The 57,671-nt window shown below is 56.2% G+C and carries 41 protein-coding genes and 9 pseudogenes (1 of these 50 cut by a window edge); 26 read left to right on the forward strand and 24 right to left on the reverse strand.

The genetic code is table 11. The features are described from left to right. Positions 1-42 precede the first annotated feature (42 nt). The 11 genes and pseudogenes from H9L05_RS20405 (at position 43) to H9L05_RS20460 (ending at position 14,429) form a co-directional block, all read left to right on the forward strand. Positions 43-1,155 carry a glycoside hydrolase family 43 protein gene (locus tag H9L05_RS20405; RefSeq protein ID WP_223284600.1) on the forward strand — a complete coding sequence of 371 codons (1,113 nt, stop codon included), beginning with the start codon at positions 43-45 and terminating at the stop codon, positions 1,153-1,155. 40 nt (positions 1,156-1,195) lie between these two features. Continuing rightward, positions 1,196-2,368 (forward strand): annotated as a pseudogene (locus H9L05_RS20410) (family 43 glycosylhydrolase); the annotation flags it as partial. After that, on the forward strand, positions 2,332-2,913 hold the full coding sequence (locus H9L05_RS20415) for an RICIN domain-containing protein (protein ID WP_223284601.1): 582 nt from the start codon (positions 2,332-2,334) through the stop codon (positions 2,911-2,913). The pseudogene H9L05_RS20410 and the gene H9L05_RS20415, both read left to right, overlap by 37 nt. Positions 2,914-3,177: 264 nt before the next feature. After that, positions 3,178-4,380 (forward strand): aldose epimerase family protein, encoded by a 1,203-nt coding sequence (locus tag H9L05_RS20420; RefSeq protein WP_223284602.1) that lies wholly within the window; start codon positions 3,178-3,180, stop codon positions 4,378-4,380. A 45-nt stretch (positions 4,381-4,425) separates the two neighbouring features. Beyond that, positions 4,426-6,182 (forward strand): annotated as a pseudogene (locus H9L05_RS20425) (ribulokinase). After that, positions 6,179-6,880 carry an L-ribulose-5-phosphate 4-epimerase gene (locus tag H9L05_RS20430; RefSeq protein ID WP_187732458.1) on the forward strand — a complete coding sequence of 234 codons (702 nt, stop codon included), beginning with the start codon at positions 6,179-6,181 and terminating at the stop codon, positions 6,878-6,880. The pseudogene H9L05_RS20425 and the gene H9L05_RS20430 overlap by 4 nt, the downstream one beginning before the upstream one ends. A 142-nt stretch (positions 6,881-7,022) precedes the next feature. Further along, a complete protein-coding gene (araA, locus tag H9L05_RS20435) occupies positions 7,023-8,513 on the forward strand; it encodes an L-arabinose isomerase (protein WP_187732459.1) in 1,491 nt (496 codons plus the stop codon). 57 nt (positions 8,514-8,570) lie between these two features. Continuing rightward, positions 8,571-10,253: a sodium/sugar symporter gene (locus H9L05_RS20440; RefSeq protein WP_187732460.1), complete on the forward strand. Its 1,683-nt coding sequence runs from the start codon at positions 8,571-8,573 to the stop codon at positions 10,251-10,253. Positions 10,254-10,618: 365 nt separating this feature from the next. Beyond that, positions 10,619-12,447 (forward strand): annotated as a pseudogene (locus tag H9L05_RS27045) (alpha-L-arabinofuranosidase C-terminal domain-containing protein); the annotation flags it as partial. Between the two features lie 138 nt (positions 12,448-12,585). Continuing rightward, positions 12,586-14,277 (forward strand): NPCBM/NEW2 domain-containing protein, encoded by a 1,692-nt coding sequence (locus H9L05_RS20455; RefSeq protein ID WP_187732463.1) that lies wholly within the window; start codon positions 12,586-12,588, stop codon positions 14,275-14,277. Further along, a complete protein-coding gene (locus tag H9L05_RS20460; RefSeq protein WP_187732464.1) occupies positions 14,268-14,429 on the forward strand; it encodes a hypothetical protein in 162 nt (53 codons plus the stop codon). The genes H9L05_RS20455 and H9L05_RS20460 overlap by 10 nt, the downstream gene beginning before the upstream one ends. A gap of 106 nt (positions 14,430-14,535) precedes the next feature. On the opposite strand, the gene H9L05_RS20465 is transcribed toward H9L05_RS20460, so the two are convergent. The 5 genes and pseudogenes from H9L05_RS20465 to H9L05_RS25375 form a co-directional block, all read right to left on the reverse strand. Continuing rightward, positions 14,536-15,408: a glycoside hydrolase family 43 protein gene (locus tag H9L05_RS20465; RefSeq protein WP_187734356.1), complete on the reverse strand. Its 873-nt coding sequence runs from the start codon at positions 15,406-15,408 to the stop codon at positions 14,536-14,538. 191 nt (positions 15,409-15,599) lie between these two features. Beyond that, the gene (locus H9L05_RS20470) at positions 15,600-18,167 is read right to left on the reverse strand and encodes a bifunctional transaldolase/phosoglucose isomerase (protein WP_187732465.1); all 2,568 of its coding nucleotides are present in this window, start codon (positions 18,165-18,167) and stop codon (positions 15,600-15,602) included. After that, positions 18,128-18,445 (reverse strand): transaldolase family protein, encoded by a 318-nt coding sequence (locus H9L05_RS25365; RefSeq protein WP_187732466.1) that lies wholly within the window; start codon positions 18,443-18,445, stop codon positions 18,128-18,130. Before H9L05_RS25365 ends, H9L05_RS20470 begins: the two co-directional genes overlap by 40 nt. Before the next feature lie 307 nt (positions 18,446-18,752). Then, the gene (locus tag H9L05_RS25370; protein ID WP_262892583.1) at positions 18,753-19,124 is read right to left on the reverse strand and encodes a family 43 glycosylhydrolase; all 372 of its coding nucleotides are present in this window, start codon (positions 19,122-19,124) and stop codon (positions 18,753-18,755) included. A 125-nt stretch (positions 19,125-19,249) separates the two neighbouring features. Continuing rightward, positions 19,250-19,738, reverse strand: a pseudogene (locus tag H9L05_RS25375) (family 43 glycosylhydrolase); the annotation flags it as partial. Positions 19,739-19,886: 148 nt separating this feature from the next. On the opposite strand from H9L05_RS25375, the gene H9L05_RS20485 reads away from it, so the two are divergent. The 3 genes from H9L05_RS20485 to H9L05_RS20495 are packed head-to-tail and all read left to right on the forward strand — an operon-like array spanning position 19,887 to position 23,631. Beyond that, the gene (locus H9L05_RS20485; protein ID WP_187732467.1) at positions 19,887-20,948 is read left to right on the forward strand and encodes a LacI family DNA-binding transcriptional regulator; all 1,062 of its coding nucleotides are present in this window, start codon (positions 19,887-19,889) and stop codon (positions 20,946-20,948) included. 60 nt (positions 20,949-21,008) lie between these two features. Continuing rightward, positions 21,009-21,719, forward strand: coding sequence for a 3'-5' exonuclease (locus tag H9L05_RS20490; RefSeq protein ID WP_187732468.1), 711 nt, complete (start codon positions 21,009-21,011; stop codon positions 21,717-21,719). Position 21,720: 1 nt separating this feature from the next. Continuing rightward, on the forward strand, positions 21,721-23,631 hold the full coding sequence (locus tag H9L05_RS20495) for a DUF294 nucleotidyltransferase-like domain-containing protein (protein ID WP_187732469.1): 1,911 nt from the start codon (positions 21,721-21,723) through the stop codon (positions 23,629-23,631). A gap of 277 nt (positions 23,632-23,908) precedes the next feature. On the opposite strand, the pseudogene fbaA reads toward H9L05_RS20495, so the two are convergent. The 5 genes and pseudogenes from fbaA to H9L05_RS24305 form a co-directional block, all read right to left on the reverse strand. Further along, positions 23,909-24,990, reverse strand: a pseudogene (gene fbaA / locus H9L05_RS20500) (class II fructose-bisphosphate aldolase). 324 nt (positions 24,991-25,314) lie between these two features. Further along, positions 25,315-25,803 carry a carbohydrate-binding protein gene (locus H9L05_RS24290; protein WP_223284604.1) on the reverse strand — a complete coding sequence of 163 codons (489 nt, stop codon included), beginning with the start codon at positions 25,801-25,803 and terminating at the stop codon, positions 25,315-25,317. Positions 25,804-25,991: 188 nt separating this feature from the next. Beyond that, positions 25,992-26,147: a hypothetical protein gene (locus H9L05_RS24295; RefSeq protein WP_223284605.1), complete on the reverse strand. Its 156-nt coding sequence runs from the start codon at positions 26,145-26,147 to the stop codon at positions 25,992-25,994. Next, positions 26,108-27,727 carry an alpha-L-rhamnosidase-related protein gene (locus H9L05_RS24300; protein ID WP_223284606.1) on the reverse strand — a complete coding sequence of 540 codons (1,620 nt, stop codon included), beginning with the start codon at positions 27,725-27,727 and terminating at the stop codon, positions 26,108-26,110. Before H9L05_RS24300 ends, H9L05_RS24295 begins: the two co-directional genes overlap by 40 nt. Before the next feature lie 50 nt (positions 27,728-27,777). Further along, positions 27,778-27,969, reverse strand: a complete 192-nt coding sequence (locus H9L05_RS24305) for a hypothetical protein (RefSeq protein ID WP_223284607.1) — start codon at positions 27,967-27,969, stop codon at positions 27,778-27,780. 351 nt (positions 27,970-28,320) lie between these two features. On the opposite strand from H9L05_RS24305, the gene H9L05_RS20510 reads away from it, so the two are divergent. From H9L05_RS20510 to H9L05_RS20535, 7 genes and pseudogenes are all read left to right on the forward strand, one after another. Continuing rightward, positions 28,321-29,073 carry a hypothetical protein gene (locus tag H9L05_RS20510; protein WP_187732470.1) on the forward strand — a complete coding sequence of 251 codons (753 nt, stop codon included), beginning with the start codon at positions 28,321-28,323 and terminating at the stop codon, positions 29,071-29,073. A gap of 47 nt (positions 29,074-29,120) precedes the next feature. Further along, positions 29,121-29,903: a hypothetical protein gene (locus tag H9L05_RS20515; protein ID WP_187732471.1), complete on the forward strand. Its 783-nt coding sequence runs from the start codon at positions 29,121-29,123 to the stop codon at positions 29,901-29,903. A 49-nt stretch (positions 29,904-29,952) separates the two neighbouring features. Next, positions 29,953-31,243, forward strand: a pseudogene (locus H9L05_RS20520) (FAD-binding dehydrogenase). After that, positions 31,161-31,601 (forward strand): FAD-binding protein, encoded by a 441-nt coding sequence (locus tag H9L05_RS24310; protein ID WP_223284608.1) that lies wholly within the window; start codon positions 31,161-31,163, stop codon positions 31,599-31,601. The pseudogene H9L05_RS20520 and the gene H9L05_RS24310 overlap by 83 nt, the downstream one beginning before the upstream one ends. A gap of 86 nt (positions 31,602-31,687) precedes the next feature. Further along, on the forward strand, positions 31,688-33,022 hold the full coding sequence (locus H9L05_RS20525; RefSeq protein ID WP_187732472.1) for a rhamnogalacturonan acetylesterase: 1,335 nt from the start codon (positions 31,688-31,690) through the stop codon (positions 33,020-33,022). A 1-nt stretch (position 33,023) separates the two neighbouring features. Further along, positions 33,024-34,064, forward strand: coding sequence for a glycoside hydrolase family protein (locus H9L05_RS20530; RefSeq protein WP_187732473.1), 1,041 nt, complete (start codon positions 33,024-33,026; stop codon positions 34,062-34,064). A gap of 11 nt (positions 34,065-34,075) precedes the next feature. Next, a complete protein-coding gene (locus H9L05_RS20535; protein ID WP_187732474.1) occupies positions 34,076-35,041 on the forward strand; it encodes a glycoside hydrolase family 43 protein in 966 nt (321 codons plus the stop codon). Positions 35,042-35,311: 270 nt separating this feature from the next. Here the strand turns inward: H9L05_RS20535 and H9L05_RS20540 are convergent, their stop codons facing one another. From H9L05_RS20540 to H9L05_RS20545, 3 genes are all read right to left on the reverse strand, one after another. Continuing rightward, positions 35,312-35,947 carry a GDSL-type esterase/lipase family protein gene (locus H9L05_RS20540; RefSeq protein WP_223284609.1) on the reverse strand — a complete coding sequence of 212 codons (636 nt, stop codon included), beginning with the start codon at positions 35,945-35,947 and terminating at the stop codon, positions 35,312-35,314. Next, complete coding sequence (locus H9L05_RS24315) at positions 35,917-36,132, reverse strand: hypothetical protein (RefSeq protein ID WP_223284610.1); 216 nt, start codon at positions 36,130-36,132, stop codon at positions 35,917-35,919. Before H9L05_RS24315 ends, H9L05_RS20540 begins: the two co-directional genes overlap by 31 nt. Before the next feature lie 175 nt (positions 36,133-36,307). Further along, positions 36,308-36,943: a rhamnogalacturonan acetylesterase gene (locus H9L05_RS20545; protein WP_223284611.1), complete on the reverse strand. Its 636-nt coding sequence runs from the start codon at positions 36,941-36,943 to the stop codon at positions 36,308-36,310. A 499-nt stretch (positions 36,944-37,442) separates the two neighbouring features. Between H9L05_RS20545 and H9L05_RS27050 the strand changes: the two are divergent. The 5 genes and pseudogenes from H9L05_RS27050 to H9L05_RS24340 all read left to right on the forward strand — a co-directional run. Next, positions 37,443-39,611, forward strand: a pseudogene (locus H9L05_RS27050) (rhamnogalacturonan lyase family protein); the annotation flags it as partial. Between the two features lie 216 nt (positions 39,612-39,827). After that, entirely contained in the window at positions 39,828-40,472 is a 645-nt protein-coding gene (locus H9L05_RS24325) for a sugar-binding domain-containing protein (protein ID WP_223284612.1), read from the forward strand. Beyond that, entirely contained in the window at positions 40,469-41,404 is a 936-nt protein-coding gene (locus H9L05_RS24330; RefSeq protein ID WP_262892584.1) for a glycoside hydrolase family 2 protein, read from the forward strand. The genes H9L05_RS24325 and H9L05_RS24330 overlap by 4 nt, the downstream gene beginning before the upstream one ends. 22 nt (positions 41,405-41,426) lie before the next feature. Then, the gene (locus tag H9L05_RS24335; RefSeq protein WP_223284613.1) at positions 41,427-41,684 is read left to right on the forward strand and encodes a DUF4981 domain-containing protein; all 258 of its coding nucleotides are present in this window, start codon (positions 41,427-41,429) and stop codon (positions 41,682-41,684) included. Between the two features lie 53 nt (positions 41,685-41,737). Then, positions 41,738-42,694: a beta-galactosidase small subunit-related protein gene (locus tag H9L05_RS24340; protein ID WP_223284614.1), complete on the forward strand. Its 957-nt coding sequence runs from the start codon at positions 41,738-41,740 to the stop codon at positions 42,692-42,694. A gap of 63 nt (positions 42,695-42,757) precedes the next feature. Here H9L05_RS24340 and H9L05_RS27055 read toward each other — a convergent pair. The 11 genes and pseudogenes from H9L05_RS27055 to rhaT all read right to left on the reverse strand — a co-directional run. Continuing rightward, positions 42,758-43,941 (reverse strand): annotated as a pseudogene (locus tag H9L05_RS27055) (glycoside hydrolase family 88/105 protein). Between the two features lie 214 nt (positions 43,942-44,155). After that, entirely contained in the window at positions 44,156-45,676 is a 1,521-nt protein-coding gene (locus H9L05_RS20565) for a glycoside hydrolase family 28 protein (RefSeq protein WP_262892585.1), read from the reverse strand. Positions 45,677-46,006: 330 nt separating this feature from the next. Further along, positions 46,007-47,194 (reverse strand): hypothetical protein, encoded by a 1,188-nt coding sequence (locus H9L05_RS24345; RefSeq protein ID WP_223284615.1) that lies wholly within the window; start codon positions 47,192-47,194, stop codon positions 46,007-46,009. Between the two features lie 1,091 nt (positions 47,195-48,285). After that, complete coding sequence (locus H9L05_RS20575; RefSeq protein ID WP_187732475.1) at positions 48,286-48,747, reverse strand: hypothetical protein; 462 nt, start codon at positions 48,745-48,747, stop codon at positions 48,286-48,288. After that, positions 48,672-49,823, reverse strand: a complete 1,152-nt coding sequence (locus H9L05_RS20580; protein ID WP_187732476.1) for a hypothetical protein — start codon at positions 49,821-49,823, stop codon at positions 48,672-48,674. Before H9L05_RS20580 ends, H9L05_RS20575 begins: the two co-directional genes overlap by 76 nt. Then, a complete protein-coding gene (locus H9L05_RS20585) occupies positions 49,820-51,259 on the reverse strand; it encodes a DUF4450 domain-containing protein (protein ID WP_262892586.1) in 1,440 nt (479 codons plus the stop codon). The genes H9L05_RS20580 and H9L05_RS20585 overlap by 4 nt, the downstream gene beginning before the upstream one ends. A gap of 5 nt (positions 51,260-51,264) precedes the next feature. Further along, entirely contained in the window at positions 51,265-52,017 is a 753-nt protein-coding gene (locus H9L05_RS25380) for a DUF4450 domain-containing protein (protein WP_187732477.1), read from the reverse strand. A gap of 107 nt (positions 52,018-52,124) precedes the next feature. Continuing rightward, positions 52,125-53,612, reverse strand: a complete 1,488-nt coding sequence (locus tag H9L05_RS20595) for a RagB/SusD family nutrient uptake outer membrane protein (RefSeq protein WP_187732478.1) — start codon at positions 53,610-53,612, stop codon at positions 52,125-52,127. A 69-nt stretch (positions 53,613-53,681) separates the two neighbouring features. After that, positions 53,682-56,222 (reverse strand): SusC/RagA family TonB-linked outer membrane protein, encoded by a 2,541-nt coding sequence (locus H9L05_RS20600; RefSeq protein ID WP_187732479.1) that lies wholly within the window; start codon positions 56,220-56,222, stop codon positions 53,682-53,684. Beyond that, a complete protein-coding gene (locus H9L05_RS25385) occupies positions 56,177-56,833 on the reverse strand; it encodes a carboxypeptidase-like regulatory domain-containing protein (protein WP_187732480.1) in 657 nt (218 codons plus the stop codon). Before H9L05_RS25385 ends, H9L05_RS20600 begins: the two co-directional genes overlap by 46 nt. A 488-nt stretch (positions 56,834-57,321) precedes the next feature. Next, positions 57,322-57,671 (reverse strand): annotated as a pseudogene (gene rhaT / locus H9L05_RS20610) (L-rhamnose/proton symporter RhaT); it runs 686 nt beyond the window's last position.

Below are 57,671 nucleotides of genomic sequence, written 5' to 3' on the forward strand. Positions count from 1 at the left end.
TGGAGCGGCTGTTTTCGTCTGGTACTTACCAATAGTGTTGCTATGCGTGATTTTGCTCCCCAGCCTTTCCAACAGCTTATGCATTCTGGGTCGCGCTGGCTGCTTATGGTTTGCATGGTGCTAGCTGTTGCCTGCGGCAAAGAAAAGGCCGCCCCAGCCCCCTCTCCTGTTACCCAACCTACTACCCCACCGGCACCGAACAACACAACCTTTACTAACCCTTTGCTGCCCTCGGGCGCCGATCCGTGGGTGGCCCAAAAGGATGGGTTTTACTATTACATGAATACCACGTACACTGACCTGCGCATCTGGAAAACGGCCAAGATGTCGGACCTGTCGCTGGCGAATAGCACTACCATTTGGCGACCTGAGGCGAACAGCCCAGCAGGTGGCAACTTATGGGCTCCGGAGCTCTATTTCTTTGATGGGAAGTGGTATGTATACTATTCAGCGGGTCCGGCGGGCACCAACTTGGGCCTGCAGCGCACGTGGGTACTGGAAAACAGCGCCGCCGATCCAACTACTGGAACCTGGATTAATAAAGGTCGCGTCTATAATCCCAATGCCGACTTTTGGGCCATTGACGGTACCGTGCTGGAGCAAAATAACAAGCGCTATTTCATCTGGTCGGGGCACGATGGTGTAAATGGTGTTCAGCGGCTTTATATCTCTGAGATGAGCAACCCCTGGACGCTGACGGGGCCACGGGTAGAGCTTTCGAGCCCCGAGCATCCGTGGGAAAACGTGGGCCCGCCCTACGTAAACGAAGGGCCCGAAATTATCAAGCACGATAACAAGACGTTTCTGGTGTACTCGGCCAGCTTTTGCGGCACCGATTCCTATGCGCTAGGCATGCTGACAGCCACGGCTACGGCTGACCCCATGCTCCCTGCTTCCTGGACTAAGTCAAGCAAACCAGTCTTTACCCAAAGTCCCGTTAACCGCGCTTTTGCCACCGGCCACAATGGCTTTTTCAAGTCGAAAGATGGACAAGAGGATTGGCTGATTTATCACGCTAACTCCAACCCTGGCGAGGGTTGCGTAGAGAAGCGAAATCCACGCATGCAGAAGTTCAATTGGAACGCTGATGGCTCACCCAATTTCGGCACACCGGTAGCTATCAACACCCCCGTTACGAAACCTGGGGGAGAGTAACCCTTTGCCCTATTCTAATAGCATTCAACTACCCCTGCTCATGCCTTCACTTCTACAGAAAGCCCCCCAACCACCGCTTACAACCCGGTGGATACCTACACGGCTCCGCCTCGGATTCTTGCTCTTACTAATCGGCGGTTTGCTAAGCATAAAAGCCCACGCCTTGCAGGGGCTAACGGGCGTGCACGATCCATCTACGATTGTTAAAGACGGCGACCGTTACTGGATTTTCGCCACGGGGCAAGGCATTTACAGCATGTCGTCGACGGACTTAATTAACTGGACTCCGGGGCCGCGTGCGGTGTTCGTCAACAATGCTTACCCGAGCTGGATCAACACGAAAGTGCCCGGTTTTCAAGGCAATTTTTGGGCTCCGGAGTGCTTTTTCATGAACGGCAAATTTCACCTGTATTACTCCTGCTCCACGTTTGGCTCCAAGGTATCGGCCATTGGTTTAGTCACCAACGTAACCCTGGACCCTAGCAGCCCCAACTACCGCTGGGTCGATCAGGGCGAGGTGATTTCAACCAGCAGTAACAGTAGTGTGAATGCCATTGATCCGGCCGTATTCCGCGACGCCAACAACAATGTATGGCTTAGCTATGGCTCCTTTTTCGGTGGCCTACGCACCACGCAGCTGAACCCGGCTACGGGCAAGCTTTTGGGCACCAGCGAGTTTAGCATTGCCAACGGCGATGTAGAAGCGGCTCACATCATGCGTCACGGCAACTTCTATTATCTGTTTATTAACCGCGGCGCCTGCTGCCGGGGGGCAAATAGTACCTACTTCGCGCAGGTGGGCCGGTCAGCTTCGCCCTCAGGACCGTTCCTCGATAAGAATGGCGTCGACCTGAATAATAGCGGCGGCACCACCGTGCTAAATTCCTCGGGTCGCTATATTGGGCCGGGCCACATCGGGGTATTCGAGGAAGGCGGCGTCAGCTACGTTTCGCACCACTATTATGACCGGGATGACAACGGCGTGCCCAAGCTCGGGCTGGCCAATCTGACCTGGGATGCCACCGACTGGCCCGTTATCAGCCGCGACTGGGTGAAGCCGGGCCGCTACGAAATTGCCAATAAAAACAGCGGCTTGGTTTGGGATGCCTGGGGTTGCACCGGTGTCTCGGGCCAGATGATTGCGCAGGGCACAAAGTCCGGCCTGAACTGCCAGCAATGGGATTTTACGGCGCTGGGCAATGGCGAATACAAAATAACGACTGCGCTGGGGGCCTCGCCGCCGATGTATCGGGCTGCTCCCCCGATGCTGGGGCCAAGCTTCAGCTGTTTGCCGATAATGGCCTGGCCTGCCAGAAATTTCGCATTGAGCGGGCCAACGATGGTACCTTGGTTTTCGCTTCCGTAAATGGCAACCGGGTAGTAGAAGTGCCCTTCGCTTCTACCGCAGTCGGCATACAGCTGGGCCTTTGGGACTACAACGATTGTGCCTGCCAACGCTGGACCTTGGCCGCACCGGGCACGCTTACCGCAACCAACACGCCGGCGCTCCTAACGGAAGTCAGCATCTACCCTATTCCGGCTATCCGGGGCAGCTTTACGGTAGAGCTGGGGGGCAAAAAAACAGGTGGCGCCGTCACGGTTCAGATCTTCAATTTGCAGGGCCGATCAGTGTATCAACGCAAATTTGCCCCCCAGCAGAGCAAGGTAGCTGTGGAGGCCGCGTTGGCGCCGGGCGTTTACTTGGTGCAGGTGCAGCAGGCCGGCAAACTGCTGAATCAGAAGGTGACAGTTGAGTAAGCTAAGGCAATGGAATAGAATGTAAGAGACACAAACGATTGTGTAATTCAGGAAGTCTTTCTACTTTACATACCAAATCTGAGGATGTTGCTATGGGTGCACGCCGTTGTTATTCGTCGTTTCTGTGCCTCAAGCGATTTACCTCTAATTATTTAGTGGTAAACTGACGCCCTGAAAGCTCTGCTTGCTAAACCGTTTTGGTATCCTCTCATTAGCCTTCCACCTCCTATTCCTGACCACTTAAAGCTCTTTTCTCTCCCCGCTATGAATTCTTTTTCCCGTATTTCTTCGCTGGGCGGAAACCTGGCCGGCGTGCTGCTTCTCGTAGCCTGCAACCAGCAACCCTCCAGCAGCGAAAACGCCAATTCCAGCGCTGCCGCCGACTCCACCCAAACTGCCTCCACCGCTATGACCCCAACCGCTACTTCCTTCGGCAAAACCACCGACGGAACGGAAGTCCAACTGTACACGCTCACCAACTCCCACGGTCTGCAAGCCAAAATCACCAACTACGGTGGTACGCTTACCAGCCTGCTGGTGCCGGACAAAAGCGGCAAGCTGGGCGACATCGTATTGGGCTTCGATAATGTGAGCGGCTACCAGAGCCCGGAGTATGTTAAGTCGGGGCCTTATTTCGGTGCACTGATTGGCCGCTACGGCAACCGCATCAAGGGGGGCAAATTTACCCTGGATGGCAAGGAGTATAAGCTGGCTACCAACAACGGCGCGAACCACCTGCACGGCGGCGTAAAAGGCTTCGATAAAGTAGTGTGGCAGGCCCAGCCCGGTAGCTCTGCCGATGGTCAAAACCTGACGCTGACCTACACCAGCAAAGACAGCGAAGAAGGCTACCCCGGCAACCTCAACGTGCAGGTAGTGTACACGCTCACCAACGACGATGCGCTCCGCATCGACTACACGGCCACTACCGACAAGGCTACGCCCGTTAACCTCACCAACCACAGCTACTTCAACCTCAACCACGGCACGGCCAAGGACATCCTGAGTCATCAGGTAACCCTGAATGCCGACCGCTACACGGTAGTAGATGCCGGCCTGATTCCGACGGGCGAATTGCGCCCCGTGACAGGCACTCCCTTCGACTTTACAACTCCCCATGCCATCGGCGAGCGGATTGGGCAGGTAGAAGGCGGCTACGACCACAACTGGGTGCTGAAAGGTACCGGCAGCGGCATGCGCCAGGCTGCGATGGTGTACGAGCCTACCTCGGGCCGCACGCTTACCATCACCACCGACCAGCCTGGCGTGCAGTTTTACACCGGCAACTTCCTCGATGGCACCCTCACGGGCAAAGGCGGCACCAAGTATGTCAAAAATGGCGGTTTCTGCCTGGAAACCCAGCATTTCCCCGATTCGCCCAACCAGCCTAAGTTCCCTTCTACCATCCTGAAGCCAGGCGAAACTCTACGTTCCTCCACGGTGCATCAGTTTGGGGTGCGCAAGTAATCCGGCCTGCTATTTTACCTGAAAACCGACTTATTCATTTCTATCGTGCAAGATTCACAATCGATTGATTCCGGAGCAGATGCCTACGTTATCGGGGTCGATTATGGCACCGATTCCGTACGTGCTTTGCTGGTAAATGCCCGCACTGGCGCCGAGGTGGCCCAGGCCGTGCATTACTACGCCCGCTGGAAAAAGCTGCTCTACTGCAAGCCCGCCCGCAACCAGTTTCGTCAGCACCCACTGGATTATTTGGAGGGGCTGGAAACGACCATCCGTCAGGTAGCCCAAAAGGTGCCCGCCGAGCAAATAGTGGGCATAGCCGTGGATACCACTGGCTCTACCCCCTGCGCCGTTGACGAGCATGGTACTGCCCTTGCCATGACGCCTGGCTTTGAGGAAAATCCCAACGCCATGTTTGTGCTCTGGAAAGACCACACAGCCCTGGAAGAAGCCGCTGAAATCAATCACAAAGCCCGCACCTGGGGCGGCGAGGACTACACCAAGTATGAAGGCGGCATCTATTCCTCGGAGTGGTTTTGGGCTAAAATCATGCACGTGGTCCGCGAAGATGAGGCCGTAGCCAAAGCTGCTTACTCCTGGATGGAGCACTGCGACTGGGTAACGCTACAGCTCACGGGGGGCAATTTGCATGACTTCAAGCGCAGCCGCTGCGCCGCAGGTCACAAGGCACTGTGGCACGAGAGCTGGGGCGGTCTGCCGCTGGAGCAATTTATCATTCACCTGGAGCCCAAGCTGACCTTGCTGCGCGGGCACCTGTATCAGGACACCTTCACCGCTGACCAAGTTGCCGGTAACCTGTCGGAGGAGTGGGCAAAGCGCCTGGGCCTGACTACGAATACAGTAGTAGCAGTCGGCTCGTTCGATGCCCACGCGGGCGCGGTAGCTGGCGAGATTGAGGCCTACTCCATGGTGAAAGTTATGGGCACCTCTACCTGCGACATCGTAGTAGCTCCAAATGAGGAAGTAGGCGATAAGCTGGTGCAAGGTATTTGTGGTCAGGTAGATGGCTCTGTGATTCCGGGCATGCTGGGCCTGGAAGCGGGTCAATCAGCCTTTGGCGATTTGCTGGCTTGGTTCCGGCAGATTATCGAGTGGCCCTTGCTCACGCTGCTGCCGCAGTCGAAAGTGCTAACGCCCGAGCAGCAGGAAGCCCTACGCGAAGAAATGAGCGACCGGCTGCTGATTGAACTCACGAAAGCGGCCGCCGAAGTTGACCCTGAAGAGTCGTCCGTTTTGGCCCTAGACTGGGTGAATGGTCGGCGCACGCCGGATGCTAACCAAGCCCTGAAAGGCGCCATCATGGGCCTAACTATGGGCACAAATGCCCCCAGATTTTCCGGGCGCTGGTAGAAGCCATCTGCTACGGCTCCAAGCAAATTGTGGAGCGCTTTGAGCAGGAAGGTATTCCCATCAAGCAGGTTATCGGTATTGGCGGCGTAGCTAAGAAGTCGCAATTCGTGATGCAAACCCTGGCAGACGTGCTCGACCGGCCCATTAAGATTGCCACTTCTGAGCAGGCTCCGGCCCTCGGCTCCGCCATGTATGCGGCTGTAGCCGCCGGCGTGCACCCCGATGTATTAACCGCTCAGCGGGTTATGGGTAGCGGCTTTGCCGAAACATATCACCCAAATCCCGCCCGCGTGGCTGACTATCAGCGTCGCTACGCCCAGTATCAGGCCTTTGGTCATTTTGTAGAATCCAAGACGCTGGGGGGCAAAAATGAAGCACCGGAGCCTAGCGAATCGAGAGAAACCGAGCCAGCCCTAAATACCAACGCATGAGCCAGTATCAGGATCTAAAACAGGCCTGCTACGAGGCCAACATGCAGCTACCCAAGCTTGGGCTGGTGCTTTTCACTTTCGGCAATGCCAGCGTGGTGGACCGGGAACAGGGCGTATTTGCCATAAAGCCCAGCGGCGTCCCCTACGACACTTTGCGGCCCGATGACATCGTGATTATGAGTTTGGGGGGCAAAGTGGTGGAAGGTACTAAGCGCCCGTCGTCGGATACGAAAACGCACGCGGTCCTTTTCAACCACTGGGAACACATTGGCGGCATTGTACACACGCATTCCACTTACGCTACCTCCTGGGCGCAGGCCCAGCTCGATATTCCCATTCTGGGCACCACCCACGCCGACCACCTCACCGCCGATATTCCCTGCGCCCCGCCCATGGCCGACGCCATGATTGCGGGCGACTATGAGCACCAAACCGGCTGGCAGATTCTCAATGAGTTTCAGCGCCGCGGCCTCTCTCCTACCGAGGTGGAAATGGTGCTGCTCAGCAACCACGCACCTTTTACTTGGGGCAAAACCGTGGAAAAGGCGGTGTACAATAGCGCAGTGCTGGAAGAAGTGGCCCGCATGGCTTACCTCAGCTGCACTCTGCGCCCCGATGTGCCACGCCTGAAAGACGCCTTGATTCAAAAACACTACGACCGCAAACACGGCGTGAATTCCTATTACGGGCAGTCTTAAGAAGCTATCCGAATAACCAGAACGTCATGCAGAGGCGGAGCCGAAGCATCTCGCGTGCTGATGTTGCCAAGCTAAACAACTAAACACGCGAGATGCTTCGCTGTGCTCTGCATGACCAAAGTCTTTAAAACTCTCCCTAATTATGCTAGACATTTCCCACTACGAAGCTTGGTTTATTACTGGTAGCCAGCACCTCTACGGCCCCGAAACGCTGGAACAGGTGGCGCAGCATTCTCAGCAGATTGCTGCTGCGCTGGACACCGAGCTACCCATCAAAATCGTGTTCAAGCCTGTGCTAACTGGCCCCGATGAGATTTATCAGCTCATGCAGGATGCCAACACCACCAAGAACTGTGTGGGGCTGATTGCGTGGATGCATACCTTCTCGCCCGCCAAAATGTGGATCAACGGCCTGAAGATTCTGCACAAGCCGATGGCTCATTTGCACACCCAGTTCAACCGCGATATTCCGTGGGCTGACATCGATATGGACTTCATGAACACCAACCAATCGGCGCACGGCGACCGGGAGTTTGGGTTCATTGGCACACGCATGCGCCTAAATCGTAAGGTGGTGGTGGGCCACTGGCAGGATCCCGCCGTGCACCAGAGCCTGAATGTGTGGGCCCGCGTGGCTTGCGCCTGGGCCGACTGGCAGGGGGCAAAATTTGTCCGTTTCGGCGATAATATGCGCTACGTAGCCGTGACCGAGGGCGACAAAGTGGAAGCTGAAATCAAGTTTGGCTACTCCGTGAACACGTATGGTATTGGCGATTTAGTGGCTGTCATCAATGCAGTGAGCGACGCGCAGATCGATGAGTTGATGGCCGACTACGCCCAGCAGTACGAGTTGGCAGACACGTTAAAAGATGGCGGCAGCCAGCGCGAGTCGTTGCGCGAGGCGGCTCGCATTGAGGCCGGTATGCGCAAGTTTTTGCAGGACACCGGCGCCAAAGGCTTCACCGATACCTTTGAGGATTTGCACGGCATGGCTCAGCTACCCGGCATTGCTACGCAGCGCCTGATGGCTGAGGGCTACGGCTTTGGTGGTGAGGGCGACTGGAAAACGGCAGCGCTGGTGCGGGCTATGAAAGTGATGGGCGCTGGTCTGCCGGGGGGCAATTCTTTCATGGAAGACTACACCTACCACCTGGCACCCAACAACAATCAGGTGCTGGGCTCCCACATGCTCGAAATTTGCCCCACCATCTCCACGGGCAAAGTGCGCTGCGAAGTACACCCCTTAGGAATTGGCGGTAAAGCTGACCCGGTGCGCCTCGTGTTCAACTGCCCCGCCGGCCCAGCCCTGAACGCTACGCTGGTTGACATGGGCAATCGTTTCCGTTTGCTGGTGAATGAAGTGGAAGCCGTAGAGCCCGAGCAAGACCTGCCGAAGCTCCCCGTAGCCCGCGTACTGTGGAAAGTAAAACCCAGCTTAACAGTAGGCGCGGCGGCTTGGATTCTGGCCGGCGGTGCTCACCACACGGGCTACAGCCAGAATTTAACGGCCGAATATTTAGAGGACTTTGCCGAGATGGCCGGTATCGAATACGTTTTGATAGATGACGATACCAAGCTGCGCACCTTTAAAAATGAGTTGCGCTACAACGAAGTAGCTTATGGCAGCCGATAATTTCACTACTTTCCCAAATCCTTACCATCTGTCAGCCAAAAGCCCTACTCCTTTCAAATGAATCAGCTCGCAACGATTGACTACATCGTTTTCATTATTTACTTCATCATTGTTGCCGGCTATGGCATCTGGATTTATCGCCGCAAAAACACGCACGATGGCACGGTGGACGGCGACTCAAAGGATTACTTCCTCGCCGAAGGCTCGCTAACGTGGTGGGCCATTGGCTCTTCCCTCATTGCTTCCAACATCTCGGCTGAGCAGTTTGTGGGTATGTCGGGCTCCGGGTTTAAGATGGGTCTGGCCATTGCCACCTACGAGTGGATGGCGTCTATCACGCTGATTATCGTGGCGGTGTTTTTCATTCCGGTATACCTGAAAAACAACATTGCCACGATGCCGCAGTTCTTGAGCCAGCGCTACAATAGCACGGTGGCCATGATTATGGCTGTGTTCTGGCTTATGCTGTATGTGGTCGTAAACCTGACTTCGATTCTCTACCTAGGGGCTATTGCCATCAGCAGCATCTCGGGTTTCGACATTACGCTCTGCATGTATCTGCTGGCGATCTTCGCTATTTTCATCACCCTGGGTGGTATGAAAGTAATCGGCTACACCGACGTAATTCAAGTATTCTTCCTGATTCTGGGCGGTTTGGCGACTACGTATCTGGCCTTGAATCTGGTGGCTGAGCATTACGGCAGTACGGGCGTGCTTAAGGGCTTCTCGCTAATGACGAGCCAGGCCAACGACCACTTCCACATGATTTTCAATCGCGACAATCCGAACTACCTCGATCTGCCCGGCCTGACGGTGCTACTTGGCGGTATGTGGATTGTGAACCTGAACTACTGGGGTTGCAACCAATATATCACCCAGCGCGCCTTGGGTGCCGACCTGCCAACGGCTCGCGCTGGCCTGCTGTTCGCTGCTTTCCTGAAGATGCTGATGCCGGTAATTGTTGTGTTGCCAGGTATTGCAGCGTATGTACTGTTTAAGGCCGACGTATTCGGTGGTGAAATGATGCAGGATGGAGAGTTGAACCCTGACCGGGCGTACCCGGTGCTGCTCAATATTCTGCCCGTAGGCTTGAAGGGCTTGTCTTTTGCAGCTCTTACGGCAGCGGTAGTAGCCTCGCTGGCTGGCAAAGCCAACAGTATTGCCACCATCTTTACCCTCGACATTTATAAGAAAGTGTTCAACGAGGGCGCCTCGGAAAAGCAGTTGGTACGCGTAGGCAAAATCTCGGTGGTAGTCGCCATGATTTTGGGCGTGCTCATCGCTCCCTTCCTGGGCATCGACAAGAAAGGCGGCTTCCAGTACATTCAGGAATACACAGGCTTCGTGTCGCCGGGTATTTTCGCCATGTTTATTCTGGGCTTCTTCTGGAAGAAAACCACCTCTACGGCGGCCCTGTTTGCTACCATCGGCGGCTTCCTGCTATCGGTGCTGCTGAAGTTCCTGCCGAACATGATGGATCTGTCGTTCCTGGCTCCCATCGGTTTTGCCGTGCCGAGCGCAACCGGCGTTTACGAGATTCCCTTCCTCGACCGTATGGGCATCGTGTTCGTCATTTGCGTACTGATGATGGTGGTTATTAGCCTGATTGAGAACAGTATGGGCGTAAAAACCAACGGGCTGGAAATTGACCGGAGCATGTTCAAAACGAACCGTAGCTTCGCTATTGGCTCTATCGTGGTCTTTATCCTCATCACCACCCTCTACACGGTTTACTGGTAACCAAAAAAGCCCCCAGTTACCTTCTGGGGGGCTTTTTTTAAATGATTTGCGTCATGACTTCAACACGCTACATCCCACCTAAAAATATACTCATGAAGACACATTTTATTTCCCATCGAGCACAATCGATTGTGTTCGGTTTAGGCCTCTGTGGAGCGCTGACTACCAATTTGGTACACGCCCAGACGGCCAGCCCTACCAGCACTATTACGGTGCAGGTAAACAAGCCCGGCGCTCCGGTTGCCAAGACTATGTATGGCTTGTTTTTCGAGGATATCAACTTCGGCGCTGATGGCGGTCTTTACCCCGAGCTGGTGAAGAACAAGTCGTTTGAAACCGATGACCGCCTGATCGGCTGGAAAGGCATCAAAGGGGCCTCGGCCCTCTCCACCTACACGGTTTCCAGCCAGCAGCCCATCAGCGAAAAGAACAGCCACTTCCTCCGCCTGACCGCTACCACCGCCAGCCCCGACGCGGGCTTCGTGAACGAAGGCTTCCGGGGAATGGGCGTGAAGGAGGGGGCCGAGTACACGTTTTCGGTGTATGCCCGTCGTGGCCCCGGCAATGTTGGGGGGCTAAATGTGACGATAGAGGAGCCCGCCCGTGCCCAGGCAAGCGGCCCCGAAGCGCCTGCCTCGGGTAAGGTATTGGCCACAGCCAAAATCACTGGCCTGACCAATGAGTGGAAAAAGTACAGCGTAGTATTGAAGCCCTCGGCTACGGCCGCCAAAGCGCGCCTGAAGCTCACCGTAGACGGCACCGGCACGCTCGATCTGGATGTGGTATCGTTATTCCCAAAAAACACCTGGATGAAGCGCGAAAACGGCATGCGGGCCGACCTCGTGCAGCTGTTGAAGGACATGAACCCCGGCTTCCTGCGCTTCCCAGGCGGCTGCATCGTAGAGGGCGTCACGCTCGACAACCGCTACCAGTGGAAGGAAACCATTGGTGATGTGGCCAGCCGCTCGCCTATCATCAACCGCTGGAATACGGAGTTTAAGCACCGCTTCACGCCCGATTATTATCAGTCGTTTGGCTTGGGCTTCTTCGAGTATTTCCAGCTTTCCGAAGATCTTGGCGCTGAGCCGCTGCCTATTCTGAACGTAGGCATGGCTTGCCAGTTCAACTCCGCAGAACTGGCCCCCATCACGGCCGCCGGTGGCCCCAGCGCCCCCGCCCACGACCACGCCGAAGATGACCCGACCCTCGACACCTTCATTCAGGATGCACTGGATCTGATTGAGTTTGCTAACGGACCCGCTACTAGCACCTGGGGGCAAAACGGGTGGCGATGGGTCATCCGGCACCATTCAATCTGAAATACATCGGGATTGGCAACGAGCAATGGGGCCCGCAATATCTGGAGCGCTACGAGCCGTTTGCCAAAGCCGTGAAGGCCAAGTACCCCAATATGAACATCGTGAGCAGCGCTGGTCCGTCGCCGGGTGGCGAGCTGTTTGATAAGGCCAGCGCAAAGCTGCGGGAGCTAAAAGCCGAGCTGATTGACGAGCACTACTACGCCAAGCCTGAGTGGTTTCGTGAGAATGTGGGCCGCTACGACAACTACCCCCGCACAGGCCCCAAGATCTTCGCTGGCGAATACGCTGCCCAAAGCGTAGCCATCGGCAGCCCCGACAACAAAAACAACTGGGATTGCGCCATCTCGGAAGCCGCCTTTATGACGGGCCTAGAGCGCAACGCTGACGTTGTAACAATGGCTTCCTACGCTCCTCTGTTTGCTCACGTGGATGCCTGGCAGTGGACGCCTGACCTTATCTGGTTCGACAACCTGAAAGCCTACGGCACGCCCAACTACTACGTGCAGAAGCTGTTTGCCACTAATCCGGGCACTACTATGCTGCCCGTGCAGCTCGGCAACAACGCCAAAAACGGCCAGGATAACCTATTCGCCAGCGCCGTAGCCGACGATAAAGCCGGTGAAGTAGTGGTGAAACTGGTAAACTACTCGCCCCAGCCCCGCACCGTAACCCTGAACCTGGCCGGTGCCAAGAAACTGGGCAAATCGGGTAAAGCTATTGTACTTGCCAGCAACGATTTGCAGGCAGTGAACAGCATCGAGCAGCCCATGAACATTGCTCCTAAGGAGGAAAAGTTTGCGGTCAAATCTTCGACGATAAGCTATACGTTGGCCCCCAATTCCTTCACGGTGTTGCGCGTTCCTGGAAAGCGCTAAACGATTTATCAATCCGAAGTTGATGGGTGGAAAAAGGAAGCAGCCGGTTTCTTTTTCCACCCATTTTTTTGGCCCTGGGCTCTTTGCCTCACCCCTAGGAGTGGGGCCGGGGTGAGGCCCTCGTTGAACATCACGTCTATGAACCACAAAACCAGACTCCTGCTGGCCCCAGCCTTGGCGCTGGCGCTATCTGCGCAGGCCCAGAAAATGCCACCCACGCGCGCTTTTCATCAGTGGGCGCTTACTCCGCCGATGGGCTGGAATAGCTGGGACTCGTATGGCCCTACCGTAACCGAGACCGAGGTGAAAGCCAACGCCGATTATATGGCGAAGTACCTCAAAACCAGCGGCTGGCAATACGTGGTAGTGGACATTCGGTGGTACGTGGGCAACGACACGGCCCACGGCTACAACGAGAAAAACCCTGAATGGAACATCGACCAATACGGGCGCTTCGTGCCGGCCGTCAATCGGTTTCCGTCGGCGGCAAATGGGCAGGGCTTCAAGCCGTTGGCTGATTATATGCACAGCAAAGGGCTCAAATTCGGTATTCATATTATGCGCGGCGTGCCCGTGGTGGCTGTAAACCGCAAGCTGCCCATTCTGGGGAGCAAGGCAACAGCGGCGGATATCTACTCGACGGAAGACCAAGCGGGCTGGCTGCGCGATATGTACACCGTAGTGGCTGGGCGGCCGGGCGCGCAGGAGTACTACAACTCGCTGTTCAGGATGTACGCCGACTGGGGCGTGGATTTCGTGAAAGTCGATGACCTTTCCTCGCCCTACCATGCGCCCGAAGTGGAGATGATTCGCAAGGCCATTGACCTGACCGGCCGGCCAATTGTGCTGAGCACGTCGCCGGGCGAAACGCCCATTGCCCAGGCCAAGCATGTGCAGCAGCACGCCAATATGTGGCGCACCGTGGGCGACTTCTGGGATAGTTGGGAGCAGCTGAAGGAGCACTTTGAAGTATGCAACCGGTGGGCGCCCTACAGCATGCCCGGCGCCTGGCCCGATGCCGATATGCTGCCGCTGGGCCGCATCGGGATTCGGGCCGAGCGGGGCGACGACCGTATGTCGCGCTTCACCAAAGACGAGCAGTACACGCTCATGTCGCTGTGGTCGGTGTTTCGCTCCCCGCTGATGTTTGGGGGCGACTTGCCTAGCAATGACGCCTTTACTCTTTCTCTGCTGACCAATAAGGAAGTGTTGGCCATGCATAGCACAAGCACCAACAACCGTCAGCTATTCCGCCGAAACGACCTCATTGCCTGGGTTGCCGACGACCCTAAAACCGGCGACAAATACCTGGCCCTGTTTAATGCGCAGGACCAGGAGCTTGCTGCGGAGGAAGAAGCGGCGTGGTCGAGTGGGCTGATTACGCGCCAGACGCCCGGGCATAGTAAGCCGGTTGACATCGACATTCGGGGGGCAAAAAAGCTCTACCTAAACGTGCGCAACGGCGGCGACGACATTGCCTGGGACCACGCCGATTGGCTGGCTCCTACCCTATCCGATGGGCAAAAAAGCGTGGCCCTGAGTACCATTCCCTGGAAGCAAGCTTCGGCTGGTTGGGGTAAGGTAACGGCCAACAAAAGCGTATCGGGCGCTGAGCTGCTGGTGGGGGGCAAAAAGTACCCGAACGGCATCGGCACCCACTCCAACTCCATGATTGAGTACGATTTGCCCCCGGCTTCACCCGCTTCACCGCTACCGTCGGCCTCGACAACGCGGGCGCCTCGCAGAATACCGGCGGCACGGTGCAGTTTCTGGTGTTCACCAAAAACCCGTTTAAGCCCGTTCCGCCCGATTCTGCGCAGATGGAGGTAGCCTTACAGCAATTGGGTTTCAACTCCGCCTGCACTATTCGTAACCTGTGGACGGGCAAGGAAGTGGGCACGTTTACCGGCACATTTGCCCCCCACATCCGACGACACGGCGCGGGGCTGTATCGAATCTCAGCCAAGCCAAAATCGAAGTAGCTTCCGCAACTTTCTTCATCATATAAATTAGCTCCGTACCAAATACCAATTAACAGCAAGGGCCGACTGCATGCAGTCGGCCCTTGCTGTTGCCAAAACAGTGCGGTTATTTAGCCGGCTTCACTCCTTCGGTTGTCATCACCACGCGCTTCATGGTGCCGTCTTTGTTATAGTAAAGGTTATCGATGCAGACGGAGCGGCGGAAGCTGCCGCCGTCGGTTTGCAAGGCGCCGTTGTGATAGATGAAATACGATTGGCCTTTGAAGTCAATGATAGCCTGGTGGTTGGTGTTGGAATTGCCTGCTATTTCATTCAGAATACCTTTGTACTCCCACGGCCCTTCGATATTCTTGCTCATGGCGTACACGATTTTCTCCGGAAAGCCTGACGCATACGACAAGTAATACCAGTCGCCGCGCTTATGAATCCAGGGGGCTTCGGTGAACTTGGGCAGGTCCACGGTTTGGATTGGGCCGTCCAGCTCAGTCATGTTGGGCTTGAGCTTGGCGTAGTAGCAAGCTGTATTCCCCCAAAACAGATACGCCTGGCCTTTTCCATCAATCCAGATGGTGGGGTCAATATCGTCCCAGCTAATCGTAGCCTTGGTGGTTATATTGTTGGTAATCAGAGCTGAGCCGCGCGCGTCCTTGAATGGCCCCAACGGATTATCGGCCACCGCTACCCCAATGGCTTTGCCTGGGATAGTACCGTGCTCCACGGCCACGTACCAATAAAACTTGCCGTTGCGCTCCACCACCTGCGAAGCCCACGCGTCGCCCTTGGCCCAGGCAAAATCCTTGGCCGCCAGTGGCACCGGATGCTCCGTCCAGTTCACCATATCCGACGACGAAAAGCAGAGCCACTCGTTCATCACGTAGCGCTCCTGCTTGGGCGGCGCTTCATCGTGGCCGGCGTAGATGTACACTTTGTCTTTGTAAACCAGCGCAGCCGGGTCGGCAGTATACTTGTTTTTAATGATAGGATTGCCCCCGGCGGGTTAAGCTCCGGCTTCACAATCGATTGTGCAGAAGCAGAAAAAAAAGCAGCTATTCCAAGGCAAGCTGCCGCAACGGTTAGGTTTACTCTCATATAGATGGAATTAAGAGATGGGAATGAACACGTAAAAACAAATGGCCTGCCCTGCAAGTGAGCAGGCCATTTGTAATCAGCTTACGCTTCCTGCACGCTTAGCGGCGCAGTAGCCAGTGCTGCCAACATAGTTTTTATTCCTTGTCCGGCATCGGAACCCAGATGCACCCGCAACGTGCGCCGATCATTTTGCTGCAAGGCCTCTAGGTCGCCCTGGGCCTGGGCATTCTTGAACGTACCAAACGTGTACGAGCGGCCCGGCAACGGCAAATCCTGCGGGTGATCAACGGTAAACTGCACAAACAGGCCCGTGTTGGGTCCACCTTTGTGGTACTGCCCCGTGGAGTGCAAAAAGCGCGGTCCATACCCCGAGGTAGTAGCAATGTGCAGCTGCTCCTGCACCTGAGCCCGCAGCTGCTGCAAGCTCTCATTCATCGCCGGCGATTCGGTGAGGTAAGCCTGCACGTTCAAAAAGTCGCCGGGCTTGGCTTGGGCGAAGAAGTTTTGCAGCACTTCGGCGGCATCATTACCACCTACAGCGGTGTAGTAGGCCACGCCGTTTTCGGTCACTTTGGGCTGCTCTTTCTGCGGAATCTGGCCCTCCTGCTCTACCACTTTCATCAGGCGGTCGGTAGCAGTTTTGGCGGCCTGCACGTTAGGCTGATCAAAGGGATTGATACCAAACACCGCACTGGCTACGGCTGTGGCTACTTCCCAGCGGTAGAATTCAGCCCCCAGATCCAAGGCATCCTTCATCAGAATGGTGATAACCGGGTGGCCCGCCTGCTGCAAGGCTTGCAGCTTGCTTTGGTTGGCTTCGTCCGCTTCATTCTCGTAGCCCACGTACACGAATACTCGGTCGTGCCCGTACAGGCTGGGCTCCCCGAGCGGCTCACCCGCCACCGGCAGAATGCCTTTGCCTTCTTTGCCGGTACTCTCAGCCAGCAGCTGCTCCAGCCACAGCCCTAAGTCGCTCAACGAGTTGGGCACTACCAGCGTCAGCTTGTCGCGACCTTGCTCGGCCAGTACGCCGAGGGCCACTCCAAGCTCCAAGCCCGGATTTTGCCCCCCAGTGCTGCCATAAGCACCGCAGGCACGCATCATCCCGATGGCGCGGGCCAGCAGCTCACCAATGCTTATTCCGTACAGGGCCGCGGGCACCAAGCCAAAGTAAGTCAGGGCCGAAAAACGCCCCCCAACCTCCGGGAAGTTGAGAAAGATGCGCCGGTAGCCTTGCTCCGTGGCCGAGGTCACGAACTTAGAACCGGGGTCAGTAATGGCCACGAAGTTTTCGCCGGCCTTATCGCCCTTTATCTGTTTTATACGGTCGTAGAAATAGTCGCCGAAAGCCAACGGCTCGGCCGTCGTACCCGATTTGCTGGCAACGATAAACAACGTGTCAGCCAGCGGCACCGATTCTTCGATCTGCTTTACGGTGCCGGGGTCTGTCGTATCGAGCACTGAGATAGGCAGGCCGTTTTCGCCCATCGGGAACGACTCTTTGAACACGATAGGTGCCATCGTGCTGCCGCCCATCCCCATCACGACTACGTGCTTGAAACCGGCGGCTTTTACCTCGTGCACAAACTGCTCGATTTCGGGCACCGCCTGCACCATCGTTTCGGCTACGCGCAGCCAGCCCATAAAGCTGCGCACACTCTGTTGAGCCTCCGCATCCTGGGTCCAGAGGGCGGCGTCTTTTTGCCAGAAGCCTTCGGTGAAGTTCTTACCGTTGAACTCCTTAATCTTAGCATCAATGGCCGTTTGAGACTCGCCTAGCTGCATTGTAGCCGAAGCCACCGTGATGCCCAAGGCTTTTTGCCGTTTCTTCTCCAACGACTCCATGAGTTTGCCGAAGGGCTCGTTGAATTTCTTGGCGCCATCAACCTCCAAATGGTTGGTCAATTCCTCCAGGTTAAGCCCAAGTTCGGGCAGGCGGCGCAGCACTTCCTGCGCTTTCTCCAGACCTTCTTCCAGGTGGTTGGCAGGCTGGCCTTTTTCGCGGAAAATATCCAGCGTTTCTACCGGCACCGTGTTCACCGTGCGCGGCCCGATAAGGTTAGTGATGTACTTGAGGTCGTCGTACTTCGGGTTTTTATTGCCGGTGCTGGCCCACAGCAAGCGTTGGGTATTGGCGTCTTTTGCCTGCAAAGCCTCCCAGCGCGGCCCCGCAAATATTTCTTTATAGATCTGATACGCCTGCTTAGCGCTGGCCAAGGCTACTTCGCCCACCATCGACTGCGCCAGTGAGCCTTTCTCGCCGCCTTCAGCCGCAATCTTTTCCAGCATGGGGTCAATCAGCACATCAATGCGGCTGAGGAAGAAGCTGGCCACGGAGGCGATGTTGTCGATAGGCTGGCCGGCCTTCACGCGGTCTTCCAGACCAGCCATATAGGCCTCAGCAACCAGCCTGTAGCGCTCCAACCCAAAGATCAACGTCACGTTCACGTTGATTCCTTCGGCAATGAGGCGGCGAATGGCGGGCAGTCCTTCCAGAGTTGCCGGCACTTTAATCATCACGTTGGGGCGGTCGACGGCTTTCCAGAAGCGCATGCCTTCCTCAATGGTGCCTTCCGTATCGTTCACCAGCGCCGGCGATACTTCCAGGCTCACGTAGCCGTCGCCGGCGTTATCGTGGCTGTCGTACACGGGCGGAAAAGGTCGCAGGCGTGCTGCACGTCGGCAATGGCCAGCTCGGTGTAGATTTCATCTGCCGATTTATTCTGCAAAGCCAAGCTTTCAATGGCCGCGTCGTAGTCGTCGCTGCCTCCGATGGCCTTCTCAAAAATGGCTGGATTGGACGTGACGCCGCGCAGGGCTTCGTCGGTGATGCGACGCTGCAACTCACCGTTGATGAGAATTTTGCGCCGAATGAAGTCAAGCCAGATGCTTTGGTCAAACTGGCGGATAGCTACTAATGGATTCATGCGAAAGTTGGTTTTAAAGCTTCGGTGTTAGTCTTTCTGAGCGGCTGAAGATAAATGCCCCCATCCTACATTCTGTCTACGTGTTAATTCAGCAAAGAGAACTATAAAAAACGGGCTCAGGGAAATGAGGTGGGATTTGCCCTGTGCAGCTCATGGTCAGGCATGAAGCAAACTTATTTTACACAGCCGTCTGGCTTCACAAATTCAATTTAAGAATCGGATTACGCAACCACTGCTTCCAATTTTGAGACGTTATTTCACAATCGTTTGTGCAAAGTATGCAAAAACAAACTTCTTGCCGCGCTAATTACTTCTGCCCCGGTGTTGGCCAGCCCTCTTTATCCCAAACCAGCTTCTCCATCCGCAGCTTGGCCCGTCCCTTATCGGCCGCATCATAACCGTGAAACACCAGGTAATCCTGGTTATCAAAGGTATACACCGAGTTGTGCCCTACGCCATACCAGTCTTTGTTGCCTTCCATCACCAGCGTGCCGCCGCCTTGCTCCAAGCCCACTCCGGCCTTATCGGTGTAAGGGCCCGTAATTTCCTTGGCGCGGCCCACAACCATTTTGTAGGTGCTTTGCGGGCCACGGCAGCAGTAGTCAAACGACGTAAACAGATAATAATAAGCGCCTTTCTTAAAAATAAAGGGGGCTTCAATGGCCGCGTCGCCGGGCATGGAGTCCGTGAACTGGGCGTTGCGGGGCCGGCTGGCGATGGTGCGCCACTGCTCGGGTTGGGCGGGGCCGTCAGGTCGTCGCGGAGCTTCACCAGCTTGATTCCATTCCAGAAGGAGCCGAAACTGAGCCACGGCGCCCCGTCTGCATCACGGGCCAGATTGGGGTCGATGGCGTTCCACATATCCCGGCCCGGCACCGATTGAATGACCTTGCCTTTGTCTACCCATTTGTAATCGGGTGATGCCGGGTTCAGGGTTTTATTCGTGGCTAAGCCAATGCAGGAGGTATTTTTTCCGAAGGCCGAGATGGAATAATAAAGGTAATATTGCCCATTCTGGAAGGAAATATCGGGCGCCCAGATGTGGTTATTTTTGAAACCCGGCACAGCTTTTACCGCCCAGCTGGGCGCCTCACTGAATACGGGCTTCTCGCGCTGCCATTGTTGTCTATCTTTCGACGACCATATGGCAATGCCTGGCCCTGTGCAGAACATATAATATGTGCCGTCCTGCCGAATCATCACCGGATCGTGGGCCGGAATCAGGTCTTTGCTGGCCTGCGCCTGTGCCCAATGAGCGACTAGCAGCAAGCTCAGATATAGAAGTTTTTTCATCAAAGCATTTGGTTTACATTAACGATTGTGTAATCTATGCTTAAATAAGTAAAATTGCGCGGATTCATTGTTACTCTTCGTTGACAGCGGGAGCGAATGAACGAGCCATGGGCTGGTACCCACCCACCGAGTACCACGAATACAAATTATGAACCCACGCAAACCTAAGAAAGAGGAAGTGCCCGACAGCCCAGTTTCCATGGCCGATTTAGCGAAGGAGCTAGGCGTTTCCATGACCACGGTTTCCCGCGCGCTCAGCGACCACTACAGTATTGGGCCTGCTACCAAGCAGAAAGTATTGAAGCTGGCCAAAAAGCTTAACTACCAGCCCAATCATATGGCGGCGGCACTGCGCAAGGGCAAAAGCAAGCTTATAGGCGTAATTGTGCCCTATATAGAAGGCCGCTTTTTTCCTTCGGTGGTACATGGCATCGAAACGGCGGCCCGCAAGGCAGGATTTAGCGTCATTATTTGCCAGTCGAATGAGGATGTAGCCAACGAGCGCAAGAATATCGAAACCTTGCTTAATGCGCAGGTAGCGGGCATTCTGGTATCGTTAGCCCGCAATACACGCGATTTCAAACACTTTGAAAAGGTGCGCAAACGGGGTATTCCATTGGTCTTTTTCGACCGCATTCTGGAAGGCGACAACGTGAATGCGGTGGTGCTGAATGACCGGGAAGGTGCCTTTCAAACCACCAAGCACCTGCTGGAGCAGGGCTGCCGCCGGGTGGCGCATTTTGCGGGTCCGCAGCACCTGAACATCTACAAAAACCGCCGCCAGGGCTACCTCGACGCCCTACGCAGCTTCAATTTGCCCCCCGATGAAGAGCTGATCGTTTATTCCGACATGACTCTTGAACAGGGCCAGGAAGGCATGAAGCAGCTACTCTCGCTGCCGAATCCGCCCGATGGCGTTTTTGCCGCCGGCGACTCCTCTATTCTGGGCGCGCTCCAACTACTCAAAAGCCGGGGTATTCGCGTGCCACAGGATATTGCGCTGGCAGGCTTCAGCAACGAAGGCTTCACTGCCATCACCGAGCCCATGCTGACTTCCGTAGATCAGCGCTGCGAGGAAATGGGGCAGGCAACGGTGCGCTTATTTATGGAACTGGTAGAGGCCAAAGGCACGCCCTTTTATCAGCGCCAGGTGGTGTTGCAGCCGCAATTATTTATTCGGGAGTCGTCGCTGCATTCGGGCAAGCGCTAGGACGTAAATTTGCCCCCAGCGGTAGCCATCGTTGAACAATCACACCTAAAGCAGGGCCGCGTGAGAGAATATCTGCTTTTCGTTGATACAGAGACTTCCGGCATCCCGCAGGACTGGAACAAGCCGTATTCGAGTCGCGACAACTGGCCCCATATAGCCCAGTTGGCGTGGGTGGTGTACACGCGCGACGGTCAGGAAGTAAAGGCGGAGAATCATTACATCTTGTCTAGCGACTACGACATGAGCCCGGCCTCTGCTACCATTCACGGCATCACGCCGGAATTTTTGCGGGAACACGGGAAGCCGCGGCACGAGGTAATGCGCCGTTTGTACGACGATTTACTCCAGTATCAGCCGTTTGTAGTCGCGCATTTTATGCAGCTCGATTATCATATGATGGGCGTGGGCTTTTATCGCGCCGGGCTTGATAATCCGGTCAGTGAGCTACCCACGTTTTGCACCATGATTACTTCGGCCCGCTTTCTACAGTATTCGACTCAGCCAAAACGCGGGCTGCGGTTAAATGAGCTGCACCAACGGCTTTTTAATGAGCCAATGGCGCGCGAGCACGACGCGCTGACCGACGCGTATGCCACGGCGCGCTGCTTTTTTGCACTTTGGGAGCGCGGCGACATCAACGAACAAATAATGATGGCCCAACGACCTCTTGGCGAACCCGGGAAAACCGTTTCGCGGCGGTGGCGCCCCTCCACCCATTTCATAATAGTTCTGGCCCTCGCTGCCCTAGTGGCTCTGCTCCTTATTTTCTGACATGAACGACCGCCTGGAATTTCTCAAAACGGTAACGCCTTTCAACCGCCTGCCCGAAGACGTGCTGGAGGAAGTAGCTGCCTTGCTGCAGGAAGTGACGCACCCCAAGGAAGCGGTTATTTATCTGCAGGATGTGTCGAAGCTGCGCGGGATTGATTTGGTGGCGGAGGGCGAGTACGAAACGTTTTTCTACGACAGCCAGCAGAACAAGCGCCTGATCGAAATTTGCCCCCCAGGCTCCTGCTACGGGGGCGTATCGGTGCTCCTGAATAAAAAACGGTCGTTGCGCACCGTGATGGCCCGCAAAGGCACGCGCGTGTACTTCCTGCACCGCCGCGACTTTCGGGCGTTGTGCCAGGCGTACGAGGATTTTTTCCAGTACTTCACGCACCGGTATGGGCAGCAGATGCTCAACCCTGAGTATGCGCACTTTTTGCGGCCCGATCAGAAGCCTGGGGGGCAAAATTATATCCTCTCCGATCAGCTCTACTCGCGCCGCCTAGAAACCGTGGAGCTGCGCGATATTGTGGCCTGCGCTGGCAGCACGCCCATTCATGAAGTGGCCCGCCGCATGGCCGCCGCGCGCACCAGCTGCTACTTCATCACCAACGACGAGCCCGACGCGTCCATCATAGGCTACGTGACGGATATAACCCTGCGCGACAAGGTGGTAGCCGGCCTGCTCGACGCGAATCAGCCGGTGGCTGCAATTATGGACGCGCCCGTGGTAGACATTGATAGTCACGCCTTTGTGTATGAAGCTGTACTGCGGATGTTCAGGACCAAAACCCGGTATCTGCTGGTAAAAAAGGCCGACGAGTACATTGGCTTTATCAGCCGCAACAAGCTGCTCAGCGACCAGGCGCAGTCGCCGTTTGTGTTCATTCAGGCCGTGAAGCAGACGCTCTCGGTGCGGGAGCTGAAGCGGCGCTGGCAGCAGGTGCCCAACATGGTGTACCAATTGCTGGACCGCGGCGTGAAGCCCGAAATCGTGAATCAGATTATCTCCAGCGTTTCCGACACCATTGCCCTGAAAGTTATCGAAGGCGTGATTCAGGAGCAGGGTCCGCCGCCCGCCAAATTCGCGTTTATCGTGCTGGGCAGCGAGGGCCGCAAAGAGCAAACCTTGCTTACCGACCAGGATAACGCCATCATTTACGAAGACAAAGCCAACGAACAGCGCGAAGCAGTGCGTGCGTATTTTCTGGAGTTTGCCCGCATCGTGTCGGAGCGGCTCAATAACATTGGCTTCTCCTTTTGCGAGGGCGGCCTGATGGCTATGAACCCCAAATGGACGCATTCGCTCTCGCACTGGAAGCGCAATTACACGGCCTGGATGACGGAAGCGAATCAGGAAACGGTGATGAAATTCTCCAGCTTCTTCGACTGCCGCTTCCTCTACGGCGAGGAAAGCCTGGTAACGGAGCTGCAAGACCACTTGCGCGCCGAGCTGCAAGGCCGCCTCGACCGCTTCCTGTACTACATGGCCAACAATGCCCTGCAATACGAGCCGCCCCTCACGTTTTTCCGCAACATCCGCACCTTCGCTCAAGGATCGCAGCAAGTATTTGACCTGAAGAAAACCATGACGCCCATCGTGGATCTGGTGCGCGTGTACGCCCTGCGTCAGCAGATTTTCACCACCAATACCGGCGAGCGCATGGCTTTGCTTAATGAGCAAAACGTGTTTACCGACAAAGAATACCAGGAGCTTCTGCACGCCTACTACTACCTGATGGGCATCCGGCTCAAGAAACAGGCTCAACAGATTATCAACGACCGCACCCCTCCTACCAACTACCTCGACCCGCGCACGCTCACGCAAGTGGAGCAGGTTACACTCAAGGAAACCTTCAAAGTAATATCCGATTTTCAGGTCAAAATTCGGGTAAGCTTTACGAAGACGTTGTAGCCTCACCCCCGGCCCCTCTCCCAAAAAGAGGGGGAGCCTCACGCTCGGCCTATGCCGCACCTTCCGCTCTCGCTCCAGGTACGGCTACCTGTTTCATCCGCTAAGGTTAGCATAAAAAAAGCCCCCAGATATACCTCTGGGGGCTTTGTTGCTTTATAAAACCAAGAAAGGAACACGGTAGCGGTTGCGGTTGCGGAGGCGGCAGCCGACGTAGCCGCGGAGGCCCAGCGCTAGGCTCCCCCTCTCCCTAGGAGAGGGAGCCGGGGGGCGAGGCGAACTACGGCCGGCGATTAACCGCGTTCAAATCCTCAAACGCCTGCTTCAGGCGCGCCACGAAAGTCTCTTCACCTTTGCGCAGCCACACGCGCGGGTCGTAGTACTTTTTGTTGGGCGAATCGGCGCCGTCGGGGTTGCCGATCTGGCCTTGCAGATAGCCTTCGCTCTTCTTGTAGTAATCTTTGATGCCTTCCCACAGCGCCCACTGCAAATCGGTGTCGATGTTCATCTTGATGGCACCGTAGCTGATGGCCTCACGAATTTCTTCCTGGCTAGAGCCTGAGCCGCCGTGGAACACGAAGTCGATGGGCAGAGCCTCGGTGATGTTGTGCTTGCTGCGCAGAAACTCCTGCGAGTTGTGCAGAATCTTGGGTTGCAGCTTCACGTTGCCGGGCTTGTACACGCCGTGCACGTTGCCAAAGGCCGCCGCGACGGTAAAGCGCGGGCTGATAGCGCTCAACTGCTCATAGGCGTAAGCTACCTCCTCGGGTTGGGTGTAAAGCTTGGAGCTATCCACGTCGGTATTGTCGACGCCGTCTTCCTCGCCGCCGGTTACGCCCAGCTCAATTTCCAGAGTCATTCCGATCTTAGCCATGCGCTCCAGGTAGCGCTTGCAGATTTCAATGTTCTCCTCAATCGGCTCTTCCGACAAGTCCAGCATGTGGGAGCTGTACAGCGGCTGGCCGTACTGGGCGAAATGCTTTTCACCGGCTTCCAGCAAACCATCAATCCAAGGCAGCAGTTTCTTGGCGGCGTGGTCGGTGTGCAGAACAACGGGCACATCATACAGCTCCGCCATCAGGTGCACGTGCTGGGCACCCGAAATGGCCCCGCGATGCTGGCGCGCTGGTCGCCATTGGGGATTGACTTACCCGCAAAAAACTGGGCGCCACCATTCGAGAACTGAATCATAACCGGCGAATTCACCGCTTTGGCGGCTTCCAAAACGGCATTCACCGTGTTGGTACCCGTCACGTTTACGGCCGGCATCGCGTAGGCATTAGCCTTGGCATGACGGAAAAGTGCTTGTATTTCGTCGCCGTGAAGCACGCCGGCCCGCAGTGTGGTGAGTTGTTCAGTCATCATAAGAAATGGTGTTAAAGCAAAAAAGTATAGGGTGGGAAGTACGTGCGGCAATTTCCAACATTTTACCGACGAACCAAACGCCTTGTCAGAAGACGATTTTCAGTCTCCTTATTTAAATCGTTGTCATGCAGAGCAGGGCGAAGCATCTCGCGTGCTGATGCTGGAATAGTAATATAATCGAAAAGAACGTCATGCAGAGCAACGCGAAGCATCTCGCTCGCTGACATTAGATTACTATTGCAACGAAGCGGGCGAGATGCTTCGCGTTGCTCTGCATGACGTTCTGGTTGTTTATTTTTGACGGTTTTGCGGCATTGGTTATTATTGAATTCGTGTCAGGCGCAAGTAGTCCAGCATGGCCTGGTTCACCTCGCCGTTCATATTCTCATTAGCGGGCTCAAAGGCCAAAGTCAACGTCTGGGGGCCTTTTTCCAATTGCACTTGCACTGAGTTCGTGAAGCCCCAGTTCGACCATTCAGCTACTCCGCGCTGGGGCATTACCATGGTTCCCAGCTGTTGCTGACCGTTTCGCAGGGTACGCAGGGCACACTTATTCTCCGTGTTGATCGGTCCGTTGCCGTTAGAGTAGCGGAAATCAATGGCGTACAGACCCGTTTCCGGCACCGTCACGGGAATACTCAGCGCCTTGTTTTTTGTTTTGCTGATTTCAACAAAGCCCTGACCCGTAAAGCCTTTGTACGGCAAAGCCGCCTTCGGAGTAACGGACTCCAGTTGGTACAGTTGGCTGAACTTCTCCCCATTCACCACCAGCGGCTCGCTGGCAAACGATTCGAGACCCGCGGCATCCACCGCTACTACCTGATACTCAGCGTACCCCGTGGCATCGGCCGGCGTCTCCTGGGCCGTGGTAGTGGCGATGGTCTGGCCATTTCTCAGGATGCGGTAGCTCCTTACGCCTTCCTGCTTATTCCAGTTGATGCGATTGTTTGCAAAAGCAACTTCGGGCGCTGCGGGCGAGAATCGGTTGGCTACCTGGTTTACTGAGGCCGTCTGGGGGCTTTTCCGACCAAGAGAATGCGCACCTTATGGCGACCGGTAAGCGTGGCCGGAATGGTGGCATTCGCTAATGGCTTGTCATCCAGGGTGATGGTCGTTATCTCATTGCCGTAGCCTTCCATCTCCATATCCAGCACCGCCCCCGATACTTGAAGCCGGCCAGCTTGCGCGGCCCCGCAAATGCCTTTGGTACGAAGGGCCGAAACACGAGCTTATCAGCCTGAAAATCCATTCCGAACAGCACCTTGTACACCAGGCTCAGGTTGCCGGAAAGGCTCCAAAGCATGTTGCTGGAGTTTATCTGGGTGCCGGCAAAGTCGCCGTTCTCAGCCACGAAGTTTTCCTTGTTGGTTAGGAACAGGGCGGCAGGCCGGTAGATGGCGGCCATGCTTTCCGTCAGCGAGGCTTCGTTGCCAACTTTGGCCGCCGCCAACGCCCAATAGCTTTGCACAAAGGGCCACACGCCGTTATTGTGATACGGCGGAATGCCCGGAATCTGTGGATAGATGCAGCTGATACCGTAAGCTGTGGTGGGCGTTTTTTGCACCACTCGCTCCGCCCGATCACCATCGGCCACGCCAAAAAGCACACTTAGCGCCTCGCCCAGCGCCTCCGCTCGTGGCGACAGTATTTTGTAGGTGCGGCCGTACAGAAACTGGCCGTAATAGCCCTTCTCAGCCATCCAGAGGTGTTTGTTCATGCCCTGCTTGATCTGCTCCGCTAGCTGCTGATGTTTGCTGGCCACGGCCGGCTCGCCAAGTATGCGGGCCATCTGGCTGAGCACCACGTTGCCCTGATAATGCACGGCGTTGGTTCCCAGCGTTTCCGACTCATATATGTCCACGGGCTGCATCCACTTCGGGTAGGTTTGCTCCCGCCAATCCAGAAACGACGACTCGCCGCGCACCATGCCCGTTCGGGCGTTGTAAGCGTTCTGCACGTCGTCCTCAATCGACTTTTTGATGATGGGATATACTGTGCGCAGCCACTGCTCGTCGCCGGTCACTTTGTAGATTTCCCAGGCCGCCGTGGCCCAGATCATGCGGTCGGTGGAGCACGGATACGCGCCGCCCGTGCCGGTATCCTGAATAATGCGGCCATCCCCGGACACCTTGCGCATCAGGCTTTTCATCGCCACTTCCGGCTGCAAGATACCCATAGCCAGGATGATACTGTAGCTGATGTCGCGGGTCCAGACGCCGGCCCACTCCTTGCCCGTGCGGAAGGTGCTGTCCGGCTCCACGGCCCGCCGGGCTTCCTCCAGCGTCAGATTATACAGCGCATCGGCAATGGGGTACTGGGAGGTGTACTGCGGAAAGTCATCGGTCTTAATCGACTTCTCCCACTTGCCAGCGGTGGTTTTGGCCGCCTGGGGGGCATTTAGCGTCAGCGTAGCCTCGTAAATGCCGTTGCCATCGGGGTCTTTCAGCTCCAGTTCGGGCTTGTTTATGAGGTTGTCAAAATCCCAGCTGAGCGGCGCTGTGTTGCCGGCCACAAATACCTTTTTAAAGTCTTCCTTATAAATCTTTTCGCCCTTGAACGTGGTGTAGTAGCCTTGCTTCTTGAACGCTTCTAGCACCGGCCGCATATCCAGCCGGATCTTCATGGGCGTGTTGGGGGGCAAATAGGTATCGGCCGGCACCGGGCCGGGGTCTACGTAGCGCTGCCCAAACACGAGTACCGGCAATTCGGGTGCGTTGGCGCCCGCCCGCGGCACGGCTACAAACCGGTGATCCTGGCCCGGCGCAAGCTCGTTATCCTTGCCGTTTATACTAAACTTAAAGTTGATCTCGGGCTCTGAAACGCGTTGGCCGGACTTTGATAATTCGACGTGAGGGAGGTAGGTGAAAGCACGCGTGCTACGTGCTTGCCCTGCACTACACTATCGCGATACACGGCGTACGCCTCCGATTTCCATATAGCCCCGGAGTTGTCACCCGTTTCGGTCGATTGCTGCATCTGGCAGGAGCTTAAAAGAGAACAAGCAAGCACAAAGCCCGCTGAAAAGGATGGTTGCTTCATACTGACAAAATGGAAATACGGCTGCTTGCATTGGTTCGGCCAGCGGCTGGCTAATCAGGCACGGCACCTCAGGTGGGAAGGCGAAAGATAAAGCAGTTTTGGCAGCCGCGCAGGCATTTACTGGCGCAGTAGGCTCGCTTGACACGGTTATCTTTCTACACAAGATGGGAATGTTGCAAATTGACCGGCCGAAACCGTAGGAGAATAGCTATACTTTACTTACTTAGTAGTAGGCTTTTCTCAATTGTATTTCTATTCCGTTATGCAGCTTCTATTTTACTGGTTTCGTTGCTCCCTCCTACTAGCTTTTCTACTGGGGCTAAGCGTGGACACTATTGCGCAGAAAAAGCCCTTGCCGGCCTACGTCGTTACGGCCGGCGGCGACACGCTGCGGGGGCAATTGTTCCGGCTCCAAGGCTGACGCAGCAGTACCAGGTAGAGTTTATTCCGATACGGGGCCACCAACGGCTTTTTCTGGATGGCTATCAGCTCGCCTCCTTCACTTACTATGCAGACCTGGATACTATACGCTACGTTTCGCTCCTCTTTGCCCAGAAGGGCACTAACACCCTCTGCCGTGGTTTTCTGCAGCAGGTAGTAGCGGGCGAAGCGCAACTATATCATTACAGCTTCAATCATGTTCGGCAAGGATTACCTGTTAGCAATAACGGCCGGTCCGGTTCCAGCTATAGCAATCCTAAAGACCCCAATCCCGGCAATATCTATGCATCCCTGAGGGGTGGTAGCTGGCAGGAAAATGCTCGTATCATTTCCAATAGAGATGGAAACCACTCCACGTCCGGGCCGTTGAGTAAGCGCGGAGTATACAATCCTAAAAACAGCCTCGTCATCTATCGCACGGATAAGCTACAGCTAGAAGATGTCAGTGGATGGAGATTCCCGAAAGATGCTGTCACTTATTTTAGCGACTGTCCGGAGGTGGTCGCCGACCTTAAATCAGGCCAGTACCGTGCCCGCGACATTCCCCAGATTGTGCGGCGCTACAACGCCTGGCATCAGGCGCAAAAGCCCGTACACTAGGAGGCTGTCTTCTCACTTAGGGTCTGATATATATTTCATTATTTATTATGAGCCGTCTTCTACCCCGGCAGTATCATCTGCTTCTGCTTGTTAGCCTGCTGAGTTTTAGTGCTAGCGCGTTTGCCCAAAAGAACAAGCCAATGCCGGGGTATGTGGTCACGATGGGGGGCGATACGCTGCGGGGGGCAATTGTTCCGGCTCCAAGGCTCACGCAGCAGTATCGGGTGGAGTTTATTCTGCTACAGGGCCACCAACGCCTTTTTTTGGATGGCTATCAGCTGGCCTCCTTCACTTACTATGTAGACCTGGATACTATACGCTACGTTTCGCTCCTCTTTGCCCAGAAGGGCTCAGATACGCCCTGCCGGGGTTTCTTGCAGCAGGTGGTAGCGGGGGAAGCGCAGCTATATTATTACAGTTTCAATCTTGGTCAGGGAGGAGCGCCTTTCAGCAGTGGTGGCTTGCTCAGTACTGGGCACCGCAATTCTACTGGCCCCAGCCGCGTAAGTGCCTATGCCAACTCCCTGATTAATAACAGTCAATCCAGCCCTCCTGTCACTCCGAGGAAAAACGCGAAATATCCCGCGTTCGGGCCGTTGAGTAAGCGCGGAATGTACTACCCCGACAACACCCTCGTCATTTATCGCCCGGATAGGAAGCGGCTAGAAGACGTCTATGGCTGGAGATTCCCGAAGGATGCTGCTGTTTATTTTGCCGATTTCCCCGACCTAGTCGCCGATCTGAAATCAGGCCAGTACCGGCAGCGCGACATCCCGCAAATCGTACGTCGCTACAACACCTGGCATCAGGCGCAGAATCCAAAGCCTTAATCAGGCGATATAGCTTACTTTCGGTACTTGTACCTGTTCCATTCTGCCTATGGAAGCTGATGTTATTGTCATTGGTGCCGGCTTGGCGGGCCTGGTAGCCGCTGCCGAGTTGGCCGACGCGAATAAGCGCGTGCTACTGCTAGACCAGGAGCCCGAGCAAAGTCTGGGCGGGCAGGCTTTCTGGTCGCTGGGGGCATTTTTCTGGTCAACTCACCTGAGCAGCGCCGCCTCGGCATCCGCGATTCGCACGCCCTGGCCCTGGAAGACTGGCTCGGCACCGCCGCCTTCGACCGCCCCGAGGACAAGTGGCCCCGGCGCTGGGCCGAGGCTTACGTAGACTTTGCGGCCGGCGAGAAGCGCTCCTGGCTGTACCAGCAGGGCATGCGCTTTTTTCCGGTAGTGGGCTGGGCTGAGCGCGGCGGCTATGGCGCCATCGGGCACGGCAATTCGGTTCCACGCTTCCACGTGACATGGGGCACCGGGCCGGGCGTGGTGGCGCCCTTTGAGCGCCGCGTGCGGGAAGCTGTAAAGCGCGGGCTGATTACCTTCAAGTTTCGCCATCGGGTAGAAGAGCTAATCGTGACAAATGGCGTTGTGAACGGCGTACTGGGCGAAATTTTGGAGCCCAGCGACGTGCTGCGTGGGCAGAAAAGCTCCCGTATAGCCGTGGGAGATTTCGCGTTTTATGCGCAGGCGGTTATCGTTACGTCGGGCGGTATTGGGGCCAATCATGCGTTGGTGCGGCAAAACTGGCCCACGCGCCTCGGCGAGCCGCCCAAAAGCATGCTATCGGGAGTGCCGGCCCACGTCGATGGCCTCATGCTGGGCATCAGCGCGGCGGCTGGGGGCATTTAATCAACCAGGACCGCATGTGGCACTACCCGGAAGGCATTCAGAACTGGAACTCTATCTGGCCCAACCACGGCATTCGCATTCTGCCTGGCCCGTCTTCCCTCTGGCTCAATGCCCACGGCAACCGCCTGCCCGTGCCCCTGTTCCCTGGCTTCGACTCGCTGGGCACCCTGCGCCACCTGCGCCAAACGGGCCACGACTACAGCTGGTTTGTGCTCACGCAACGTATTCTGCGCAAGGAGTTTGCCCTTTCCGGATCAGAGCAAAACCCTGATCTGACCAATAAAGACTGGCGCCAAACCCTAGGCCGCGCCTTCGGCAAAGCTGCGCCCGCCCCGTCGAAGCCTTCAAAAAGCACGGCGCCGACTTTGTGGTACGCGACAACCTGGCCGACCTCGTGCGGGCATGAACGCGCTGACCGAAGCGCCCCTGATCGATCTGGCTTCGCTGGAGCGCGAAATCCGGGCCCGCGACCGGCAGCTGGATAACCCCTTCAGCAAAGACAGCCAGATAACGGCTCTGCGCGGTGCTCGCAACTACCTGGGGGACAAACTTATCCGAACGGCCAAGCCTCACCGCCTCCTCGACCCCGCCGCTGGCCCGCTCATTGCCGTGCGCCTGCACATCATCACCCGCAAAACGCTGGGCGGCCTCGAAACCGACCTTTCCGGGCGGGTGCTGAATGAAGACGGCAACCCCGTGCGCGGCCTATATGCAGCGGGCGAGGTAGCGGGCTTTGGCGGCGGTGGCATGCACGGCTACCGCGCCCTGGAGGGCACTTTTCTGGGTGGCTGCCTCTTCTCGGGCCGCGTGGCCGGCCGCGCCGCGGCGCACGCCGTTATTTAGCCGCACCCTACAGTACAGGGAAGCTACCAACGAGGCGGCGTTTACATTTAGTTCGTTGGCACGTTCACGTAGCTGCCACTGCCTATATGAAACGCACACGCCTCTTATTGGCTGGCTTGGTTAGTCTGCTGCTGGCGGAAAGCACGGCCGCGCAACCGACCAAAACCAGCTTTAAATTCGATTTCGGATCGGGTAAAACCGCGCCGGGCTATCAGCAGATTCTGCCCTCTGCGCTTTACACGCCCGACCAAGGCTACGGCTTCGATTTCAACACCACCGTCAAGGCCGTCGACCGGGGCGGAAAAGATGCGCTGAAAAGCGATTTTGTTACCAGCGACAAGCCGTTTTATTTCTCCGTCGATCTGCCGGAGGGCAACTACAATGTGACCTTTACGCTGGGTGACGCCAAGGGACGCTCGTCTACGTCGGTGAAGGCGGAATCGCGCCGCTTGTTGCTGGAAAAGACGGAAACCGCGGCCGGCAAATTCAGCACGCACACGTTTACTATCAACATCAAAAGCCGAGAGATCCTGGGGGGCAATTCTGTGGCTTTAAAGCCGCGGGAGCTAACCAAGCTGGATTGGGATAACAAGCTGACGCTGGAATTTAACGGCGCTACTACCTGCCTGAGTTCTTTGGAAATAACGCCTGCACCTGACGCCGTAACGGTTTTTCTGGCCGGCAACTCCACCGTAGTCAATCAGGAGTACGAACCGTGGGCCTCATGGGGTCAGATGCTGCCGCGCTTTCTAAAGCCCGGTGTGGCCGTGGCCAATCACGCCGAATCGGGCCTAAGCTTGGGCAGCTTTCTGGGCTCGCGGCGCCTGGAAAAAGCACTGAGCATCATGAAGCCCGGCGACTACCTTTTCATTGAGTTTGGGCACAATGATCAGAAGGAAAAAGGCCCCCAGGATGGCGCCTACAACTCCTACACCGAGCGCCTGAAGCTGTTCGTAGCCGAAGCCAAAAAGAAGGGCGGAATTCCGGTTATTCTGACTTCTACCAGCCGCCGCTCGTTCGGCCCCGATGGCAAGATTGAGAACAGCCTCGGCGACTACCCCGAAGCCGCCCGCAACGTCGCCCGCGCCGAGAACGTGGCCCTCATCGACCTCACCGCCATGACCCAAACGCTCTACGAAACGATAGGTGTGGAAGAATCGAAAAAAGCCTTCGTGCATTACCCCGCCAATGCCTATCCGGGTCAGGCGCAGGCCCTGGCCGACAACACCCATTTCAGTCCGTATGGCGCCTACCAGATTGCCAAATGCGTGGCGGAGGGCATCAAGGCCAACAAGCTGGATTTGGTGAAGTTTCTGAGGAATGACACCCCGCCTTTTTCACCCACCAGACCAGATGCGCTGGCCTCTTGGCAATGGGCCGAAAGTCCGCGCACCGACACCATAAAACCTGATGGCAATTAGCATGATAAAACACGTTTTCTACTGCCTGCTTTTGCTTTCAATTTTGCCCCCCACATATGCGTTGGCGCAGCGCCGGCCGTCTGGCAGGCTGGCGGCTAAGCCGCTGTATCGTGACCCTACTTTCGACGGCGCCGCCGACCCTGTTGTGATCTGGAATAAGCAGCAGAAAAAGTGGTTTATGTTTTACACCAACCGCCGCGCCACCGACCCCGCTGCCGAAGGCGTAACCTGGGTGCACGGCACGCGCATCAGCATTGCCGAATCGGTGGATGGTGGCGCCACGTGGAGCTACCGCGATACGGCCAACATCAACTACCGCCCTACCCCGCAATACACGCACTGGGCGCCTGATGTCGTGGAGGACGCTCAGGGTGGTTACCATATGTTTCTGACCTATGTGCCGGGCATATTTACTGATTGGAACCACCCGCGCCATATTCTGCACCTCACCAGCTCCGATTTGCTGAACTGGAAGTACGAATCGACCCTGCCTCTCATTACCGATAAGGTGATTGATGCCAGCGTCTTTCGCCTCCCCGATGCCACATGGCGCATGTGGTATAACAACGAGCGCGACGGCAAATCTATCTACTACGCCGACAGCCCCGACCTGTACACGTGGCAGGATAAAGGTCTGGCCCTCAAGGAGCGCGGCGAAGGCCCCAAAGTGTTTCGCTGGCATGACCGCTACTGGATGATCATCGACAAGTGGAAGGGCTTAGGCGTGTACAGTTCCACCGACTTGCAGCAGTGGCAGCCGCAGGAAGAACGCCTCGTGGAGCTGCCCGGCAAAGGCCCGGAAGATCAGGCCATCGGCGGCCACCCCGACGTGGTAGTGCAGGGCGACCGAGCTTATTTGTTCTATTTCACCCATCCCGGCCGCACCGAAGGCACACCCTCCGCGGCCGCCACCATCGCCACCAAGCGCAGCCTGATACAAGTAGCCGAACTGCACTACATCAACGGCAAGCTCACCTGCGACCGGGACCAGCCCACTTATATTCAGCTAAAGCCCACCAAGCATTCCAAAAAACGATTGTAAAAAGCCCCCAGATGCCGCAATTTCTCTCCTCAAAAAACGCTAAGGCTTTCCTGCTTTTCGTTGGCTTTTTTCTGTACTCGAATATCTTTGCCCAACAGCCTTTACCCAAAGAACAGGCGCTGATATTTGCCTACTTCAAAGGCAACGGGCAGGATGGCCTCCACCTGGCTCACAGCCAGGATGGCTACACCTGGTCGGCGCTAAAAAAAGACAGCACCTTTCTGCGCCCCACCGTGGCCAAGGACAAGCTCATGCGCGACCCCTGCGTGATTCGGGGCAAGGATGGCCTGTTTCACATGGTCTGGACGGTGAGCTGGAACGATAAGGGCATCGGCTACGCCACCTCCAATGATCTGGTGAACTGGTCAGCGCAGCGGTTTATTCCGGTGATGCAGCACGAGGCGGAAGCGCGCAACTGCTGGGCTCCGGAAATCACATTGGACGAAAAAACCGGCACGTATTTAATCTATTGGGCTACCACCATCACCGGCAAATTTCCTGAAACCCAAAGCACCGCCGACAAAGCCTACAACCACCGCATTTACTACGTCACAACCAAGGACTTCAAAACTTTTACCGACACAAAGCTGCTATATGAGCCCGGCTTTAACTCCATCGACGCCACCATTCAGCGCGACGGCAAACGCTACATCATGATTTTGAAAGACGAAACTCGCGAGCCGGCCCAAAAGAAGCTTAAGGTGGCGTTCAGCAATAACCTGATTGGTCCTTACAGCAAAGCCTCTACTCCTATTACCGTCAAGTATTGGGCTGAAGGGCCTACCGCCATTAAACTAGGCAAGCAGTGGCTGGTGTATTTCGATAAATACACCGAGCACAAGTACGGCGCCGTCCGCTCCGATGACCTCCAAACCTGGACCGACGTTTCCGACCAAGTACGCTTTCCAACCGGTGCCCGCCACGGCACCGTGATTCAAGTGACGCAGAAGGAACTGGAGTTGCTGCTAAAACAGTAGATGTTGCAGTGCTAACGCAGAGGCGTTCATTTCATTAGTCGGCCGTCATGCAGAACGCAGTGAAGCATCTTGCGTGCTGACGCAGGATTACTATACGTCATGCTGAGCTTGCCGAAGCATCTCTCCCGCTTTGTTGCATCGATTTTGAGGCTAACTATTAGAGATGCTTCGGCAAGCTCAGCATGACCGCCTTTTTGGTTGATTTTACTATTCCAACGACTGCACGCGAAATGCTTCGCTACCCCTCTGCATGACGTTCTATTGTAGCATTTAGCCCGCTTTCTTTGCCAAATACTTCTGTAGGGGGCATTTTTTGAGGTCGCGTATTCCTTCGGCTACAACAGCAGCATTCAGTTTCGCGCCGGCCTCGATGGTATGCGTGTGGTCCTGGGCGTTGAAGTAGGTGGCACGCACTTTTTGCTCGCCCTCAGCGTCGTATTTATCGGCCACACGGCTATTTAAATCGATGTAAAAGGCGCCTCCTTGTTTGGCTGCTTCGGCGGCCCACCGCCCGTAGTCGGTGGAGGCACGCTTTACTTTGCCATCCTGCCACTGATTGCGCGGAATGAGGGAACACACAATGACTGTGGCACCTTTGGCCTTGGCTTCGGCAATGTACTGGCGCAAATACCAGCCGTAGCTGTGTACTACTTCCTGCTGCTTGGTGATGGGGTTATAAATCTCCTCGCTTTCGTCGCCGTTGCTGCGGATGGTGCCGCGGGCGCGGGCCGTGTCGGCCAGGGGGTTGTTGTCGTTGTGGCCGAATTGCATGATGACAAAGTCGCCGGGCTTGAGTTTGGCCTGCACATCGGCCCACAAGCCTTTGGTGCGAAACGTACGGCTGCTGGTGCCGCCCAAGGCTGCATTGCGGATAGCTAGGCGGGTTGTGTCGAAGTGTGCGGGCAAAAAAGCCCCCAACCCCAGAGGCCGCCGTCGCCATTGCCTTTGCCGTTTTTCACAGTCGAATCGCCAATCAAATACAAGGTGGGTTTTGGCCGCTCTTTGGGCAGAAAAGCCAGGGAGAAAAACAGGAAGAAAGCCAGCAGTATACCAAGTCCTTTGGGGGGCATTTTTGCGAAGAAACTATTCATGAAAGAGGAGGCTGACCGCGTGATTTTCATTGTTGCGGCGGGTGATAAATAATGCAGCATGTAGAGACGCATACTTGCGTCTAATCGTCGCTGATGTTGTTTAGTTGGCGCGGTTTCGGTCGTTCAACGATTAGACGCAAGTACGCGTCTCTACATCGTTCTAATTGCTAAGAGCTTATCGTTCGACCAGATAGCTGCGCAAAGGCAAACGCTTGATTTGCTTGATTCCGGCCACTACCGATTCGGCATTGATGCGGGCGCCGGCTTCGTTGGTGTGAGTGTGGTCGCCGGCGAACAATTTGGCTACTTCCTCCGGGCCCATCTTGTCGTATTTGTCGGCTGTGATGCTGTTCAGGTCGATGAATTGTACGCCTTCCTGCTGAGCTACTTCGGCAGCCCATTTGCCGAAATCCTGGTTGGCCCGCTTCACCTTGCCATCTTTCCACTGGTTGCGCGGAATCATGGAGGCCACGATGGGCGTGGCGCCTTTCGCTTTTGCCCCCCGAATAAAAGAGCGCAGATACCAGCCGTAGGTATGCACCGTTTCCTGGCGCCCATCGGGCCAGGTCAGGTCTTTGGTTTCTTCGCCCGTACCACGCAGTACGCCGCGCCGCCCGGCCTTGGTAGTATCGGGTTCACTGCCTTCGTTGTGGCCGAACTGCATGATGAGAAAGTCGCCGGGCCGCAGCAGCGAATCGACGCGGCGCCAGCGGCCTTCCGACACGAACGTGCGGGTGCTGCGCCCGGCCATGGCGTGGTTGGCAATAGTGATGCGGGTGGTGTCAAAAAAGCCCCCAGCTTGCTTCCCCAACCCATTTGCGGCAAGTGCGAGTTATTCACCGTGGAGTCGCCGATGAGGTAAAGCGTGGGCTTGGGTTTCGCCGAATGCACGAAGGCGGTAAGGCAGCAAAGCAGGACGAGCAGTACGAACGTGTTTCTCATAAAGGGCGGCATCAGGAAGCATACACAAGGAAAAGCTTCGCCCCGCCCAAACTCTCCTGTACTCTCCGTGCCCAGCCTGGGGCGAACAGCAAGCCGACAACTCCAACCAAGCGCCGTCAGCGCAACCATAAGCTGTTTTTGAGTGGCAATTGAGACAAACCTCAAGGCCTGAAAAGGCCAGACAAAGCCCACGGCAACAGTCAGAATACACTGATCATTAAAATATTATACGCAGGACACTGCAGGACACTTCCCGGTATTTTATAGATCACATTTGATAAGTACCAGGGCACCCATCTGGCGGGCTGGTATTTCCGACCTATACCCATTTTCACTTCCAACTCTATTTCTATGATTAGAAACTTACAATGGCTCAACCGCAATGTAGCCATGTGCGCGATGCTGACTGCATTGAGCACGCCCGTCGTGAGTATGGCGCAGGGCCCAAAAAAAGCCCCCCAGGCCGCGCAGCGGCAACTGGAGAAGCTCAATCGTGGCATTGTGGCGGTGAAGCTACCCGATGGCCAGGTGTTCGTGAGCTGGCGCCTTCTGGCAACCGACAACGCCAAAGTGGGATTCAATCTATTTCGCAAAGGCCCCGATGGCGAAGCGGTGAAACTAAACGCCAAACCCATCACCGAAAGCACCAACTGGGTAGACGCAACCGCTGCTTCGGCCCCCGATGCTACTTATTTCGTGCGCGCCGTGCGCAATGGCGGCCCTGACCACGGAGAGGAGTCGTCGAAACCGGAGCTGGCCACAGTTTGGCCCCAACAATACAAAACGCTGAAGCTGCAACGGCCCGCGGGCGGCACAAACGCGGGCGGCCCCTACACATATAGCCCCAACGACTGCTCGGTGGGCGACGTGGACGGTGATGGCACCTACGAGATTATTGTAAAGTGGGACCCCTCCAACGCGAAAGACAACTCGCAGAGCGGCTACACCGGCAACGTGTACCTCGATGCGTATAAGCTCGATGGCACCCAGCTGTGGCGCATTGATTTGGGCAAAAACATCCGGGCCGGCGCCCACTACACGCAGTTTATGGTGTACGATCTGGATGGCGACGGCAAGGCGGAAGTAGCCTGCAAAACTTCTGACGGCACCATCGACGGTCAGGGTAAGGTGTTGGGCGATGCCAACGCCGACTACCGCAACTCAGCCGGCTACATTCTGCGCGGCCCCGAATACCTGACCGTGTTCAATGGCCTCACGGGCGCCGCTTACCCAAGTGTGACCTACCTGCCCCAGCGCCACCCCACCAAGGGCGACAACCCAACAACTTCTGAGCTAAACGCTATTTGGGGCGACAATTACGGCAACCGCGTCGACCGCTTCCTGGGGCGGTGGCTTACCTCGACGGCGTAAACCCGAGCCTGGTGATGTGCCGGGGCTACTACACTCGGGCGGTGCTGGTAGCCTGGGATTTTAAGAATGGCCAACTCACCCAGCGCTGGACTTTCGATACGGAAGACCCAAGCGCGCCCGGCAATAAGGCGTACCGCGGCCAAGGCAATCACAACCTCAGCGTAGCCGATATAGACGCCGACGGCAAAGACGAAATCGTGTACGGCTCGTGCGCTATTGATGATAATGGCAAAGGAATCTACTCCACGGGTCGCGGCCACGGCGATGCGCTGCACGTGTCAGACATGGACCCCGACCGCCCCGGCTTGGAGGCTTATTCACCCCACGAAGACCAGAAAGCGTATGGCAGCGCCCCCGCCGATTTCCGCGACGCCCGCACCGGGCAGCTTATCTGGGGATGGCCTGGCCCTAATCAGGGTGACGTAGGCCGCGGCCTGGCCGCCGACATCGACCCGCGCTATAAGGGCTTCGAAGCCTGGGCTTCCAGAGGCGGTTTGGTTTCGGCCAAAGGCGAACAAATCACCACTTCCCGCCCCAGCATAAACTTCGCTATCTGGTGGGATGGCGACTTGTCGCGTGAGCTGCTGGACGGCACTTCCATTGACAAGTGGAACTATGAAACCAGCAAATCGGAGCGTATGCTTTCAGCCTCAACGTTCGGGGCGGCCCAGAACAACACTACAAAGGCCAATCCCGGCCTCTCCGCCGACCTGTTTGGCGACTGGCGGGAAGAGGTTATCTGGCGCAACGCAAACGATGAGGAGCTGCTGATTTTCACGACCACCATTCCAACTCAGTACCGCCTCACCACGCTCATGCACGACCCTCAGTATCGTCTGAGCATCGCCTGGCAGAACGTGGCTTACAACCAGCCACCGCACACGAGCTTCTACCTGGGCTCCGACATGGACATAGCAAGTGCAAGCCCAGCAGCCCCAAACAAGGTGAAAGGCAAGGCTACCGTCTATCCTAATCCTACTACCAACTCCTTCCGAATTGCTTCCAAGCACGACTTCACCTATGAAGTGTACAACGGCTTCGGGCAAGTGGTGGAGCAGGGCGAAGGCAAGCATGGAAAAGAAGTAGGCAGCAGTCTTCAGGCCGGCATGTACGTAGTGAAGGTGCATACCACCGAGGGCGTTGAATCCTTGCAAGTGTCAAAGGAATAAGCATTTAGTATTCCAGCGAAAAAGTCCCCCGACTGTAGAGTTGGGGGCTTTTTTTGTGCTTGCTGAGTGTGTGACTAAGGAGAGCCGACTCGCCATTGTGAGCGCATAAAATCCACCATCCGGCCGAAGCAGGATAGTACAGGTAGCAGGTAGCGGAAATCTGGCCTAAGTTGGCTTACCAAACGCCTCTTCTGCCCTTCTGAGCTACTGATTATGAAAACCAATCTGCTGACCTGGCTTACCTGTTTGACGCTGCTCTGGACCGGTGTTGCCACCGCCCAGGCGCCCACGCAAAAGCAGGTGCGCTACCTTTCCGGCACCGACAACACGCACACCGCCACCTGGGATTTTTACTGCACCGGCGGCCGAAAAAGCGGTTTTTGGACCAAGATTCAGGTCCCATCGTGCTGGGAGCAGCAGGGCTTCGGCAGCTACAACTACGGCCGCGACTACAAAACCTACGGCAAAAACTTCCGCTTCGCCGACGAGAAAGGTATGTACAAACACACCTTCCAGGTGCCCGCCGAGTGGCGCGACCGGGAGGTATTCATCGTGTTTGAGGGCTCGATGACGGACACGGAGGTAAAAATCAACGGGCAGTCTGCGGGCCCAATTCATCAGGGGGCTTTTTACCGCTTCAAGTACAACCTTTCCGACAAGCTGCAATTCGACAAGCCCAATGTGCTGGAAGTAACGGTGAGCAAAATGTCGGCCGACGCCTCCGTAAACAACGCCGAGCGCCTGGCCGACTACTGGATTTTCGGCGGCATTTTCCGGCCCGTTTATCTCGAAGCTTTTCCCAAGCAGTTCAGCCCCACCTCGCAATTGACGCCCGCGCCGACGGCTCGTTCAAGATGAACGTAGCCTTGAAAGGACTGCGCCAGGCCACCGATGTGCAGGCTGATATCGTAAATGCGCAAGGCGCTGTGGTAGGCACGGCGCGGGGCCGGGCCAATGCCCAGGACACGCTGATTCAATTGAAAACGACCGTCAGCAAGCCGCTGCTCTGGACCTCCGAAACCCCGAATATGTACCGCGTGAACGTGGCTATGCAGGCTGGGGGGCAAAATCTGTATCAGACCTCGGAGCGCTTCGGTTTTCGCACCATCGAGATTCGTCGTGGCAAGGGCGTGTATGTGAATGGCAAGCAGGTAAAATTCAAAGGCATCAACCGGCACAGTTGGTGGCCCGAAACCGGCCGCACGCTCAACGACTCCATTCACCTGATGGATGTGCAGCTGATGAAGGAAATGAACATGAACGCCGTGCGCATGTCGCACTACCCACCCGACGCTAAGTTCCTGGACCTCTGCGACTCGCTGGGCCTATACGTGCTCGATGAGCTGGCGGGCTGGCAGAAAGCCTACAGCACACCGGCCGGCGCTAAGCTGGTGCAGGAGATGGTGCAGAAGGACGTGAACCACCCCAGCATCATCTTCTGGAGTAACGGCAACGAGGGCGGCCACAACAAAGAACTGGACGATGACTACGGCCAGCACGACCTCTCCAACCGCCCCGTCATTCACGCCCACCATCGCCCAGGCAACCAGCACAACGGCATCGACTGCAACCATTACGAGAACTACTACAGCTCGCAGAAAATCCTGGCTGATTCGCTCATCTATATGCCCACGGAGTTTCTGCACGCCCAAGACGACGGCGGCGCGGCCGTGGGTCTGCACGACTTCTGGGAGCTGCACTGGGCTTCCCAACGCTCGGCGGGGGCTTTTTATGGGCCCTGGTGGATGAAGGCATCGTGCGCACGGATCAGCGCAATATCATCGACGTGAATGGCGTAAACGCCCCGACGGCGTGGTGGGTCCGCACCGCGAAAAGGAAGGCAGCTTCTATGCTATTCGCGAGATTTTCACCCCCATCAAGATTGATCTGAAAGAGCTGCCAAATAAGTTTAACAGTACGCTTGAAGTCGAAAACCGCTACCATTTCAACAACCTTAGCCAGTGCTTTTTTCAGTGGGAACTAGTGAATCATCGCCAGCCCGGCGAAACCTTTACTGGTTCGACTACCATGAAAAAAAGCCGCGTGGAAAGCCCCAAAATTGCCCCCTAGCGAAGGGCAAAATCAAACTCGGCTTACCCAAAGACTGGAAAAACTACGATGCCTTGGTACTCTCAGCTTTCGACCCACAAAAGAATCTGGTGTACAAGTGGACGTGGTCGACGGGGGGCAATAAACAGCTGCTCCGCAATGTGCTGACGCTCCAGGAAAAGGAAAAACAGCCTATTGAGACAACCGAAACCGACAGCACCCTCACGCTCAAAGCCAGCAATATCACCGTAACCTGGAATAAACAAAACGGCCACATCACGGGCCTGAAAGGCAACAGCGGCGACAAGCTTTCTTTCGGCAACGGCCCCGTTCTAGCGGCCGGTCAGGCCAAGTTTACCGGCCTGCGCCGCCGCACCGAATCCGACGGAGAAGTTATTGAAGCCAGCTACCAGGGCGACCTCAAAACGGTACGTTGGAAAATGTACGGCAGCGGCTGGCTTCAGCTCGATTATGAGTACGCCCTGCAAGGTGACTTTCCCTTCGCGGGCCTGAGCTTCACCTACCCCGAAAACTTCGTGATAAGCGCCAAATGGCTGGGCAAAGGCCCCTATCGTGTCTGGAAAAACCGCATGCAAGGTGTAAACACCGACGTCTGGGAAAACGCCTACAACAACACTCAAACGGGCGCCGCTCCTTGGATTTACCCTGAGTTCAAGGGCTACTTCGCCGACATTACCTGGCTGGAAATGAACACCGTAGAAGGCAAGTTCCTGGTCGCCAGCCCCGACAAAGGTCTGTTCGTGCGCCTCTTCGATTTCTACGGCCTTTCGGGCATAAAACCCAGCCCCGACCTGCCGGGGGGCAATTTATCCTTCCTCGATGCCATTCCACCCCTGGGCACCAAGCTAGCCCTGAACCTCGACACGAACACGAAAAACCTGGGTCCCAACAGCGAGATAAACCACCTCAACGGCTCCACCAAACGCACGCTGTATTTCTTCTTCGGCCTGCCCAAAACCACCGGCACGCCCCAACCCTACACAGTGCCCGCCAAAAACGATTTATTTTAGAAAGTAATAACCAGAACGTCATGCGTCGCTCCGCTCTGCATGACGGCCTAGTGAAGTTCTCCCCTACTTCAGCATCTCCATTTCTATGCTGGCCATAATAAGCGGCCCCACGCCTTTGAAATCGTTTTTCTGGATGGGCTCGCTCAGGTAATATTCGTAGCTGCCGTCGCGGTAAGGTTTGCCCCCCAGACCGCCCACGCTCACCGTGCCATTCAAAGTCACAAGTCCATCAGGTTCAGTTTGCACGAATTGCTTTAGAATGCCCTGATAGCCTTTGTCGGCCACTTTTTGGAAAGACTTATCTAAGTAGCCCAAGCGGGCGCCCTTGGCCAGCGCATATACAAACATGCAGGAAGCGGAAGCTTCTACGTAGTTGCCCGCGCGGCTACCTTGGTCCGAAACCTGCCACCACGCACCTGTTTTGGGATCCTGATACTTGGCTAATACCTGCGCCAAACGTTGCAAATATTTGATGAGTTTTGCCCGCTCCGGATGGTCTTTGGGAAAGTAATCGAGCACATCTACCAGCGCCATGGCGTACCAGCCCATACCGCGCCCCAGAAGTTAGGCGATAGGCCGGTTTGCTTGTTGGCCCACTGCTCCGTGCGGCTCTCATCGTATCCATGGTAAAGCAAGCCAGTCTTAGCATCAACGAGGTTTTTCTCGATTAGCGCAAACTGCTTAGCGACTTCGTCGAACCCTTTGGGCTGCTTGAACAGCTTACTGTATTCGGCGGAAAACGGCTCAGCCATGTATAAACCATCGAGCCACATCTGATTGGTATAGCGCTGCTTATGCCAGTAGCCGCCGGCCTTCGTGCGCGGCTGCGCATCCAGCTGCTGATGCAGGCGGTGAGCGGCTTTGCGGTACTTCTCCTGCTGTAAGCCCGGCTGCTGGCTCAGGGTAAGCAGGATGCGGCCCGTGTTGATGTTATCGAGGTTGAAGTCCTCGTACTTATAGCGCTGAATGGAGCCATCCTCGCCGATAGAATAGTCCATGATGCGCACGATGTAGTCGAGGTATTTCTTGTCGCCGGTGCGCTCCCACACGCGCTCAATGGCTTTTAGCATTAGCCCTTGCTCGTAGCCCCAGCGAGCCACTTTATTCTGCTCCAATCCCAGCGAATCGGGGTAGCGCTTGATAAACGAATCAGCCATGCGCTGCGACAGCGCAGCCGTTTTCTTTTGGGCAAAAACCGCTGGGCAGAGCAGCAGATATAACAGCAGAAACAGCAGGATTTTTTTCATATAGAATGCACGTCTGGGGGGCTTTTTTGCGGATTATCTAGCGCAGTAATTAGTTTGCTAACAATCAAAATTTGAACGTCATGCAGAGGCAAAGCCGAAGCATCTCGCGTGCTGATGTTGCCAAGCTAAACAACTAATCACGCGAGATGCTTCGCTTTCGCTCTGCATGACATTCTCTTTGGTCTTGATAGATAATTCTACCAAGCCTTTGGTCTTATTTTTTGGAAACGACTACCGCTTTTTTCTTCACGTTTTGACCGAATTCAACGCCTGTTTTGGCCTTCGAAACATCCGTATTTGTGAGGAGCACATTCTTCGCTTTATCGGCGCCTGATACGCGCAGCAGCACCGCTGCCTGGGGGGCAAATTTGATGTTATCGAGGGTGATATTCTGGCTGTTGTGCACTTCCATTACTGGGTCGGTTTTCTGCGTTAGCAGCGTCACGTTGCGCAACTGAATATTGTCGGCTTCGATACACACTAGGCCTTGCTGACTTTGCAGCACCGCGTTTTCAATGCTGATGTCTTTGATGCTCATTTCGGGCAGGCCGCGCACCATAATACCAGTTTTGGCGCCGTTGCAGGTCACGTTGCGGATCTGGATTTTACGAAACTGTGGCGTGCTTTCGTCCACTGGCTTGGCCGGCGAAACGGGCCGCTCCTTGGAGCCTGCTACCTGAGGCGTGGGATCTTTTATCATGTAGTACATGTCGAAGAGAATAGCCTCGCCGGGAATGTCTTTCATGTCCACATTTTCGATGAAGATATTCTCCACTACGCCGCCACGACCCCGCGTGGTTTTGAAGCGCAGGCCAATATCGGTGCCGATAAAGGTGAGGTTGGATACGTAGATGTTGCGCGCCCCACCCGACATCTCTGAGCCAATCACGAAGCCGCCGTGAGCCCGGTAAACTTTGCAGTTGCGAATGATAAAGTTCTCGGTGGGCATAGCCCGCGCCCGCCCCTGCTCATTGCGCCCCGATTTGATGCAGATGGCATCGTCGCCCACGTCAAAGGTGGAGCCTTCCACCAGCCCATTTTTGCAGGATTCCAGATCCAGCGCGTCGGTGTTGGGCGTGTAAGGGCCATTAAATACCGTCACGTTGCGCACAATTACGTCTTCGCTCATCATAGGGTGTAAGGTCCAGGCCGGCGAGTTCTGGAACGTCACGCCTTCCAGTAGCAGACGCTTGCAGTGGTCGAGCACCAGCATATCGGGTCGCAGATAATCCTTGATTTCCTCAAAATCCTTGATTTCTGATTTCTCCTCGCTCAGCACACCCGCTTCTTTGACCATCGTGCCTTTCAAGCTTTGCGGCGTCGGGTACCACCGATCCTGCTTCTCATTCAGCACGCCACCCGAGGCCACCAGCTGCTTCCACTCCGACTCCGTCGAGCGGCCTTTCTGCACCATGTACCACGCCTCGCCCGCACCATCGACAATGCCCTTACCGGTCACGGCTACATTTTCCAGGTTCTTGCCGTAAATCTGTGGCTGATTACGCACGGCGGCCAGACCTTCCCAGTTGGTTTTAATCAGCTTGTAGTCAGCCATCTTATCGCTGAACTGCACCAGCGCACCTGCTGCGATGTGCAGGTTCACGTTGCTGCGCAACTCAATGGGGCCCGTGCGCCAGTGCCCGCGCGGCACCAGCACCACGCCCCCACCCTTCTGCCCGCAGGCGTCAATGGCTTGCTGCAAGGCCGTAGTGTTGGAAGTTACCCCATCGGCCACAGCTCCGTACTTGGCAATCGAAAATGTATCCGCCCGGAAGGACGTGGTTTTGACGGGGGCAAATTGGACGTAAAAGAGGTTTGGCCAGAAGCCAGAACAGGCAGAGCGAGAAGGCTAAAAACAGCGAGTCGTTTGATCATAGCAAAGGGAAAGCGGATGAAGTATTTGACTTTTTTTGAATTACTTATTTAGGTAATAAAAGAGGTGTATAGACGCAAAATATTGCGTCTCAATCGTTGCTGATGGTGTTCATGCCGCATTTGTTCTGGCATAAGTCGCTCATCGACGAGACGCAAAATATTGCGTCTCTACAAATTGCTATCTGGTGCGCTAGGGCATTTTGCTTAGGCCTTCCCACTGTACTTTCCAGCCTTTCGGTATGCCTGGGTTTGCTTCTTTGCAGCCGTCGTAGCCGGCGCACATGAGGGCCACGGCAGCTAATAAACCACCGTTGCCTGGCAGGTAAATGGGGAGGCGGTCTTCCTGATAATTATGGCCGCTGGGCAGGTAGGTATTCGTGCGCACTTTCATGAGCAGAGCATCCACGGCGCGGTCGGGCAGGCCGAGGCGGGTGGCTGTCATCGAGGTCATGGGGAAGTCCCAGCCCCAGGTTTTGTCCCAGCTCCAATCTTTCCAGATCAGGTCGAAGGTGCGGCGCATAGTGGCAGGGTCTACCTGGCCGGTGGCGGGCATCACGCCCAGGGCAGCCAGCACGGAGGGGTGGTCGGTTTTAAACTCGGGGTTGGTGTAAGAATCAGGCGCGCTTTCGGTGGCCAGATACACGCCGTTGGCCTGGGGAAGCTTGGATAGTTTTTGCAATACAGCATCCCATTTGGGGTTGCGGGGCTGGCCCTGGCGTACGCGCCACTGCTGGGCGATATTGAGGGCCCAATTCCAGTACACCAGCTCGAAGGTTGGGTTGAATGTCTCTTCGGCTTTGAAGCGCTCCTGCGCCGGAATCACGCCTTTACCTAAAATGTAACGGTCTTTGTCTTTCTCGAAAAAAGGATACGAAGCCATAAATTCCGCCGTGGCAGACACACGGTCCTGATACAGCTTAAGCGTGGCTGCGTCGGGGCGCTGGCGGTAGATTTCCTCGGCGAAGTAGATGAAGTGCGGCTGCTGCCAGATCAAAAAAGCCCCCACCGACGATGGCCCTTCCTGTCCCCAGGGATCAGTCATTTTCTGCCACCGCACACCCTCATAGCCCTGGCGTTTGGCAATGCCGCGCGCTACGGCTTGCACATCGGGGCGGGCGTACCAGGTCAGGCTTTTTTCGAGCAAGGCCGGGCGACCCCACAAAGCGAAGTGGGCCGAGTGCCACCAATGCATTTCGAGGTGAGGACGGCCGTACCAGCTGTTCAGCACGAGGCCCGTTTCCTGGGGCGGCTGTGAGCCAGCGCCTTGCAGCTTGGTGAGGTACTGCGAGAGCACAACGCGGCGCTCCAGTTCCTTGGCCCGCGAATCAGTGGTGCCGCTAAAATCGACAGCGCCTCCGCTCCGCCAAAAAGCCCCCACTGCTGCTGACTATTCTGGCGAGTAGCGGCAAATGTTGGCGCGGCCGTTGGGCGCGGGCGCGGCGAGAAACGGCAGCTAAACTCCAGCACCTTTTCGCTTTTGCCGGGCGTGAGCACAAATTCGTGCGCTTTGCCCGCCGCCACAGTTGCCGACTGCGCCCAGCTTAGTGCCGCGTAGTATTTGGTGGTATCTAGCTGGTGAGAAATCAGCGCTGTGCCTTTTTTCTGCTCGGCAATGGCTGATTTATGCTGATCGGGTTTGGAGTAGTCGGTGCCCATATCAGCCCAACCGGCCGTAGGGAACGGGAAGCGCAGCGCTACTTTCAAGCGGCCCGTTTTTATTAAATCAGACTCTACGCGCGCGGCTACCGCATCCTGCTCCTGGTGCCCTACAGTTACGACATCGACGGGCACGTTTTCCAGCGTGAAGTGACTTTTCAGCTCGCCCGTCCACGGATTTAATTCCTGGCGGATGTCGCGCAGGTCCTTGATGGTGGCTTCCTGTCCGTTCTTCTTCAGCAGCACAAAGCCTAGATTGCCCAGCTGCAAGCGGTGCGGGTTGGCCCGCAGAAAATCAACGGCTTCCTTGTTGCCGGGCGTCTTTACCTGCACCGCGTAGGGCACTTTACGGCCATTCAATTCCACTTCGCGCAGACTTTGCTCAAACTTGTAGCCCTGCGTATTTGGAAACGAGTGCCAGCCCCACTCCGACTGCGTGCCCAGCGGCACGCCCTTTTCGTAGTAAGTCGGGAAGGTTTGTAGGCCCGTAACGTCGGCTGTAAATGCAAACGCCCCATTGCCCACCGACAACGACGAGAGCGTATCGGTGTTCGTGATAATTACGCGGTGGCGCTCCACCAGCGCCTGACGATCAATTGGCTTTTGCTGAGCAACAAGCGGCAAGCTGACGCCAGTCAGTAGGCTGAGAAGTAGTTTCGGGAGAGGGTGCATAGGCTAATTTGATATTAAAAGAACGTTATGCAGAGCGCAGCGAAGCATCTTGCGTGCTGATGTAGGATTACTAATCTAACGGCGTGAGCGAGATGCTTCGCTGCGCTCTGCATGACGTTCTGTATTTGATATTTGTACTTATTATTCCCGCACCAATGTCACGCTCATTAGACCGATGACCACGTCATTAGCTAGGGCTTTTAGCGTGAGGCTGCGAAGCTTTTTCTTGGGATTGAGGGGCATGTCAAGCACAGTGGCAGCACCACCGTCGATGGCGCGGGTGCTGAAGCCTTTGATGCTGGTGTAATCCTTGAAATCGCGGGTGAGCAGGCCGGTTTTGAGATGCAGGCGAAAGGGTTTTGGGGCGCCTGTATCGAAGGCAAAACCATCCTGGAAGTAGTCCTGCTCGATAGGGGCCCAATTGTCGGGGTTGCGCAGGGGCAGCGTATCGGTGGTGCCGTCGGTGTAGGTCACTACCACTTCGCCATTCACGAGCTGGCTTTGCATGGGGTTGGTAGATCCGGCCATCAGCAGGTAAGCGTGGCTGGATTTGCCCCCCAGCGGCACCGTGGCCTGGTCGGCGTAGTTATCCCACTGCGACACGAACAAAATGTTCTTCTCTCCGGCCGCGCCGGGCGTGCGCAAGGGCGTTCCCCAGGGCAGCGTGATTTCATTTTTGCCCCCGCCAGCTGGCGCAAACCGGTGTCGTCGATTACGGCTTGGGTGAGCGGGTAGCACCAGTTGCCGATGCCTTGGGTGGGCAGCTGAAGTGTGGGGCCTTCGGGGCGAGGCGAGAGGTATTCGTTTTGGAAAATTCGGGTTACCTGGTCGTTGAAGTGAGGCGCCAGATTGATGGTTTCGTAGCGGGTTTTGGCAGGCTTTGGCGAATCCCAGGTTATTACCTTCTCCACCACCCGGCCCTTGTCCCATTCCACCGTCACGACATTAGAGCCCGGCACCACCGAGGCAGCCGGCACTGTTACTTCGGCGGTAGTTCCGCGCGGAATTTTCACGTTTGTTATGTAGGGCTTGCGGCCGTTGCCTACGGTTACTTTCGCGGTTACATCGCTCGTATTGTTCTGGACCAAGAACCGCATTCCATTGGGCTGAGGGGCTTTTTCGGCAATGATTTCAACTGCTTCCCGAACCTCAATCGGCAGAGGTTTCCACCAGGTAAGTCCGCCCTGGCGGAGCTGCACGAAGGCAGTGCGGGCACCCTTCTGCCCTGCTATCTGGGCTGTTAGCACCGAGCCATTTGGGGTGGCGTTGCGCAGCACTTGTTGGGGGTCGAATACCTTGGTGATGGTGGCGCGCGGAAAGCGTACTTCCAGCGGACTGCCTACGGTGTACACGGGAGCCAGCGTAGCCGTGTCGGGGGCCGCGCCTTGCCAGGTGATAACGACCTCGTGTTTGGCAGCAGGAGCGCTGCTGATTTCAACGACGGGTTGCCCCACGGCCGTATCAACTGACTGCCACGTAGCAACCTGCCCATTCACGATTACCGACTGAATATTTTCGGCGCGGGCCTGCGCCTGCAACCGGAGCTGTAGGGGCTTGGCAAAGCGGGGCGTAATGCTGTAGGCATCGCGTGGCCCTTGCCGTTTGAAGTCGAAGTCAATGTCGGGCACCGTCAGGGAGGCGTTGTTCCAGGCAGCTGGCAAGCCGGGGCGAATGGTCAAAATGCCCCCAGCGCGTCGGGCACAATGCCGAATAAGCCTTCCAGCAGGGTGCGGGCCGTCACGCCGATGGGGTCGGCAAAGTCGCGGTACAACTCGCCCCGGTGGGCATCGTAAAAAGAAACCTGCTGAATATTACCCGGACTAGAGCCCAAATACATGCTTTCCAGTAAAGCACTTTTCCAGAGCTTAAACGCCTCTTCCGTGCGGCCGGCCTGCCAGTTGGCCAGCGTGGTGTGCAGCACTTCGGCCATGGCCACGTTGTTGATAGACCAATCGTAGGGCTGCCAGTTGGTGGTAGAAAGCAGATGATAGCCTTCATCCGGCAAGCCAGTGGCCCGCACCGGAATGTGCGGAATATTAGCATCCACGTAGCGCAAGGCCTGATAAGCCTGGAAAGCGTCGGGCACTTCAGAATCGAGGGCGTGATATACTGTCCAGAGGCCGGCGGCGGGGTGCAATTGCTTCAGCCCCAGCGCATCCTGATATTCGGCGTACCAGCCTTGAGTGGGCATCCACAGACGGGCGTTGAGGGCTTGGTGAATCTTAGCCGCTTCCTGTCGGTATGGCTGGGGGTTTTGACCTACGCGGGGGGCTAATTTTGCGGCCAGCTTATTGGCCCAGTAGTTATAAGCCGATGAATGCGTGACCGCGCCGCCGCTGTACTGGAGCGCATCGCTGGCCCAGATGGCGGCGTAGGCATCATACAGGCCATCATTATCCTTGTCGAAGTTGCGCTTTTCCCAGGCCAGATGCCGCTCCAATACCGGCCACAGCTCGCGGGCCATAGTCAGGTCGCCGGTCCAGCGCAGATGCCGCAGCAGCGCGTCGATGTATACCAGGTTCATATCGTAGTGGTGGGGGCGCAAATCGCCGCCGGGGTTGCGCGAAATGTAGCCGCTGCTGAACACTGCCGTACCCAGCTTTTCCTGATGACGCGCCAGGTGCAAGGCCGTATCCATGACCAACGGACCAACTTCCGGGCTGGTCAGCTGCGACTTCGCATAAGCCCGAAAATGAGTTTGGGCACGGTCGTGCCAGCCGAGCGGACTGGCGGTGTAAGCCCCGCGCCAGCCATTCAGAGGCATGCGCCAGGCAATAGCGCCGTGCAGATACGCGGGGTCCTGCCAGATGGCGTCGGCGGCAATGCTCAGCGCGCCGCCCAAGGTATTGATGTAGGGGTCAGGCGTTTGCACGCGCACGCGGCTGGCCAGCTTTTGGCGGGCAGCTTCGGTACGAGCCCAGGCCTGCGGCAAATCTGCGTAGCGCAACGCCGCTGCTTCCGGTTTTTGAATAGCGAAGTAAAGTACCTCCCCCGCTTTCACCTTAACGGCTCCCGTAAGAACCGGCGTGGCTGATGCTTGTGAAGCATAGAGTTGGGCAGGTGATGCCTGCTGAGCGGCATCAGCTACGTGGGTTTCGGAAGTTGGTGGCAGCACGCCTGTCAGCGTCGGGCGCGCAGTGGTGCTGGGGGCATTTTTGCCGCTGCGTCTTCGTTTTTCGGGGGTTTCGGCGGGGAGCCGTAGGTTAGTCGGAAGGTGTTGTTTTTTAGCTCAAAAACGTTGCCTTGGCAATACTCCGGCTTAAGGTAGAAGTTGGATTCGGGGTCGGCACCGATGTCGCCGTCGCGGCTGAACTTCTTGCCGGTAGCGCCGCCGAAAGCCCACAGCAGGCGCACTTTGGTAGCGGGTACATTCTCGAAGCGGGCACGGATCAGCATGCCCTCGGCGTCGGCTTGGGCCAGTACTTCCAGGTATAGCTTGCCGGCTCCTAGCAACGGATCTTTCACTTCGTAGATCATCGCGCCAGGCCGGTAGCGCGCCTCGATGTTCTCGGCCTCGATCAGCCACTTGCTTTGACCTTCGATCATCAAACCGAGCTTAAAATTGCCCCCCATGCCCGGTAGGTAAAGCGCAAACTCCGGCAGGTCGCCGGCTTCTACTCGGAAGGCGGTGTTGGTGCCGTAGAGGGCGCGGGCAAAGCGCTTGTTGCCGTTGGTAATGACGAAGTCGGAGCCGTCGGGGCGGTAGCGCAGGGTGCGGGCCTGGTCGTGCCAAAGCGCCGGAGGAGCGGGCGGCCCCGACTGCGCCGGTGCGCCTATTGGCAGCAGACAGCTCATGCCTACCACCAGCCAGCCAGCTACCAGCGCCGGCAGCGAATTTCTTGTTAGGTTTTTTCTACTGTCGTACCTACTCATTATGCTTCGTTATCCGTGAATTTGCCCCCAGGGCGCAAAAAAGCCCGACTCTGGCCAGGCTATATTCCTGGGAGAGCCGGGCTTTACTTACCTGCCTTTCAGCGACTTTAGTAGCCGGGGTTCTGATCGTAGAGGCCCGGCGTGGCGCTCAATTCGTTCAACGGCACGGCGTAGATAATGTCATTCGCGCCAATGTTGCGGCGCATCTTGCCCGACGCGTCTTCCTTGGCAATCCAGGCGTTCATGGTGGTCAGCACGGTGCCGGAGCGCACCAGATCGTGCCAGCGCAAACCTTCGCCGAGGAATTCGCGCCGCCGCTCATCCAGCAGCTGCGCCATAGTCAGGCTGGTAAGAGCCGGCTGTTTGGCGCGGGTACGAACCTCATTAACGGCCTTCAGAGCATCCGCCTGCGTGCCACCGCCGCCGCGCAGAATCGCTTCGGCTTTCATGAGCAGGATATCGGCGTAGCGCATCACAATAAAGTTGATAGGCCAATCAGTATTGCCCGTGCCGCGGCCGGCGGCACTGATGTATTTCTTCAGTACAGTACGATTTTCGGCCACGTTAGCCACCAGATAACCCGTCTGCACGCTGGCCGCGCGCCGGTCATCATTGGCTGCCAGGATGCTCAGGAAGTCATTTGAAACTGGCTTGATCTCAATCCCGCGCGAGCCGAACGGTATCTGTAGCGAAGTGAAGTAGTTATCGGGCACCATTACGCCCGGATGAGTGGCGCCATTGCCCACGATATACTGGACGTCAAACAACACTTCCGAATTGTTCTCATTGGTGTAGGAGAACACGTTAGCGTAGCTGGACACCAAAGAATAGCGCTTGCTATCAATTACTTCGTTGAGCAGCGCCAAAGCTTTGTTGTTCTCGTTGCTGGCCAAACCCGGACCATCGATGCCGTAAGTAGGACCCGAACGCGTGAGGTAAACCAACGCCAGTAAGCCCTTAGCGGCTCCCGACGTCACGCGGCCCACATTGGCGCCCGTGTAATTCAGGGGCAGATTATCCTTAGCGTATTCCAAGTCGCCGATGATCAGGTTGTACACCTCTTCCACCGAGCCGCGCGGAATTTTGGCTACTTCCTGGGGCAGCAAGGCTTTATCGATAACGGGCACGCGGCCAAACATGCGCACCAGGTCGAAGTAGTGGAAAGCGCGCAGGAAGCGGGCTTCGCCCTCATAGCGCAACCGCAGACCCTCGCTTACCACCGAGCCGTTGGCTTTCAGTTGGTCGAGCATGGTATTGGCCCGAAAAATAGCGCCGAAGTCTGATGCCCAGGTATCCGACATGTAGGGGCTTACCGAGAGCGTGGTGTTGAAGTTGTTGATGGCGTCCCAGTCGCGCACACCCTGGCTGCTGACGCCGTAGAAGTTGTCGGAGCGCAGGTCTGAGAGAATCAGGACGCGGTCGGGGTAGCCCCGCAATTGGCTGTACACCGCGTTCATGGCTTGCTCGAAGTCAACGGCAGTTTTGAAGAAAGCCGGCACCGAGCCATTGGAAAGCGGTGTTTGATCGAGGTCATCTTCGCAGCTACCCAGGGTGAGCATGCAGGCGGTGGCCAGAAGGAGAGATATTCTTTTCATGGGAAGTTGGAGCTAGGAGTTAGGAGCAGGCTACCGCTTGGCAGCCCGCAGCTGTCTTCTGGATGTAGCTTAGAAAGTAACGTTAAGGCCCAAAACCAACGATTTAGCCAAAGGCAGACCGCCGTAGTCAACACCCGAGGTAAAGGTGCTGCCGTTGTCGGTGTTCACGGCATCGGGGTTGAAGCCGCCGTAGTATTTGTCTTTGCCAAAGAAGTTTTCAGCCGTTACATACACACGGGCACCCTGCATCACGCTCTTGCTGATAATGCGGCCCAGGTCGTAGCCCAGCGTGATGTTGCGCACGCGGTAGTAGTCGGAAGAGTACAGCCAGTCGGTGTTCTTGATAAAGCCAAAGCGAGCAGTAGCCTTGCCTTTCACGCCGTCGCCGGGGTCTTCCTCCGAGCGCCACCGGTCGCGGGAGCGGCCCAGGGCGTTTTCCTGGTAGCCCACGCTGGTGCGGTCGATGGCGCGGCCAAACATGGAGTAGATGTAACCACCATTCTGCCCCTGCACAAGGAAGCTCAAATCGAAGCCTTTGTACTTAAAGGTGTTCGTGATGCCCCAGGTGTATTTGGGGTTCGGCTGGCCCACAATCACGCGGTCGTTGGCGTCAATCTTACCGTCGCCGTTGGCATCTTCGTAGCGGGGGTCGCCGGCCGTCTGGTTGTTGTAGAGTGCGGCGCCGTTGTCGATATCAGCCTGGCTCAGGATGCCATTCTGGCGAATTACGAAGATGCTGTACATAGGCTTGCCTACTTGCAGCACGTTGCTGGGCAGGTCGGCTACTGAGGCTACTTCAATAGTGGCATCGCCGGGGCCGAGGTGCTTCACCTCGTTTTGGTTGTGGCTGAAGTTGAGCGAGGTAGTCCACTCCAGAGCGTTGTTCAGGTTGTTGGTGGTCAATTCCACTTCCCAACCGCGGTTTTCTACTTCCCCAATGTTTACGAGGTTGTTGCCGAAGCCCGAAGCCGTGTTAATCGGCACGTTCAGCAGCAGATCCTTGCTGGTTTTGGTGTAATAATCGAACGAGCCGAAGATGCGGTTTTGAAAGAAGCCTACATCCACACCGAAGTCGATAGTGCGGTTACGCTCCCATTGCAGCTCGGGGTTTTCTACCCGGTTAGGAGCCTGCCCTGTCGCCAAAGCACCGCCGAAAGTGTAGTTATAGATGCCTAGCGTGGCAATGCTGTTGTAGTCGCCGATGCTGTTGTTGCCCGACAAGCCAATGCTGGCCCGCAGTTTCAGGTCGCTGAGCGGCGTAATGTTCTTCATGAACTCTTCCTGCGAAATGCGCCAGCCCACGGAGGCAGCCGGGAATACACCGAACTGATTTTGCCCCCCAAAGCGCGACGAGCCGTCGCGGCGGATGCTGGTAGACAACAAGTACTTGCCAGCGTAGCTATACTGCAAACGGCCGAAGTAGGAAATCAGGACGTTCTGGCTTTCGGTGGTGTTGTTGCTGCCGGTGCCGTTGATGTTGGTGGCCGCGTTCAGCGTGGTTACCTGGTTATTCACAAAGCCACCGGTGGCACCCAGGCGCACGTTATCGATGCGGGAGATATTGTAGGCGTAGCCGGCCAGCGCCGTCAGGTCGTGCTTCTCGCCAAAAACCCGCGTGTAGGTGGCCGTATTTTCGTTAACGAATGTTTGACGACGGAAACCGCTGTAAGAGCCTGAAGCCTGCGACGTTGGCAGGTCTCGCACGGCCGGATTATACGACTTGCTGGTCACGTCGTTGTTGTCGAAGTTGATGCTGCTGCGCAGGCGCAGGCCGCTAATCACTTCATATTCAGCATACAGGGTGCTCAGGGTGCGGAAGGTCTTGGTTTCGCCGATGGCATTTTCCATCACGCGCACCGGACTGGCCGTCGAAACGCCCCAGCGGTACACTTCGTTTTTGCCGTAGCCCGAAGCCACGCCGGCTGTATCCTCCACGATGGGCGCCATAGATACGAGCTGGTGCAGACGGTTGTCTTTGCCTTCAATGCCAGGGTCATTGGTGACGGAGTAGGTTGGTGTCACGTTCAGGCCGAAGCGCAGCTTGTTGCTGGCTTTCACTTCCACGTTGGCACGCGCCGAATAGCGCTTGTAGCCCAGCCCAACCATCATGCCCTGCTGATCGGTGTAGTTACCTGATATGAAGTAGTTCACATTGTCGGTGGCGCCGCTGGCCCCTACCTGGTAGCTCTGGGTGCGGCCCGTGCGGAAAGCCTCATCCTGCCAGTCGATGTACTGCAAGCCGGGGTGACCGGGCTGAAACCAGCGCTCATCAATCATCTGCGCAGGCACAATGTTGTTCACCTTTAGAATAGCCTGACGCTCGGCCGTGGTTTGGCTGGCGGTGCGGCCGGGGCCCGAACGCACCCAGTTATCATTGATGATTTCGGCGGCGCGCTCAGCCCACTCTTCGGCGCTCAGCACGTCCAGCTTTTTGGCGGCCTGCGAAACACCCACGTAGGAATTGAAGGTAATCTGGGGCTTACCCGATTTGCCTTTCTTGGTAGTAATAAGTACTACTCCATTCGCAGCGCGCGAACCGTAGATGGCAGCCGCAGCGGCATCCTTCAACACCTGAATCGACTCAATATCATTGGGGTTGATGTTGTCCAAAGGGCTGCCGCTGGCAAAACGCCCCCACCATTCTGGGCCACGTTGTCGAGCGGGAAACCGTCGATTACGTACAGCGGCTCGTTGCCAGCGGTGATAGAGCCTGCGCCCCGCACCTGCACGCTAAAGCCGCGACCGGGTACGCCGGTGTTTTGCTTTACCTGCACGCCCGCCATCTGCCCCACCAGGGCCTGATCGACGCGGGCAATAGGACGCTCCTCTAAGCGGCTGGCGTCGAAGGTGGCAATGGCGCCGGTTACGTCGCCTTTCTTCTGCGTGCCGTAGCCTACTACTACTACTTCCTCCAGGCTCTTCACATCTTCAGCCATCTTGATGGTGAAGGCCTGGGAGCCGGTGAAGGGGCGCTCCTGGGTTGTAAAACCAATGAAGCTAAATACCAACGTGCCAGCCGTTTCGGGCACTGATAAGCTAAAGGCGCCATCGGGGCCGGTAGTAGTGCCGTTGGTGGTGCCTTTAATAACGACCGTAACGCCGGGCAGGCCCTCGTTGTTTTGCGACACGACCTTACCGGTCAGCTGCCATTCGGCTACTTTGTTGGTGCTGCTGGTGTGTGCCTGCACGGCCGTGATGCCCGGTCCTGCTAGCAGTAGCATTGGCAGGCATACCGCTATTGGGTAGCGCCGCCATGTGTAACTTTTCTTCATGAGTAGGTATGGGTAGGAAGGAGAGTGTAAAGACAAGACCGGGCCTTTTAAGCATGACCAAATTATTACCTCCTCTAGCCGAAACACTCCTGTAGACTACCGCCCCACCCCGATTACCCTGAAATTATTTTTCCAATAATGCTTTGGACTGCGTTTTTGGCACGCTACCAATAACCGTGGAGCTTACAAATGCTGGCTTGGCTACGCATCTACCTAAATTTCAGCAACATGCCAGGCGGTTGCAGGGAAGCGTATTCACGTCTCATCGTCGCGGTTGTTGGTTCAGCTGCCTTGCTCACGATAACAAACGGAAGATGACCAAGCGAATATCGTTCAACGACCAGACGCGAATACGCGTCTCTACCCATATCCCACAAAAAGCCCCCCAGCTAACTTAAACCGTAGCTGGGGGCTTTTTTCAAACTTCCATTCAAGCTTTAGGAGCCCAGGTAATTGCCAAAGCCGACAACCACGGTCGAAAACACCACGACCAGAATGCCGAGCGAAATCGTGCGCATGGTCAGGCGGTTGGAGCCGCGCCACTCGTGCAGAATCAGTCCCCACATGCTGCTGAAGGCAATGATGAAGGCCATGTGCAGCGTCCAGCCGGAGAAGCGATACTCGCCCATCTGGCTGTCGCCCATGCCGTAGAAAAAGAACTGGAAATACCAGGTGAAGCCAGCTAAAGCGCAGAAGATAATATTGCGCGCAATGGGCACCGACATATTCGTATAGTCGGTGTACGTGCGGTTCTTGATGTTCAGATAAATCGTCCAGATGGCGTTGG

Origin of the sequence: Hymenobacter qilianensis, from assembly GCF_014489555.1 — a bacterium.
GTDB lineage: Bacteria > Bacteroidota > Bacteroidia > Cytophagales > Hymenobacteraceae > Hymenobacter > Hymenobacter qilianensis.

Bases quoted from the DNA above. Each gene is read 5' to 3' on its own strand.
- H9L05_RS20535 (WP_187732474.1), top strand. From the start codon at position 34,076: ATGCCGCAATTTCTCTCCTCAAAAAACGCTAAGGCTTTCCTGCTTTTC.
- H9L05_RS20485 (WP_187732467.1), top strand. From the start codon at position 19,887: ATGAACCCACGCAAACCTAAGAAAGAGGAAGTGCCCGACAGCCCAGTT.
- H9L05_RS20430 (WP_187732458.1), top strand. From the start codon at position 6,179: ATGAGCCAGTATCAGGATCTAAAACAGGCCTGCTACGAGGCCAACATG.
- H9L05_RS20405 (WP_223284600.1), top strand. From the start codon at position 43: ATGCGTGATTTTGCTCCCCAGCCTTTCCAACAGCTTATGCATTCTGGG.
- H9L05_RS24310 (WP_223284608.1), top strand. From the start codon at position 31,161: ATGAACGCGCTGACCGAAGCGCCCCTGATCGATCTGGCTTCGCTGGAG.
- H9L05_RS25365 (WP_187732466.1), bottom strand. From the start codon at position 18,445: ATGAATCCATTAGTAGCTATCCGCCAGTTTGACCAAAGCATCTGGCTT.
- H9L05_RS20415 (WP_223284601.1), top strand. From the start codon at position 2,332: ATGGGATTTTACGGCGCTGGGCAATGGCGAATACAAAATAACGACTGC.
- H9L05_RS20525 (WP_187732472.1), top strand. From the start codon at position 31,688: ATGAAACGCACACGCCTCTTATTGGCTGGCTTGGTTAGTCTGCTGCTG.
- H9L05_RS25370 (WP_262892583.1), bottom strand. From the start codon at position 19,124: ATGCCCGGCGACGCGGCCATTGAAGCCCCCTTTATTTTTAAGAAAGGC.
- H9L05_RS20530 (WP_187732473.1), top strand. From the start codon at position 33,024: ATGATAAAACACGTTTTCTACTGCCTGCTTTTGCTTTCAATTTTGCCC.
- H9L05_RS20440 (WP_187732460.1), top strand. From the start codon at position 8,571: ATGAATCAGCTCGCAACGATTGACTACATCGTTTTCATTATTTACTTC.
- H9L05_RS24330 (WP_262892584.1), top strand. From the start codon at position 40,469: ATGAACGTAGCCTTGAAAGGACTGCGCCAGGCCACCGATGTGCAGGCT.
- H9L05_RS25380 (WP_187732477.1), bottom strand. From the start codon at position 52,017: ATGAGTAGGTACGACAGTAGAAAAAACCTAACAAGAAATTCGCTGCCG.
- H9L05_RS20460 (WP_187732464.1), top strand. From the start codon at position 14,268: ATGGAGGTAGCCTTACAGCAATTGGGTTTCAACTCCGCCTGCACTATT.
- H9L05_RS25385 (WP_187732480.1), bottom strand. From the start codon at position 56,833: ATGCTACTGCTAGCAGGACCGGGCATCACGGCCGTGCAGGCACACACC.
- H9L05_RS24325 (WP_223284612.1), top strand. From the start codon at position 39,828: ATGAAAACCAATCTGCTGACCTGGCTTACCTGTTTGACGCTGCTCTGG.
- H9L05_RS20455 (WP_187732463.1), top strand. From the start codon at position 12,586: ATGAACCACAAAACCAGACTCCTGCTGGCCCCAGCCTTGGCGCTGGCG.
- araA (WP_187732459.1), top strand. From the start codon at position 7,023: ATGCTAGACATTTCCCACTACGAAGCTTGGTTTATTACTGGTAGCCAG.
- H9L05_RS20420 (WP_223284602.1), top strand. From the start codon at position 3,178: ATGAATTCTTTTTCCCGTATTTCTTCGCTGGGCGGAAACCTGGCCGGC.
- H9L05_RS20595 (WP_187732478.1), bottom strand. From the start codon at position 53,612: ATGAAAAGAATATCTCTCCTTCTGGCCACCGCCTGCATGCTCACCCTG.
- H9L05_RS24315 (WP_223284610.1), bottom strand. From the start codon at position 36,132: ATGAATAGTTTCTTCGCAAAAATGCCCCCCAAAGGACTTGGTATACTG.
- H9L05_RS24305 (WP_223284607.1), bottom strand. From the start codon at position 27,969: ATGCAGCAATCGACCGAAACGGGTGACAACTCCGGGGCTATATGGAAA.
- H9L05_RS20515 (WP_187732471.1), top strand. From the start codon at position 29,121: ATGAGCCGTCTTCTACCCCGGCAGTATCATCTGCTTCTGCTTGTTAGC.
- H9L05_RS20495 (WP_187732469.1), top strand. From the start codon at position 21,721: ATGAACGACCGCCTGGAATTTCTCAAAACGGTAACGCCTTTCAACCGC.